At 57.4% G+C, this 43,714-nt stretch carries 30 protein-coding genes, 4 tRNA genes and 1 riboswitch; of the genes, 10 read left to right on the forward strand and 24 right to left on the reverse strand.

The features are described 5' to 3' along the window. Positions 1-176: 176 nt before the first annotated feature. A complete protein-coding gene (mgtE, locus tag K5E37_RS26305; protein ID WP_007960287.1) occupies positions 177-1,619 on the reverse strand; it encodes a magnesium transporter in 1,443 nt (480 codons plus the stop codon). Between the two features lie 320 nt (positions 1,620-1,939). On the opposite strand from mgtE, the gene K5E37_RS26310 reads away from it, so the two are divergent. Continuing rightward, positions 1,940-2,458: a cell envelope protein SmpA gene (locus tag K5E37_RS26310; RefSeq protein WP_221535549.1), complete on the forward strand. Its 519-nt coding sequence runs from the start codon at positions 1,940-1,942 to the stop codon at positions 2,456-2,458. 19 nt (positions 2,459-2,477) lie between these two features. On the opposite strand, the gene K5E37_RS26315 is transcribed toward K5E37_RS26310, so the two are convergent. The 8 genes from K5E37_RS26315 to ltaE all read right to left on the reverse strand — a co-directional run bounded on the left by K5E37_RS26315 (position 2,478) and on the right by ltaE (position 8,590). Then, positions 2,478-2,554: transfer RNA gene (locus K5E37_RS26315), tRNA-Arg, on the reverse strand. 72 nt (positions 2,555-2,626) lie between these two features. Next, positions 2,627-2,703: transfer RNA gene (locus K5E37_RS26320), tRNA-Arg, on the reverse strand. Between the two features lie 72 nt (positions 2,704-2,775). After that, positions 2,776-2,852: transfer RNA gene (locus K5E37_RS26325), tRNA-Arg, on the reverse strand. A 107-nt stretch (positions 2,853-2,959) separates the two neighbouring features. After that, positions 2,960-3,050 (reverse strand) — tRNA-Ser (locus tag K5E37_RS26330). Between the two features lie 62 nt (positions 3,051-3,112). Next, positions 3,113-3,301, reverse strand: coding sequence for a carbon storage regulator CsrA (csrA, locus tag K5E37_RS26335; RefSeq protein ID WP_002554426.1), 189 nt, complete (start codon positions 3,299-3,301; stop codon positions 3,113-3,115). A gap of 187 nt (positions 3,302-3,488) precedes the next feature. Continuing rightward, positions 3,489-4,730: an aspartate kinase gene (locus K5E37_RS26340; RefSeq protein ID WP_007951048.1), complete on the reverse strand. Its 1,242-nt coding sequence runs from the start codon at positions 4,728-4,730 to the stop codon at positions 3,489-3,491. 90 nt (positions 4,731-4,820) lie between these two features. Beyond that, on the reverse strand, positions 4,821-7,439 hold the full coding sequence (alaS, locus tag K5E37_RS26345) for an alanine--tRNA ligase (RefSeq protein WP_127799427.1): 2,619 nt from the start codon (positions 7,437-7,439) through the stop codon (positions 4,821-4,823). Positions 7,440-7,585: 146 nt separating this feature from the next. Next, positions 7,586-8,590: a low-specificity L-threonine aldolase gene (gene ltaE / locus K5E37_RS26350; RefSeq protein ID WP_221535550.1), complete on the reverse strand. Its 1,005-nt coding sequence runs from the start codon at positions 8,588-8,590 to the stop codon at positions 7,586-7,588. A gap of 198 nt (positions 8,591-8,788) precedes the next feature. Continuing rightward, positions 8,789-8,960: riboswitch (FMN riboswitch) on the forward strand. 102 nt (positions 8,961-9,062) lie between these two features. Between ltaE and K5E37_RS26355 the strand changes: the two genes are divergently transcribed. Next, positions 9,063-9,572 (forward strand): 6,7-dimethyl-8-ribityllumazine synthase, encoded by a 510-nt coding sequence (locus K5E37_RS26355; protein ID WP_007951051.1) that lies wholly within the window; start codon positions 9,063-9,065, stop codon positions 9,570-9,572. Between the two features lie 45 nt (positions 9,573-9,617). Here K5E37_RS26355 and astE read toward each other — a convergent pair whose 3' ends face one another. The 7 genes from astE to K5E37_RS26390 all read right to left on the reverse strand — a co-directional run bounded on the left by astE (position 9,618) and on the right by K5E37_RS26390 (position 17,420). Then, positions 9,618-10,628 carry a succinylglutamate desuccinylase gene (astE, locus tag K5E37_RS26360; RefSeq protein WP_007951052.1) on the reverse strand — a complete coding sequence of 337 codons (1,011 nt, stop codon included), beginning with the start codon at positions 10,626-10,628 and terminating at the stop codon, positions 9,618-9,620. A 12-nt stretch (positions 10,629-10,640) separates the two neighbouring features. Next, positions 10,641-10,931, reverse strand: coding sequence for a hypothetical protein (locus K5E37_RS26365; RefSeq protein ID WP_064598799.1), 291 nt, complete (start codon positions 10,929-10,931; stop codon positions 10,641-10,643). 62 nt (positions 10,932-10,993) lie between these two features. Continuing rightward, positions 10,994-12,340: an N-succinylarginine dihydrolase gene (astB, locus tag K5E37_RS26370; RefSeq protein ID WP_007951054.1), complete on the reverse strand. Its 1,347-nt coding sequence runs from the start codon at positions 12,338-12,340 to the stop codon at positions 10,994-10,996. 73 nt (positions 12,341-12,413) lie between these two features. Further along, a complete protein-coding gene (astD, locus tag K5E37_RS26375) occupies positions 12,414-13,883 on the reverse strand; it encodes a succinylglutamate-semialdehyde dehydrogenase (RefSeq protein ID WP_221535560.1) in 1,470 nt (489 codons plus the stop codon). Further along, positions 13,880-14,905, reverse strand: coding sequence for an arginine N-succinyltransferase (gene astA, locus K5E37_RS26380; RefSeq protein WP_007951056.1), 1,026 nt, complete (start codon positions 14,903-14,905; stop codon positions 13,880-13,882). The genes astD and astA overlap by 4 nt, the downstream gene beginning before the upstream one ends. A 51-nt stretch (positions 14,906-14,956) precedes the next feature. Then, positions 14,957-15,976, reverse strand: a complete 1,020-nt coding sequence (aruF, locus tag K5E37_RS26385) for an arginine/ornithine succinyltransferase subunit alpha (protein WP_007951057.1) — start codon at positions 15,974-15,976, stop codon at positions 14,957-14,959. Positions 15,977-16,199: 223 nt separating this feature from the next. After that, positions 16,200-17,420 carry an aspartate aminotransferase family protein gene (locus K5E37_RS26390; RefSeq protein WP_007951058.1) on the reverse strand — a complete coding sequence of 407 codons (1,221 nt, stop codon included), beginning with the start codon at positions 17,418-17,420 and terminating at the stop codon, positions 16,200-16,202. Positions 17,421-17,726: 306 nt separating this feature from the next. On the opposite strand from K5E37_RS26390, the gene K5E37_RS26395 reads away from it, so the two are divergent. Beyond that, the gene (locus K5E37_RS26395; protein ID WP_221535551.1) at positions 17,727-25,466 is read left to right on the forward strand and encodes a dermonecrotic toxin domain-containing protein; all 7,740 of its coding nucleotides are present in this window, start codon (positions 17,727-17,729) and stop codon (positions 25,464-25,466) included. 48 nt (positions 25,467-25,514) lie between these two features. Here K5E37_RS26395 and argR read toward each other — a convergent pair whose 3' ends face one another. From argR to acs, 7 genes are all read right to left on the reverse strand, one after another. Beyond that, entirely contained in the window at positions 25,515-26,495 is a 981-nt protein-coding gene (gene argR / locus K5E37_RS26400; protein WP_221535552.1) for a transcriptional regulator ArgR, read from the reverse strand. A 111-nt stretch (positions 26,496-26,606) separates the two neighbouring features. Beyond that, positions 26,607-27,371, reverse strand: a complete 765-nt coding sequence (locus tag K5E37_RS26405) for an ABC transporter ATP-binding protein (RefSeq protein WP_003227281.1) — start codon at positions 27,369-27,371, stop codon at positions 26,607-26,609. Positions 27,372-27,394: 23 nt separating this feature from the next. Next, positions 27,395-28,507, reverse strand: coding sequence for a succinylglutamate desuccinylase/aspartoacylase family protein (locus K5E37_RS26410; protein WP_221535553.1), 1,113 nt, complete (start codon positions 28,505-28,507; stop codon positions 27,395-27,397). A gap of 1 nt (position 28,508) precedes the next feature. Then, positions 28,509-29,207 carry an ABC transporter permease gene (locus K5E37_RS26415; protein ID WP_007951062.1) on the reverse strand — a complete coding sequence of 233 codons (699 nt, stop codon included), beginning with the start codon at positions 29,205-29,207 and terminating at the stop codon, positions 28,509-28,511. Further along, positions 29,204-29,893: an ABC transporter permease gene (locus K5E37_RS26420; protein ID WP_007951063.1), complete on the reverse strand. Its 690-nt coding sequence runs from the start codon at positions 29,891-29,893 to the stop codon at positions 29,204-29,206. The genes K5E37_RS26415 and K5E37_RS26420 overlap by 4 nt, the downstream gene beginning before the upstream one ends. Before the next feature lie 91 nt (positions 29,894-29,984). Next, complete coding sequence (locus K5E37_RS26425; protein WP_011335541.1) at positions 29,985-30,758, reverse strand: ABC transporter substrate-binding protein; 774 nt, start codon at positions 30,756-30,758, stop codon at positions 29,985-29,987. A gap of 717 nt (positions 30,759-31,475) precedes the next feature. Next, positions 31,476-33,431 (reverse strand): acetate--CoA ligase, encoded by a 1,956-nt coding sequence (gene acs / locus K5E37_RS26430; RefSeq protein WP_007951065.1) that lies wholly within the window; start codon positions 33,429-33,431, stop codon positions 31,476-31,478. Positions 33,432-33,836: 405 nt separating this feature from the next. On the opposite strand from acs, the gene K5E37_RS26435 reads away from it, so the two are divergent. From K5E37_RS26435 to K5E37_RS26450, 4 genes are all read left to right on the forward strand, one after another. Further along, the gene (locus K5E37_RS26435; RefSeq protein WP_011335542.1) at positions 33,837-34,097 is read left to right on the forward strand and encodes a DUF2790 domain-containing protein; all 261 of its coding nucleotides are present in this window, start codon (positions 33,837-33,839) and stop codon (positions 34,095-34,097) included. A 555-nt stretch (positions 34,098-34,652) separates the two neighbouring features. Continuing rightward, on the forward strand, positions 34,653-35,903 hold the full coding sequence (locus K5E37_RS26440; protein WP_007951068.1) for a ribonucleotide-diphosphate reductase subunit beta: 1,251 nt from the start codon (positions 34,653-34,655) through the stop codon (positions 35,901-35,903). Between the two features lie 408 nt (positions 35,904-36,311). Beyond that, positions 36,312-38,558 (forward strand): ATP-binding protein, encoded by a 2,247-nt coding sequence (locus tag K5E37_RS26445; protein WP_221535554.1) that lies wholly within the window; start codon positions 36,312-36,314, stop codon positions 38,556-38,558. 1 nt (position 38,559) lies between these two features. Further along, on the forward strand, positions 38,560-39,963 hold the full coding sequence (locus K5E37_RS26450; RefSeq protein ID WP_221535555.1) for a hypothetical protein: 1,404 nt from the start codon (positions 38,560-38,562) through the stop codon (positions 39,961-39,963). Between the two features lie 30 nt (positions 39,964-39,993). Here K5E37_RS26450 and K5E37_RS26455 read toward each other — a convergent pair whose 3' ends face one another. Next, the gene (locus K5E37_RS26455) at positions 39,994-40,968 is read right to left on the reverse strand and encodes a DNA cytosine methyltransferase (protein ID WP_221535556.1); all 975 of its coding nucleotides are present in this window, start codon (positions 40,966-40,968) and stop codon (positions 39,994-39,996) included. A gap of 81 nt (positions 40,969-41,049) precedes the next feature. Here K5E37_RS26455 and K5E37_RS26460 point away from each other — a divergent pair, with 81 nt between their 5' ends. The 3 genes from K5E37_RS26460 (at position 41,050) to K5E37_RS26470 (ending at position 43,556) form a co-directional block, all read left to right on the forward strand. Further along, positions 41,050-42,237, forward strand: a complete 1,188-nt coding sequence (locus K5E37_RS26460; protein WP_221535557.1) for a restriction endonuclease — start codon at positions 41,050-41,052, stop codon at positions 42,235-42,237. Next, the gene (locus K5E37_RS26465; protein WP_221535558.1) at positions 42,238-42,657 is read left to right on the forward strand and encodes a very short patch repair endonuclease; all 420 of its coding nucleotides are present in this window, start codon (positions 42,238-42,240) and stop codon (positions 42,655-42,657) included. A 389-nt stretch (positions 42,658-43,046) separates the two neighbouring features. After that, positions 43,047-43,556: a Bro-N domain-containing protein gene (locus K5E37_RS26470; protein ID WP_221535559.1), complete on the forward strand. Its 510-nt coding sequence runs from the start codon at positions 43,047-43,049 to the stop codon at positions 43,554-43,556. Positions 43,557-43,714: the final 158 nt, after the last annotated feature.

The following is a 43,714-nucleotide window of genomic DNA, read 5'->3' on the forward strand; positions in this document are numbered from 1 at the left end:
TCGACTTGGTCGACAACCGACAATTTAAAAGTCAGCGTGTAATCGCGTTGACTGCGTTTTGCGCCCGAATCCATTGCACACTCCTGATAAGAAGCCAGAAGGTGTAAACCTTATTCAGGACGAGACAAAGGACGAAAAAAAGCCCGCCAATCGGCGGGCTGTTTCAATGCAGTCGGTCAGAGCAGGAAAATCGTCGCCAATCCCAGGAAGATGAAGAAGCCACCACTGTCGGTCATGGCCGTGATCATCACACTGGCGCCCATCGCCGGATCGCGGCCCATCTTGGCCAGGGTCATCGGGATCAACACGCCCATCAATGCCGCCAGCAACAGGTTCAACGTCATGGCGGCGGTCATCACTACGCCCAGTGACCAGCTGCCATACAGCAAGTAAGCGACCACGCCGATCACGCCACCCCAGACCAGGCCATTGATCAACGCGACGGCCAGCTCTTTGCGCATCAGGCGCGAAGTATTGCCAGTACTGACCTGATCGAGCGCCATGGCGCGAACGATCATGGTGATCGTCTGGTTGCCGGAGTTGCCGCCAATGCCTGCCACGATCGGCATCAGCGCCGCCAGAGCCACCAGCTTCTCGATCGAACCTTCGAACAGGCCGATCACCCGCGATGCGACGAATGCAGTGATCAGGTTGATCGCCAGCCACGCCCAACGGTTGCGCAGGGATTTCCAGACGGAGGCGAAGATGTCTTCCTCTTCACGCAGACCCGCCATGTTGAGGACTTCGCTTTCGCTCTCCTCACGAATCAGGTCGACCATCTCGTCGATGGTCAGACGGCCGATCAGCTTGCCGTTCTTGTCGACCACCGGGGCCGAGATCAAGTCGTAACGCTCGAACGCCTGAGCAGCGTCGTAGGCGTCTTCATCCGGGTGAAAACTCACCGGGTCACTCGCCATGACTTCGGAAACCTGTTTCTCCGGGTCATTCACCAGCAAACGCTTGATCGGCAGCACGCCCTTGAGCACGCCGTCGTAGTCGACGACGAACAGTTTGTCGGTATGGCCCGGCAATTCTTTGAGGCGACGCAGGTAACGCAGAACCACTTCGAGACTGACATCCTCACGGATGGTCACCATCTCGAAGTCCATCAGCGCACCGACCTGTTCCTCGTCGTAGGAGAGGGCCGAACGCACACGTTCGCGTTGTTGCTGGTCCAGAGTCTCCATCAGCTCATGGACGACGTCTCGCGGCAGCTCGGAGGCCAGGTCAGCAAGTTCGTCGGCATCCATGTCCTTGGCCGCAGCCAGGAGCTCGTGATCGTCCATGTCGGCGATCAGCGTTTCACGGACGGAATCGGATACTTCGAGAAGAATGTCGCCGTCGCGATCGGCCTTGACCAGTTGCCAGAGCGTCAGACGATCGTCCAGCGGCAGGGCTTCAAGAATGTAGGCGACGTCAGCGGAGTGCAGATCATCGAGCTTGCGTTGCAGCTCGACGAGATTTTGCCGGTGGACCAGGTTCTCGACCCGGTCATGATGCGGGCCTTCCTGGCGATGAGTCAGGTCTTCGACGACCCGCTGGCGCTGCAGCAGTTCGACGACCTGAGCCAGGCGATCCTGCAGGCTTTCCTGTGTTTTCTTTACTTCGATTTCGGACATAGGCGAACTCCACTCCCAGCAGCGGGGCACGCCGGAAGGATCAATCAGTCAATTCATGATTGGTGAAACGGGTTACTGAATAACTACTGGGTAAGTCCATGGAGGTTTTCCATAAGCCCCGGCGGGGCTGACGGGCGCAATGATACACCGCCTGACGGTTTTAAACGTTAAAAAATAGTGGCTGAAACAAGCGCTTGCGAGACAAAGCTGAGCGCTGTCCTGATCCTTCACACTGCGACGACTCATCCTGAAAAGAAAACACACCGGCGGTGAAAAAACTGCCGACTACGCTTGGGGACAATCGTCACGGAGGACGCCGAATGCCATCGAAAACATCCCGATTCATGCTGACCACCCTGCTCTGCCTGCCCGCCATCGGGAGCGCAACGGCACTTCATCGCTGCGAAGCTTCTGATGGTCGCGTCACGTTCACCACATTGAGCTGCGCAAACGATGAGCACCTTTCACTGCAGGAAGTTCGCCCCTACTCGCCTGGCTCGACCGTGACACTGATACCCGAAGCACGGCACGAAGAAATATCCGGTATGAATATCAAAAAACGAGAAATGGCCGTCGTCGGGCGCACTCACGATAAATGTGGAGATCTGATCGACGCGCGACAGAAACGCGAGGCAATCATCAATCAACGAATCATCGCCGGCATGAGCCAACAGGATGTTGAAAGCGCCTTGGGCAAACCCGACAAGGTGAGCATCCGAAATTCGGCAACGAGTTATCGTTACGACCTCAAGCGAGGCCGCAGTGCTCAAATCGATTTTGATGAGAAAGGATGCGTGACGGGAAAAGCCAAATCCCGGACAGCAAAAAGCCCGCGTTAAACGCGGGCTTTTCGGTATATGGTGCACTCGACAGGATTCGAACCTGTGACCGCTCGGTTCGTAGCCGAGTACTCTATCCAGCTGAGCTACGAGTGCAATTTGTGTTTTTAGACCAGACCACAACTGGCTGTAACCAAGTCATCTGCATTGCTGCAACTGACTCTTAAATGGTGCACTCGACAGGATTCGAACCTGTGACCGCTCGGTTCGTAGCCGAGTACTCTATCCAGCTGAGCTACGAGTGCATTTTGTGTTTTTAGACCAGATCACAACTGGTTGAAGCCGAGTCATCTGCATCGCTGCAATTGACTCTTAAATGGTGCACTCGACAGGATTCGAACCTGTGACCGCTCGGTTCGTAGCCGAGTACTCTATCCAGCTGAGCTACGAGTGCATTTGTTGCGCCGCATTATAGCCCGTCTAATCTCTATTCCAACCACTTTTTCTATAAATTTCAACAACTTACAGAAAAAGCCAGATTACAACGTACTAAGCAAATAATGGCGGAGAACGGGGGATTCGAACCCCCGACACCCTTTTGAGGTGTACTCCCTTAGCAGGGGAGCGCCTTCGGCCACTCGGCCAGCTCTCCGCAACACGGGGCGTATATTAACCACCTTCTTCCCCGTTTGCAAACATAAAAATCGATAAAAATTAATGGCTTGGTTCTTCGTCCTTCTCTTTCTTTATACGCAGATAGATTTCTTCACGGTGCACGGCCACCTCTTTCGGGGCGTTGACGCCGATACGCACTTGATTTCCTTTAACGCCGAGCACGGTCACGGTGATTTCGCCATCACCGATAATCAGGCTTTCTGCGCACCGACGAGTCAGAATCAGCATACCTTTCTCCTCACGCGAATCATTTCAGGGACAACAGTCTGCAAAAAAAAGGCACCCGACCTACAACCGGAGCGATCGTAGCCCTACATGCCTGAGTATTGACCAGCGCGAGCAAAAGAACAGTTCAGGGCTCACGCCATTCAAAAAATAAAGGGCGCGGTCAGACCGCGCCCTTCATTGACCAGGATTACTCGCCCTGACGGGCCGGAGCGTCCAGTTCGAAAGCCGTGTGCAGGGCGCGCACGGCCAGTTCCAGGTACTTCTCTTCGATCACCACGGAAACCTTGATTTCCGAGGTCGAGATCATCTGGATGTTGATGCTTTCTTTTGCCAGGGATTCGAACATGCGGCTGGCCACGCCTGCGTGGGAACGCATGCCGACGCCGACAATCGAGACCTTGGCAATCTTGGTGTCGCCAACCACTTCACGGGCACCGATCTCGCGAGCGGTGTTTTCCAGCACGGTTTGCGCGGACTGGTAGTCGTTGCGGTGCACGGTGAAGGTGAAGTCGGTGGTGTTATCGTGCGCGACGTTCTGCACGATCATGTCGACTTCGATGTTCGCGGCACTGATCGGGCCGAGAATCTTGAACGCCACGCCCGGGGTGTCTGGCACGCCACGGATGGTCAGCTTGGCTTCATCGCGGTTGAAAGCGATGCCGGAAATGATCGGCTGTTCCATGGTTTCCTCTTCATCAATAGTAATGAGGGTGCCCGGACCCTCCTTGAAGCTGTGCAGTACGCGCAGCGGAACGTTGTACTTGCCGGCGAACTCCACGGCGCGGATCTGCAGCACCTTGGAACCGAGGCTGGCCATTTCCAGCATCTCTTCGAAGGTGATCTTGTCCAGACGCTGAGCGACCGATACCACACGCGGGTCAGTGGTGTAGACACCATCGACGTCGGTGTAGATCTGGCATTCGTCAGCCTTCAGCGCAGCGGCCAGCGCCACGCCGGTGGTGTCGGAACCGCCACGACCCAGGGTCGTGATGTTGCCGTGCTCGTCGACGCCCTGGAAACCGGCGACCACCACCACGCGACCTGCTTTCAAGTCACCGCGGATCTTCTGGTCATCAATCTGCAAGATACGCGCTTTATTGTGCGCGCTGTCCGTCAGGATCCGTACCTGGTTGCCGGTATACGACACCGCCGGCACACCGCGCTTGATCAGCGCCATCGCCAACAAGGCGATTGTCACCTGCTCACCGGTGGAAACGATCACGTCCAGTTCACGGGGAACCGGTTGATCTTCGCCACTGATTTGCTTGGCCAGATCGATCAGACGGTTGGTTTCGCCGCTCATTGCAGACAGCACAACCACCAGGTCATCGCCGGCATCGCGGAATTTCTTAACCTTGTCGGCGACCTGCTCGATTCTCTCGACAGTGCCGACCGAGGTGCCTCCAAATTTCTGTACGATCAAAGCCATTTCAAAGCCGCCTCTGCCCATGAAGGGCGCCCAATAATCACTCGAACAGCCGCCGGGCCCGCCACTAGACTGCGGGCCCGACGGGCCGTCTTATAAACCCTGCTCGACGAATGGAACGGTCAGCGCCAGTGCGCCATCAAGCGCGCCGGCGTCGACACCGCCGCCCTGCGCCATGTCCGGACGACCACCGCCCTTCCCGCCCACTGCCGCAGCAGCCTGTTTCATCAAATCACCGGCTTTGAGTTGGCCAGTCAGGTCCTTGGTTACGCCTGCAACCAATACGACCTTTTCCTCATGGACACTGCCGAGCAGGATCACTGCGCGGCCGAGTTTGTTTTTCAGCTGATCGACCAGCGCCAGCAGCGCCTTGCCGTCCTGACCATCCAGACGCACGGCCAGCACTTTCACGCCCTTGACGTCCACGGCCGAAGCCGACAGATCGTCGCCTGCGGCAGCAGCGGCCTTGGCCTGCAACTGCTCGAGCTGCTTTTCAAGCGCACGGTTGCGCTCCAGCACAGCCGACAGCTTGTCGATCAGGTTGTCGCGGCTGCCCTTGACCAGGCTGGCCGCTTCCTTGAGTTGTTCTTCAGCAGCGTTCAAGTAAGCCAGCGCCGCAGCGCCGGTGACCGCTTCGATACGACGCACGCCCGATGCCACACCGCCTTCGCTGATGATTTTCAGCAGGCCGATGTCGCCGGTACGGTTGGCGTGAATACCGCCGCACAGCTCGACGGAGAAATCACCGCCCATGCTCAGCACGCGCACGTTGTCGCCGTACTTCTCGCCGAACAGCGCCATCGCGCCTTTCTGCTTGGCGGTTTCGATGTCGGTTTCTTCGGTTTCAACAGCGGAGTTCTTGCGAATCTCGGCGTTGACGATGTCTTCCAGCGCCTTGATCTGCTCAGGCTTGATCGCTTCGAAGTGGCTGAAGTCGAAGCGCAGGCGCTGGCTATCAACCAACGAACCTTTCTGCTGAACGTGCTCGCCCAATACCTGACGCAGCGCAGCGTGCAGCAAGTGGGTGGCCGAGTGATTCAACGAAGTCGCATGACGCACTTCAGCATCGACATGCGTTTCAACCGGTGCAGCGATAGTCAGGCTGCCGGACGCCAGCACGCCGTGGTGCAGGAACGCGCCGCCGGTCTTGGTGGTGTCGCGCACATCAAAACGGCTGTTGCCGGCCTGCAGGTAACCGCAATCGCCCACCTGGCCGCCGGATTCAGCGTAGAACGGCGTCTGATTCAGAACGATCACCGCCTCTTCGCCTTCATTCAAGACGTCGACCGACTGGCCATCTTTATAGATAGCGACAATTTTCGCCGAACCGCTGGTGTCGGTGTAACCGGTGAACTCGGTGGCCACATCCACCTTGACCAGCGTGTTGTAGTCCAGACCGAACGAACTGGCCGAACGTGCACGAACACGCTGGGCTTCCATCTCGCGTTCGAAACCGACTTCGTCGATGGTCAGGCTGCGCTCGCGAGCGATGTCCGCCGTCAGGTCCATCGGGAAACCGTAGGTGTCGTAGAGTTTGAACACCACGTCACCCGGCACCACGGTGCCTTTGAGTTCCAGCAGATCCTGCTCGAGGATCTTCAGGCCGTGATCCAGGGTCTTGGAGAATTGTTCCTCTTCAGCCTTGAGCACGCGTTCGATGTTGGATTGCTGCTTTTTCAGTTCCGGGAACGCTTCGCCCATCTCGGCGACCAGCGCTGCAACGATCTTGTAGAAGAAGCTGCCGGTGGCGCCCAGCTTGTTACCGTGACGGCAGGCACGACGGATGATCCGGCGCAGCACGTAGCCACGGCCTTCGTTGGACGGCAGCACGCCGTCAGCGATCAGGAAACCGCACGAACGGATGTGGTCGGAAACAACCTTGAGCGACGACTGATCGCCATTTTCGCAACCGATTGCCTCAGCCGAAGCTTTCAGCAGGTTCTTGAACAGATCGATGTCATAGTTGGAGTTGACGTGCTGCATCACCGCACTGATCCGCTCCAGGCCCATGCCGGTGTCGACCGACGGCGCTGGCAACGGATGCAACACGCCGTCGGCGGTGCGGTTGAACTGCATGAACACGTTGTTCCAGATCTCGATGTAACGGTCGCCGTCTTCTTCCGGCGAACCCGGAGGGCCGCCCCAGATGTGGTCGCCGTGATCGTAGAAAATCTCGGTGCATGGGCCGCACGGGCCGGTATCGCCCATGGTCCAGAAGTTGTCGGACGCGTAAGGCGCGCCTTTGTTGTCGCCGATGCGGATCATGCGCTCGACCGGCACACCGACTTGCTGGGTCCAGATGTCATACGCTTCGTCGTCGGAGGCGTAGACGGTCACCCAGAGTTTTTCCTTCGGCAGCTTCAGGACACCGGTCAGGAACGTCCAGGCGAAGGTAATCGCGTCGTGCTTGAAATAGTCACCGAAGCTGAAGTTGCCCAGCATTTCGAAGAAAGTGTGGTGACGGGCGGTATAACCGACGTTTTCCAGGTCGCTGTTCTTGCCACCGGCACGCACGCATTTCTGGCTGCTGGTCGCACGGGTGTACGCGCGTTTTTCCTGGCCCAGGAAGCAGTCCTTGAACTGGTTCATCCCCGCGTTGGTGAACAGCAGGGTTGGGTCGTTGCCCGGAATCAAAGAGCTGGAGGCTACACGAGTGTGGCCTTGCTCTTCGAAGAAGCGAAGGAAGGCTTCACGGATTTCTGCGCTTTTCATTAGGTTCTTCCACGGAGGCTGCGGCCAAAGGCCTGTACGAAACGTCAACAGACGAAACGACGGCAAAGGGCCGCATTATATCGGCCCTGCGCGCGGGGTACAGCGTGTTTATACGATAGAAACGGTCAATTGGGTGGCTAACGCTGTCACTTGCGCGAAAACTCGACGAATGTCGCGATCACTTGCTCGATTTGCGAGCGGTTGACGTCCATGTGCGTGACCATCCGCAGCCGGGCGGCAGCGCTCAATTTTATCCCGCGCTCGGCAGCGAACGCCTTGATCGCCTCGGCACGGTCGCCCATCTGCACGTAAACCATGTTGGTCTGCACCGGCTCGACACTGAAACCGGCCTCGCGCAGGCCATCGGCCAGAAACTGGGCGTTGGCATGGTCATCCGCAAGACGCTCAACGTGGTGATCCAACGCATACAGCCCCGCCGCCGCCAGCAATCCGGCCTGGCGCATACCGCCACCGACCATTTTGCGAAGGCGCCGGGCCTTTGCAATCAACGCCGACGAACCGCACAGCACCGAGCCGACCGGCGCGCCGAGGCCTTTGGACAGGCACACCGAGACCGAATCGAAATATTGGGTGATTTCCCGGGCATCGACCCCTAGCTTGACCGCCGCGTTGTACAGCCGCGCGCCGTCCAGATGCAGCTGCAGGCCATTGTCCTGAGTGAACTGACGGGCCCGGGCCAGATAGTCCAGCGGCAGCACTTTGCCCTGCATGGTGTTTTCCAGCGCCAGCAGGCGGGTGCGGGCGAAGTGGAAGTCATCAGGCTTGATCGCCGCTGCCACCTGATCCAGGTCCAGCGAACCATCGGCCTGCACTTCCAGCGGCTGCGGCTGGATCGAACCGAGCACCGCTGCGCCGCCGCCCTCGTACTTATAGGTGTGCGCCTGTTGACCGACGATGTACTCGTCACCGCGCTCGCAGTGCGCCATCAGGCCCAGCAGGTTGCTCATGGTGCCGGTCGGAACGAACAGCGCGGCGGCGAAACCCAGCCGTTTCGCCAGTTCGCCTTCCAGACGATTGACCGTCGGATCTTCGCCATACACGTCATCGCCGGTGTCGGCGCGGGTCATCGCGTCGAGCATGGCGGGAGTCGGTTGAGTGACGGTGTCGCTGCGAAGATCGATAACGCTCATGAACCTGGCCTCAAGTCAGTAGGGGAAATCCCTTTACGAAGAGGAATTACTGCGGGCATGGCGCGGATTAATCAACCCTTGCGCAAGGAAAAGTCGTTTCCTGCGCTTCGAAAAATCCGATGACAATCATCACAAAGGCGCAATGCACAGTCCGGCAATCTGTGTTAAAAACGCTGCGCCGCCCGATAAAGGGCGGCGAAACGTTCTCAGGGCGGGGTGCAATTCCCCACCGGCGGTAATTGCGCGCAATGCGCATAGCCCGCGAGCGCTTGGTGACGGACACGGCAAAAACCGTGAGCGGCGGCAAGGTCAGCAGACCCGGTGTGATTCCGGGGCCGACGGTCATAGTCCGGATGAAGAGAGAACGGGATTGACGCCAAAGGGCCGTCCGCCGTGTTCGCGCGAGCGTGCGTACCCTTGAATCCCTTTCGATTCATAACGCCCTGTTTTTCACACAAACAGGAGTCAGAACATGCAACCCACCGCTATCGACAGCAAAAGCAAACACACTCACGGCGAGCGCGTCGCGTTCATCCAGGCCTGCTGGCACAAGGAAATCGTCGACCAGAGCCGTAAAGGCTTCCTCGCCGAAATGATCGCTCAGGGTTATCAGGAATCGGACATCGATTTCTTCGAAGTCGGCGGCGCCTTTGAAATGCCTCTGCACGCCAAGCTGCTGGCCAAGACCGGTCGTTATGCCGGTATCGTTGCCGCCGCCCTGGTGGTGGACGGCGGAATCTACCGTCACGAGTTCGTCGCCCAGTCGGTGGTCAGCGGCCTGATGCAGGTTCAGCTGGAAACCGAAGTGCCAGTGTTCTCGGTATCGCTGACCCCGCACCACTTCCATGCCGGCGAAGAACACCTGAAGTTCTTCTTCGAGCATTTCGTGCACAAGGGTCAGGAAGCGGCGAAGACCTGCGCGGATACGCTGCAGAAAGTGCGTGCGTTGCGCCGCACCGAGCCGCGCGCCGTAGCGGTCTGATGCAATAACGATCTCCCCCGCGCGCTGCGCGGGGGAGATTCAGTTTCAGGCAAGATTTTCGTCAGTGGTCGGCACGATCAGAATGCCCGCCCGCAGGCCGTTCTTGACCTTGGGGTTGGGGAAGATGATCCGCGCGCCCTGCTCTTCGATGATCCAGCGGGTATTGGCCAGATCTTCGGCCAGCACATAACCCACATCCAGTTCCGAAAAGTTTTCGATGTCCGCCGGCAGGTTCAGACGGAACGCATCGCTGTGCTTGATGATTTCCCGTGCCACGCTGAACAGTTGCAGACCGTCCAGGCCCTGCTCTGCCATTTCCGGCTCAGTGCCTTCGATGATCTGCTTCAGGCGGGTTTCCAGCAGTGACACATTGACCCCGGCGTTCTGCCCGAACGGCCGCGCCTTGCCCAGTTCCAGCGTGAAGGACTCGGCCCCCAGCTTGTCGTAGGTGTAGGAGCTGAACACGATCGACGGCTTGTTCTGCAACAGCACCGCTTCCATGCCGGCGGCGCGCAGGCGGGCCAGCTCAAGACGGGAATGCTGGCGACCTTCCTTCCACGGATATAAAGCGAACTGCTCGATCTTCGAACCACGAATCGCGGTGTGCAGGTCGTAGTGCAGGCGCTGACGATCAGGAAGACTGAAGAAACTCGCCGCCAGGCGTTCCAGCTCGCAGGCGCGCAGGGCTTCGGAACCGCTGCTTTGTTCGTGACGGCCGTTGAACAGCCGATTGACGTCCTGCTCGACGAAACGCTCGCCCTTGCGAATCGCTTCCGGGTTGCCGAACAGGAACAGAATGCGTGCGCGCGGCTTCAGATCGCCGCGAGCGATGTCATGCAGCAACCGGTCGAGCAATTCGATCGGTGCCGTTTCGTTGCCGTGGATTCCTGCCGACAGCAGCAGGTCCAGGCCATTGTCGCGCGCTTCGGGTGGCCGGACTTCCAGCGCACCTTCGCTCAGCCAGCGCATGCGCACGCCTTCGACAGTCAGTTGAGTCTTCTCCGCCGGTTCGCGGCCGGCGAGGGTCAGTTCAAGCAGTTTGCCGAGGGCGAGCATAGAGCGGTTTCCTTAATGGTCGTGATTGCAATCCGGGCCGTGCACGTGGCCGTCATCGTCGCCGAGATCAGCCGGTTCCATCTCCAGTTGCAGACTTACCAGATTAGTCGCCAATGGGCGCAACAGCAGGTTGGCGTACTCTTCGTCGCCCTCTTCGACGTCCACGCCGATCAACAGTTGGCCGCGGCCGTCCTGCTGGATCCACAGCTCTTTGCCTTGCCACATGACCGCAACGCGGGTGCAGGAAGTTTCCAGTTGCTTGCCGTCGGTGTCTTCAAGGATCAGCCGCAGGGAATCGCTCATGTCTTTTTTACGCTCTGTTGGGGAGACAAGCCGCGCACCGCGTTCAGGCGGCGCGCCGGCCATCAATTGATCTGGAATGGATAAACCGCGCCCAGTTTAAGGATTTGCGTCAGTTCATCCAGTGCCGTCCGGCATTCAAGCAGCAATTGCGGATCCGCCAGATCACTTTCGGTCAGGCGGTCGCGGTAGTGCTTTTCAACCCATGCGGTCAACGAACCGTACAACGGGGCGGTCATGATAACCCCTGGGTTGACGGCCGCCAGCTCGGTTTCGTTGAGCGCGACGCGCAGTCGCAGGCACGCCGGGCCACCGCCGTTCTGCATGCTTTGCTTGAGATCAAAGACTTTTACTTCGCGGATCAGGCCGCCGGAGCTGGTCAGGCCTTGCAGGTAATTCCACACGCGCTCGTTGCCACGGCACTCTTCCGGCACGATCAGCAGCATCGAACCGTCAGGGCGCGACAGCAGCTGGCTGTTGAACAGATAGGAACGCACCGCGTCGTCCACGGTGACCGCCGAACGCGGTACGCAGACCGACTGGAAGTTGCCGCCGACCTTGGCCAGTTTGGCTTGCAGTTCGGCCAGCATCTGATCGGTGTCGAGGAACGCGTCCTCGTGATAGAACAGCACCTCGCCGTTGCCCACCGCGATCACGTCGTTATGGAACACGCCCTGATCGATCACCGCAGGATTCTGTTGCGCGTAGACCACGCCGTCGTCACGCAGGCCGTGCAAACGAGCGACTGCTTGCGACGCTTCGAGGGTCTGGCGCGCCGGGTATTTCTGCGGCGCCGGGTAACGGGTGTCGAACGCACTGCGACCGAACACGAAGAACTCGACGCCGGCCTCGCCGTACTCACGGCAGAAACGCGTGTGGTTCGCCGCGCCTTCGTCGCCGAACTGCGCCACTGCCGGCAATGCGGCGTGATGAGCGAAGTGCTGCTGGTTGGCGAACATCGCGCCCAGCACGCGACTGGTGGTCGGGTGCTCGATGCTGCGGTGGTATTTGCAGTTCAGGTTGGCGGCGGTGAAGTGCACGCGACCGTCAGCGGTGTCGGCGCTCGGGCTGACCGTGGCGGCGTTGGCCACCCACATGCTCGACGCCGAGCAGCTGGCAACCAGCAACGGCATCGCTTCTTTGGCGGCGCGCTCGATCACCTGAGCATCGGTGCCGCTGAAACCCAGACGGCGCAGAGCAGTCACGTCCGGACGCTCCTGCGGTGCGAGAACGCCCTGCTGAAAGCCCATTTCCATCAGCGCTTTCATTTTCGCCAGACCTTGCAGCGCCGCTTCCTTCGGGTTCGAAGACTGCTGGCTGTTGCTCTGGGACGCAACGTTGCCGTAGGACAGACCACCGTAGTTATGGGTCGGCCCCACTAGACCGTCAAAATTGACTTCATAGGATTTCATCAGCGAGGCTCCACGAGAATCTGTTTTTATAGGCATCAAATAACAATCGAGTGCAATCGAGGCGCAACGCGCCTCACGCCATCTTCACGCCAGGCGTCAGGGCCGCCGGCAACACCAGGCTTGGAGTTTCCAGCGAGGCCACCGGGTACGCGCAGTAATCCGCCGCGTAGTAAGCGCTGGCGCGGTGGTTGCCCGAAGCGCCGACACCGCCGAACGGTGCGCTGCTCGCAGCACCGGTCAGTTGCTTGTTCCAGTTGACGATCCCGGCACGGCTTTCCAGCCAGAATTGCTGGTAGCGCTCTTCGGAATCCGACAGCAGGCCAGCGGCCAGACCAAACGCGGTGTCGTTGGCTTCGGCAATCGCCGCCGCGAAATCGGCGTAGCGGATCACTTGCAGCAACGGGCCGAACAGTTCTTCGTCGGAGCGATCGGCAACCGCCGTCACATCAACGATGCCCGGGGTCAGCAGCGCCGACTGCGCCTGTGGCTGAGTCATCGCCAGCAGCGACACCGCGCCATTGGCCAGCAGGTGCGCCTGGGCATCCATCAACGCTTTTGCCGCGCCGAGGGAAACCACCGAGCCCATAAACGGCGCCGGTTGCTGATCGAACGCGCCGACTTCGATGGTCGAGCTGACCTCCACCAGACGCTTGAGCAGGCTGTCGCCCCACGCGCCTTCCGGCACCAGCAGACGACGGGCGCAGGTGCAACGCTGACCGGCGGAAATGAATGCAGATTGAACGATCGTGTACACCGCCGCATCAAGATCAGCGACCTGATCGACCACCAACGGATTGTTGCCGCCCATTTCCAGCGCAAGGATCTTGTCCGGACGACCGGCGAACTGCTGGTGCAGGTGATTGCCGGTACGGCTCGAACCGGTGAAGAACAGACCATCGATGCCCGGGTTCGCCGCCAGTGCGATACCGGTTTCACGGGCGCCTTGCAGCAGGTTCAGGACACCGGCCGGCAGGCCAGCTTCGATCCAGCACTTGACCGTCAGCTCGGCGACTTTCGGGGTCAGCTCACTCGGTTTGAACAGCACGCTGTTACCGGCCAGCAGCGCCGGCACGATGTGGCCGTTCGGCAAATGGCCAGGGAAGTTGTAAGGGCCGAACACCGCAACCACACCGTGCGGCTTGTGGCGCAACACGGCGGTGGCGTCGCCCAGTGGGCCGCTCTTCTCGCCGGTGCGTTCGCGGTAGCTCTGCACCGAGATCGCGATCTTGTTGACCATGCTGGTGACTTCGGTCGTCGCTTCCCACAGCGGTTTGCCGGTTTCCTCACCGATGGTGCGGGCCAGCTCGTCGGCGTGGTTTTTCAGCGCAGCGGCGAACGCTTCGAGCACGCTGATGCGATCTTCCAGGGTACGACGGGCCCAGCTCGGGAACGCCTGACGCGCCGCCTGCACGGCCGACTCGACCTGAGCGGCGGTGGCGCCCTCCCCCGACCACAGCACTTGCTGGGTCACCGGGTTCAGCGATTGAAAGGCCTCGCCCTGACCGGCCAGCCACTCACCTGCGATGTATAGCGAATTCATTATTTCGACTCCCGGGCAGCAGACAACGCCACGGCGCGAACCTGATCGCCAGCGTTGAGTTGAAGACGTTTGGCGGTCAGCGGATCGACCACCAGAGTGCCGGCAGCCAGACGGGCCGGCGCAGCCGTGATGCGGCAGTCTTCGCGTTTGCGGTTATGGATGATGAACGGCGTGGCGTCGTCGCCCGGCGTGCCGATGGCCAGCACCAGCGCTTCGCTGTCACGCACCGCGCGGATCTTGCTGGTCTCGCACTCGATGGCTGGACCTGCGTCGAAGATATCGACGTAACCCTGATAGCTGAAGCCTTCGCTCTTGAGCATCGCCAGCGCCGGCTCGGTGTCCGGGTGCACCTGACCGATGACGTTGCGCGCGTCCGGCGACAGGAAGCAGGTGTACAGCGGGAATTTCGGCATCAGTTCAGCGATGAACGCCTTGTTGCCGACACCGGTCAGGTAATCGGCCTGGCTGAATTCCATCTTGAAGAAGTGACGGCCCAGGCTTTCCCAGAACGGCGAACGGCCAGCATCATCCGACACACCGCGCATCTCGGCGATGATCTTGTTGCCGAACAGTTGCGGGAATTCGGCGATGAACAGCATCCGCGCCTTGGACAGCATGCGGCCATTGAGGCCGGTGCGGTAATCGGCGTGCAGGAACAGCGAGCACAGTTCGGAGTTGCCGGTCAGGTCGTTGGCCAGGAACAGCGTCGGGATCTCGCGGTAGATGTTCAGTTCCTGCGAGGCGCTGACGGTCAGGCCGACGCGGAAGTTGTACCAAGGCTCGCGCAGACCGACGGCGCCGGCGATGGCGGAAATCCCCACCACGCGACCGTCATCGTCTTCGAGCACGAACAGGTAGTCCGCGTCGCCACGGCCGGCTTCACCGCGAAAGGTCTTCTCGGCCCAGCCGACCCGATGGGTCAGGCGCTCTTCGTTGGCCGGCAAGGTGGTCAGGCCGGTGCCGGTGCTGCGGGCCAGGTCGATCAGAGCGGACAAATCGCTGCTGCGTACGGGACGAACAATCATGCTATCTCCTCAAACGGGCCGCCGTGGCCACCCGTGAAACTCGCTAAGGCGTTAAACCGCCACCAGGCGCACGCTGGCACCTTCACCGACGCCCAGGGCTTCGGCCGCTTCCAGATCCAGGGTCACCGGTTTGCCCGGCGCGTAATCCAGTTCAAGCAATACCGCGCGGTAATCCTGCAACTGGGCATTGGCCACCAGATACTGGCGACCGGCACCTTTGACCGGCTCGCCGATCTTCACCGGCACCACGCGGCTCTGGGCGATCGAACGGATCCCCGAAACGCGCGCATGTAGGGTCGGGCCACCGTCGAAGATGTCGATGTAGTGATCGGTCTCGAAGCCTTCGCGCATCAGGATGTCGAAGGTGATCTGCGCACGCGGGTGCACCTGGCCCATCGCTTCCTGAGCGGAGTCCGGCAGCAGCGGCACGTAGATCGGGTAATGCGGCATCAGCTCGGCGAGGAATGTACGGCTTTTCAGGCCACACAGACGCTCGGCCTCGGCGTAGTTCAGGTCGAAGAAGTTGCGACCGATGGCGTCCCAGAATGGCGAGTCGCCGTTCTCGTCGCTGTAACCGACGATCTCGGTCACCACCGAATCGGCGAACCGCTCCGGGTGGCTGGCGACGAACAGCAGACGGCCACGGGAGTTGAGCTCAGACCACGGCGAACCCACCAGCTCGCGCTGCACGTAGAAACTGGTCAGCAAGCTGTTGCCGGTCAGGTCGTGGCATTGCGAGAGCACGTGGATCTTGTTGTGGATCTTCAGCTCGCGGGAGGCGTGCACGAAGGTCTCGTTGCGAAAGCTGTAGAACGGCTCGGAATAACCGGCCGACGCGACGATTGCCGAGCAGCCCACCAGTTTGCCGGTGGCGGTGTCTTCGAGGACGAAGAAGTAACTTTCTTCACCGTTGAAGCTCACTTCGGCAGCAAACGAGGCTTCGCTCGCAGCGATCTTGTCGCTCAGGCGTTCAACGTCATCCGGCAAGGAAGTGACACCAATCGGGCTGTCCGCAGCCAGACGCTGTACCTCGCCCAGATCAGCCATTTGCGCAGGGCGCATCACCAGCATGGTGTCACTCCTTTCTCTTATAAATTCACAGAAAAAAAACCAGGCACTGACTGCATAAACAGAGATCAGTGTGGGAGCGGGCTTGCTCGCGAAGGCGGTGTATCAGTCAGCGTAGATGGCGACTGCCACTCCCTCTTCGCGAGCAAGCCCGCTCCCACATTTGATTTTGCCCGGCATCAAAATTGGGTTCGGCGCCTGATCAAGTCAGGTGCCGAAGGGTCTATCAGGCTTGAGTCAGTTTCGCCGCAGCACGTTCGAAGCGATCCAGACCGGCGTCGATGTCCGCGTCTTCAACCACCAGGCTCGGGGCGAAACGGATCACGTCCGGGCCAGCTTGCAGAATCATCAGGCCTTCTTGTTCAGCGGCGTTGAAGATGTCCTTGGCCTTGCCTTTCCAGGCATCGCTCAGCACGCAACCGATCAGCAGACCGAGACCACGCACCTGGGTGAACAGGCCGTACTTCTCGCCGATCTGTTGCAGGCGAGTCTTGAACTTGTCGTGCTTGGCGTTGACGCCGTTCAGCACCTCAGGGGTGTTGATCACGTCGATCACCGCTTCAGCCACGGCGCACGCCAGCGGGTTGCCGCCGTAAGTGGTGCCGTGCGTGCCGACGACCAGATGTTTGGCCAGCGCTTCGGTGGTCAGCATCGCGGCGATCGGGAAACCGCCGCCCAGGCTCTTGGCGCTGGTCAGGATGTCCGGAACCACACCGAAATGCTGGTAGGCGAACAGGTTGCCGGTGCGGCCCATGCCGGTCTGCACTTCGTCGAACACCAGCAGCGCGTTGTTCGCGTCGCACAGTTCACGGGCACCTTGCAGGTAAGCCAGCTCGGCCGGCAGCACGCCGCCCTCGCCCTGAATCGGCTCCAGAACAACCGCGCAGGTCTTGTCGGAAACAGCGGCTTTTAGTGCCGCCAGATCGTTGTACGGCACGTGGGTGATGCCGGTGATTTTCGGGCCGAAACCGTCGGAGTACTTCGACTGGCCACCGACGTTCACGGTGAACAGAGTACGGCCGTGGAAGCTGTTGAGCGCGGCGATGATTTCGTACTTCTCGGTGCCGAAACGGTCGAACGCGACACGACGGGCCAGCTTGAAGGCGGCCTCGTTGGCTTCGGCGCCGGAGTTGCAGAAGAACACGCGCTCGGCAAAGGTGGCGTCGATCAGCTTGTGCGCCAGGCGCAGGGCCGGCTCGTTGGTGAACACGTTGGACACGTGCCACAGCTTGTTCGCTTGCTCGGTCAAGGCACCGACCAGCGCCGGATGCGCATGGCCCAATACGTTGACGGCGATGCCGCCGGCGAAGTCGATCAGCTCGCGGCCGGACTGGTCCCAGACGCGGGAACCGGCGCCACGCACAGGAATGAAAGCGGCAGGCGCGTAGTTGGGAACCATAACCTGGTCGAAATCGGCGCGTTGTACCGCAGCGTGCTCAACGGACATCGGAGTCTCCTGATGAGGGCCACCCGCCTGAAACTGGCGAGCGATGGGGGGATTGTAAGGACAGTTTTCAGCCCGGCCTTGTCGCCAAGCGACAACTTCTTATAGCGCAAACCCCGGATTTTCCCGGGTTTACGGCAATGCGACATATAGCGTCGCAAAGGCGCAGTTTAAACTGCCGCCAGCCATTTCAGCAGTCCTGCGAGCCTATCAATTGCGAAGGGCTGGCCTGTCATACATATGTACCACCTGACACGGGATGCATTTTGCTCTGCTTGAGCTCTTTTTCGACGCTCAAGGACGCCAACGATGCCATCCACCACCGGGCAATCGCCCGCCAGTTCGCCCACGCCCGGTGCGACCGCGCAAAACCCCGCTTCGCACTATGAACCGCTGGTGAACGCGATCCCCGAATGGCTGGGCAAGGCGTCGCCCGCCCGGCGCACGGCCTTGAAGAACAGCCATCGCGCCCTCCCCGATCCGATCAGGTCAGCACCCGCAGATGAACATCAAGCGCTTAGAAGCGCCATAACGCGGCACATGACCGCGCAGAATGCCGTCGATCAGATGCTCGAACGGGTACAGAACGCCAGCAGCTTCGCCGAGCCGATTCTGACCGAGGCGCTGAAATCGCGTTTCGACCTGGATCTGAACGTCAACGACACCTTTCTGCAGTTGTACATCCCGGTGAAGGCAGCAGGCATCACCACCGGCACCCGGACGTGGACGGTGTCACTGCTGGATGCAGCCCTGCATAACTTCGAGGCTGGCGAAACAGAAGCAGATGCCTACACCGGCGGCTCCTCGTTCATCACCCGGCCGTCGGCGACAGGGCAATTCGAAACGCTGGTACCGCTGAACGCAAAACCCGGTATCCCGGCTTTCTCCCATCTTTGCCGGGAGCTGGATATCGGCGCTCGCTACAAGGTTTATCTCGAAGAAAATCTCGCCATCTCCAGCCCGGTAGCGGCTGCGGTCCTGCGGCACAGAGTCAATACAGCGCAAAAAACCGCATTGCGCGCGGCGCTGAAGATGGCGCGCATGCAGGGCGATATCGGACATGCGAATCGGCATTCGATTGAACGATTGCTGGATGGTGCGTCTACCGTATTGATGAACGGTCAGCCAATGCGCTGCCACGACTTGACGATGATGTCGGTCGCTCTGACCGGAGTCGTGATATTTGCACCAGACCTCGAACGCGCAAAAACCGCAGTCACGGTGGTGGCTTACTTTCCGGATGACCCTGAACATCCGGTAAAGGAATACCGCTCCACCGCAGACCTTGCCAAGGAACTGACCCGGCAATTGCGCGATACGGAGTACCAACGATTCTTCAGCCGCTTCGTCGCTCACAAACAGCGTGGACATTTTTTCGGCCAGCTCAAACAACGACTGAGCGAAACCAAATGGCACCCACCACAGGCCGACAGCCAATTGCCGCCCTGGCGCGACACCCCCATCGAAAAGCCTGACCTGCAATTGGCAGTCACGCCCGTCGTCGGCCAATTTTTGGAACACCTTTACCAAGGCAAGTTGAACAAGATTCTCAACGATGCCGCAGTGATCGCAGTTCCCACTGCCATGGTCGATCGCAACGCACGCTGGAAACGCTGGGATTCGTTTGTCAGTGTCGCGGCGTCGGTCCTGGAAACCGCCGCGTTCGTCGTCCTGCCGTTCATCCCGTTTCTGGGCGAAATGATGATGGCGTACATCACTTACCAACTGCTCGACGAGGTTTTCGAATCGGTCATCGAATGGGCTGAAGGCCAGACAACCGAAGCCTGCGAGCATTTCTTTGCTGCGCTCGAATCACTGATCCAGCTCGGCGCTTTCGGCGGTGGCACCGGCATTGCCATGGCCGAGCTACCCAAGGTGTTGCCGGCCGAAGTCGTGGCGTTCATGGACCGCTTCCAGCCGGTGAAACTGCGCAACGGCAAAACCCTGTACTGGAAGCCGGATCTGCAAAACTACGCCCGCGACACCGTGCCAGCGGCAGATTCCACACCCGACACGCAGGGCCTGCACCGGCACGAGGGTAAAAAACTGCTACCGCTGGATCAGGCACATTACGTCGTCAGCGATCACGAAATACCCGGTAAGTGGCGCATCGAACACCCTGCACGCACCGACGCCTATGAACCCGTCGTGCGGCATAACGGCAAGGGGGCGTTTCACACCGAGCTGGAAAACCCGCTGCAGTGGGACAGCACCACTACGTTGCATCGAATCGGTCACAGCGTGGAGTCGTTTACCCCGACGCAGCGCGAACGCATTCTGAAAGTCAGCGGTTACACCGAAGACGGTTTGCGCAAAATGCACGTGAATCAGGAGCGCATACCGCCGCTGCTGGCCGACACCCTCGAGCGTTTCAGGATCGACCAGGATTTGCAGACGTTCATCGAGCAGATGAGCAGCGACGATCCAGCGACTTATCGAAAGGCCGATCCGCTGATCCAGCTTCAGTTACTCCACGAACAGGACTTGTGGCCGGACTCCCGGCGTCTGCGCCTGATCGATGCCGGGGGCAAAACAGTCTGGCAATCCTCCGGCGATGCGCAGCTCACGCTGACCGAGATTCACGCTGATCGACTGGTAGACGGCGACTTGCTCAAGACCCTGTTGCTGACCCTCGACGAGGGCGAAATCAACATCCTGCTCAATGAAGACTTCGGGCAAAAGATCGCCCTCGATGTACGCACTCGCCAACTCCGAACCCGGCTCGCGCAAATTGCCGGACAACAGCGACCAGCCCTGTTCGAACAACGTTATGCGTCACGCCAGCCGCGCAGTGTCCCTCTCGAACAACAGGTAGCCAGATACGCACCAGAGCTGCCTGCCCGAATCATCGAAGAACTCATTCACACCGCCACCGGCACCGAGCTGCTGCAACTGGGCGAGGGGCAAATTCCAGAGCGTCAGCAGCAGCTTTGCGAAACCGCCCTGCACGAACTGCGCATCACCCGCGCCTATGAAGGACTGGAAATCGATTCGGTGCGCAACCCGGATTCCGAAACCCTGGCACTGCACAGCCTGCCGCTAGTGTCGGGTTGGTCAGATGCTGTGAGTCTGGAAGTCCGCGACCAGTCGTTTACAGGGAACAGAATCGACACCACCGGCCCCGTGGGTGCGGCCATCGAGAAAATTCTGGTACGCCGGGCCGATGGCACGTGGCAGCCGTTTGATCAGACCGGACTGGAGTTGCACGGCCCGACAGATTTCTACACCAGCGTGCTGCAAGCCTTGCCTGATGCCCAGCGCCAGGCCCTGAACCTGCAGATCGGCGAAGGACCAAAACTCCGGCAACTGATTCGCGACAATCCCCTGCCTCGGGCCAATCTGCGCCTCACTCTGGCAGTCGAAAGCGCTCACGCCAGTGAGGTCGACACCTTGCGACTGCTGGGCGCTGAAGGTTATTCACGCAATGTGTCACCCGACGATTCTCCGCCCACTCTGGAAGCGCGGGTGCGCGATGTTTTTCCCGGCATCACCGAGGATGGGCAGCGGGCGATGGTGCAGCATCTGCAAAGCCATCTGGAGAACCCGATTGCCGAGCTGTCGCGCCTGCGCCTCGAATACGCACGTCTGGAGATCGACCTTGATCAGTGGCGACTGAGAGACGTGCTGGTCGATCCTGTAACCGGCCAGGAACTGTCTCTAGCCCGGCGAGCAGCGGCCGCACGCGATCGACAGCTTTTCTCCCGAACCCTGCTCAGTTGCTGGCGTCGGGAAACCCCGCAGCGCTTTGGCTACCGCATGCGTTTTATCGAACCGTTGCTGGGCGATCTGCCGGAGCTGACGGCAGACTTCAGTCACGTCGTCAGCCTGGAGCTCTGCGGCAGTGGAACATCGGCGGACATCGAGAACTTTATTGGTCGCTTCCCTCGACTGACCCGTCTGGATCTACAGCACTTCGACCTGCACAACCTGCCGCAAGGCCTCTCGACCATGCCGACCCTGCGCCAATTGCGCCTGCGTCAATGTGGAATCGTTCTGACCCCGGAAAACCAGGCGCTGCTGACGTCACTCGACGAGCTGGTTGAGCTGGATCTCAAGGACAATCCGCTGGGGACGAGCTTTGACGTGACCTTCATGCCATCGCTGACCTACCTCAACCTGTCCCGCACCGGGATTTCCGAAACCCCACCCGGTTTGATCGACCATCCGCAGATCAGAAGCGCCTGGCTGACCGACAACCGGATCAGCACGCTGCCGCCAGCGCTGTTCGAGTTCTCGCCCGTCGCCGGCGCCGGATACGACTTCTCCGGCAATCCACTCTCCGCTGTCACACGCGAGCAAGTGAAGACCTATTTCACAGGCACCGGCGTCAATTTCGGTGTGCGCGCCGAACAAGCCGATATCACCCGCACCAGGGCGCTTTTTCCGGATATCGACGAAGGCCAGGCCAGCAACCTGATTTATCGCTTGCCCGGTTCACTGATCCAGGGTCGCTTGCAACTGACCGCGTGGGAAACCGAGCTGGCCACATTGAACGCGGACCTGAACGTTTGGGCACGGGATACCCCCGACCGCCACCCGGTAAGTGGCGCAATGCTTGAGGCCAACGAGCGCTTCACGGAGCAGGACGCACGCGAGACTTTCGCCGGCAAGTTGCTGCGCCTGTGGCGTCACCGCTCGAAAATCCATCCGCACGCCAGGGCCGATGTCTTCACGGCCGATGCCACGTTCATCGGTGACCTGCCGGAGCTGAGCGCCGACTTCAGCCACATCACCGCACTGACCCTCAACGGCAACAAAGGCCTGCGCGGTGACGCGCCGTTCCTGCGCAGTTTCTCTCGGCTGAAGCGCTTGATTCTGCGTAACGGCGAACTGGATCAACTGACCCGGACGCTCAATAGCCTGCCGATGCTGGAGGTATTGGTGCTGGATAATTGCGGCGTGAGCTTCACTGCCGAATCACTGACAGCACTGGCCGCGATGCCCAGACTCGAATCACTGGAACTGCCGGGCAATCCGCTGAATCTGGTGCCCGACCTGCAAACCCTGATCACCCTGACCTACCTTGATCTGTCACGTACAGGCTTGTTGGAAGTCCCGCCCGGCCTCCTCGACCACCCGAAAATCAAGACCGCCATCCTCAGCGAGAACCAGATCACCGAGTTGCCCGAAGCCCTGTTTGAGCTATCGGCCCAGGCCGGTGACAGCTACGACCTTTCAAACAATCCGCTGAGCGCCGGCACTCGCGAGCGGATCAAGCAGTACTGCCGCGAAACCGGCCAGGACTTCGCCGTACTCGCCGACGCGGCGGATATCGAAACCACCCAGCAGCTGTTTCCCGACCTCGACACACAGGACGCCAGCGACGTGTTCTACAGTTTGCCGGGCTCGCTCGAACTCGGCCGCAGCCAACTGCGGCACTGGCAGGCCGAAATCCGTCAGCTGAATGCCGACCTCGCGCAATGGGCTGTTGCCGGGCCCAGTGTTCATCCGACCACGGGGCTATTGCTCAATCCACGACAAATCTTTGTGACGCAAACGAACAGGCGATTGTTCGCTCAGCGGATCGAAGAACTATGGCGCTTCCGGTTTGCCGAAAAGCCCACAGAACGAGGCAACGTCCTGATCGCGGAGCTGCCCTTCATTGGCGAGCTACCCGCGCTGTCGGCAGACTTCAGCCACATCGCCGAACTGACCCTCGATGGCAATCCGACCCTGAGCGGCGTCGACGCTTTCCTATCGTCCTTCACCGGTCTTCGCCATCTGGAACTTCACGAGTTCAAACTGGAGCAACTGCCCGAAGCCTGCGAACGCATGCCGTTGCTGGAGCGTCTGGTACTTGAGTACTGCGAGCTGACCCTGACACCGCCAACCCCGTCCCGCCTGTCCTCCATGACCCGGTTGCAGATGCTCAACCTGAGCCACAACCCGTTGGGCGCCGCACCGGATTTGCAGGCATTGCCGGCACTGACTCACGTGCGCTTGATCGACACCGGTATCACTCACCTGCCCGAAGGCCTGGTCGAACATCCGACTCTGATCATGGCCAACTTCGAGTACAACCGGATCAGCGAATTGCCTGACAGCCTGTTCGACCTGCCCGTGCTCTCGCCCAATCAATTCATTCTCGGGGAAAACCCGCTGTCCCTCGCCACTCGCGAACGGATCAAGTCCAGTTACCAGCGCACCCGACAGAATTTCGGCGTATCGATGCCACAGACCGATATCAGGCGCGTGCTCGCCCTGTTTCCAGAACTGGATGCCGAGCAAGCGAGCCGCCTGTTGTATCTGTTACCGGGAACACTCGATCACGGTCGACTTCAAATCGGCCACTGGGAATCGGAATGGCAACAGCTGGAGACCACGCTCAGCCGCTGGGTCGGGGAGATTCCCGAGCGACATCCGTCAACCGGCACCCCGCTCACTGAAGAAGACAACGTCGTCGAACGCTCCGGCCGTGATCAATGCCGCCGGGATCTGCAAGCATTCTGGCGTGCACGCTCGACCGCCCAGCCCGAAATGCGGTCAGACCGGCTGGTGCTCAACCTCCCTTTCATGGGTGAGCTGCCAGCACTGGACGCTGACTTCAGCCACGTCACCACCTTGTCCATTACGGGTAACGCCCAACTGCGCGCCGGCGATGATTTCTTCGGCGCGTTTACAGGGCTGAAAACCCTGGAGCTGCGCGATCTCGGTTTGCAGCAAATGCCGGCCTCGCTCAAACGCATGCCCACCCTGGAAAATCTGGTGCTGAGCAATTGCGCGGTGGTGCTGGATACGCAAGGGCGCACCATTCTCGCCACCCTCACACGCCTGAAGAAGCTCGACCTATACAACAATCCTCTGGGACTGGCGCCAGACATCCGCACCCTGCCGGCACTGGACTTTCTCGACCTGGCCGGCACTGCCATCAGCGAAGTTCCCGACGGCGTCATCAACCATCCGGAGCTGGAAATCGTCATCCTCAACAACAATCGCATCAGCGAAATTCCCGAGGAAATCTTCAACTTGCCGGCGGATATCGGCAATGGCTACGACTTCGGCAACAACCCCCTGAGCCCCGCGATACGCGAGCGGGTCAAGGACTACTTCCGGCGCACCGGCGGTGATCTCGGCGTGCTTGCCGATGAGGCAGATCGGGCAAGGGTACAGACGCTATATCCCGCGATGGACAATGAGCAGGCCAGCACTTTTATCTATCGCCTGAGCGGGACATTGGCCGACGGTCGCAACGAAGTGGCTCGGCGGGAAATGGCGCTGAGCGATCTCACCCGCAGCCTCGCGCAGTGGAGCGGCGACATCCCCGTGAATCCACTCAACGGCCAACCACTGCCCGAAACCGCGCGCCTGCGACAGGAGCAACTGCGCTCACAGTTCGCCGAAGCGCTGCTGACCTGCTGGCGCAAGATTCCGATGGAGGATTCAAGTCTCGACAGCTACGGGTTCAGCCACACTGTGAGCTTCCTCGGCGAACTGCCTACACTCGGCGCCCGGTTCCCCTATGTGCCGGACCTGTTCCTGGTGGGTGACGGCCACTCGTCACGGCTTGGACGCTTCCTTGAAGCCTTTCCCGGGCTGGACAGCCTGGCTATTCGCGAATGCAATCTGGGCGATATTCCCAAGGACATTTTCACCATGAGTCAACTGACGGCGCTGAGCCTGCCGGACTGCGAAATCAGCCTGACGCCAGAATCGGTAGCAGCACTGGCGGGCATGGACAAACTCGAAGTGCTCAACCTGCGCGACAACCCGCTGGGCCTGACGCCCGACATCAGCAACCTGCACAGCCTGACCGACCTCGACCTGAGCGATACCGGGATCACCGAAATCCCCAAAGGGACGCTGGAAAACCTGCACTGGAACGAGATCGACCTGTCCGGCAATGCGATCACGGACGTGCCGGAAGAAATCATGGATGTGCCCGCGTCAGTCGGCGACCGCTACGACTTGCGCAACAACCCCCTGTCGCCGCAAAGCCTGGCACGCGTCCGGGCCTACTATCAGGAAACGGGCAACAACCTGAACGTCAACGGCATCGACGGCATGCCGCGCCCGCCGGAAATGAGGCCTGATCTGGAAATCGAAGACTGACGGGTGCAGCGCCATGGCAGCCAATGCCATGGCGTGACTGGCGAGGGATCAACCGCGCTCGGGCGGCACCGACGACAGTTCGAACGGACTGCTGCTGCGCCGCTGGTTGCGGTCTTCCCGCGGCGTGGCGCCGAAGAAGTTGCGGTAGGCGCTGGAGAAATGCGGCCCCGAGGAGAAACCGCACGACAGGCCGATCTGGATGATCGACTTGCTGGTCTGCATCAACATCTGCCGGGCCTTGTTCAGGCGCAGTTCCAGGTAGTACTGGCTCGGCACGCGGTTGAGGTATTGCTTGAAGATCCGCTCCAGCTGGCGACGGGACACGCACACATGCTGGGCGATTTCGTCGGTGGTCAGCGGCTCTTCGATGTTGGCTTCCATCAGCAGCACCGCCTGGGTGAGCTTCGGATGGCTGGAGCCAAGACGGTTCTGCAACGGAATCCGCTGACGCTCGCCGCCCTCGCGGATGCGCTCGACCACCAGTTCTTCGGAGACCGCACCGGCCAGTTCCGCACCGTGATCACGGGCCAGCACCGCCAGCAGCAAATCGAGTACCGACATGCCGCCGCACGCCGTCAGGCGATCGCGATCCCAATCGAACAAATGACTGGTGGCGATGACTTTCGGGAAGCGTTCGGCGAAATCGTCCTGCCAGCGCCAGTGCACCGCCGCGCGGTAGCCGTCGAGCAGACCGAGTTGCGCCAACGGATACACACCGGCCGACAGACCGCCGATCACACAACCGGCGCGCACCAGTTGCTTGAGCGCGCTGCTGAGCGCCGGCGCCAAAACCGTCGGTGGCTCATCAGCGAGCAGGAACAGTTTCTGAAAGTTTTCGAGCTTGCCGGCCCAGGGTTCGCCCGGCAGTTGCCATTCACCTTCGGTCGGTGCTTCGGCCTGCAGGAACGACAACTCGTAAACCACGTCCGGATGCACACGCTGGGCAACACGCAAGGCCTCCTCCGCCAGCGCCAAAGTCAGAGCTTTAGTGCTGGGCCAAATCAGGAAACCAATTCGATGGGCAGTCATGGCGGGCGATCCGAAACGTAAACAGAGGGAAAAACCGAAATCGGCTGCAACCAAATTAGACCATCTGGCGCGCTGCGCAGCATGACCTAATTTGGTGCATAACGGGAGCGATTACTTGAGGCTGCCCGAGAGGAATTGTTGCAAACGTTCCGATTGCGGATTGACCAGCACTTCACGCGGGTTGCCGCTTTCTTCGACGACGCCTTTGTGCAGGAACACCAGCTGGTTCGACACTTCACGGGCGAAGCCCATTTCGTGGGTCACCACCACCATGGTCCGGCCTTCCTGAGCGAGGGCCTGCATGACTTTCAGCACGTCGCCGACCAGTTCCGGATCGAGGGCCGAAGTCGGCTCGTCGAACAGCATCACTTCCGGTTCCATCGCCAGCGCACGAGCGATTGCCACACGCTGCTGTTCGCCACCGGACATGTGCCCCGGGAAAGCGTCCTTACGATGGGCCACGCCGACCTTGTTCAGGTAGTGCTCGGCTTTCTCGCGGGCTTCGGCCTTGGACACGCCCAGCACGTGAACCGGCGCTTCCATGATGTTTTCCAGCGCGGTCATGTGCGACCACAGGTTGAAGTGCTGGAACACCATCGACAGGCGCGAACGCATGCGTTGCAGCTGTTTCGGATCAGCGGCTTTCAGCGCGCCGTCCTTGTTCGCTACCAGCTTCAACTCTTCGTTGTTGAGCAGGATCTTGCCCGCGTGCGGCTGCTCGAGCAGGTTGATGCAGCGCAGGAAAGTACTTTTGCCGGAGCCACTGGAGCCGATGATGCTGATCACATCGCCGGCGGCCGCTTTCAGGGAAACGCCCTTGAGCACTTCGTGACTGCCATAGCGTTTATGCAGGTCTTGGACTTCAAGTTTGTACATGCGGTCGGTTCTCACAAAAACAGTCAGTCGTTGAGCAAAGGGCCGTCGCGCAGCGCATCGCGCCCCGCCACTTTGGCCAGCCAGAAACCGGGTTGGGCGTAACGCAGCCGCTCAATGGCAAACAGCACCCCGGACGTACCAGCACACACCGTGCTGACCCGATCCGACAGCGGATCGATCACTTCGAAAATCTTGTCACCGGCTTCAACCCACTCGCCGGGCTTGCGCAGAAAACTCACCACGCCGGGATGCGGCGGCAGGAGCAATTCAGTGCCCTCGAACGGCATGCCTTCGCACGGCTCGTGTGCCGCGCTCGGCCACTCGCCACGGATCAGGCCCTGCTCGGCCAGGAACGCCAGAATGCCTTCGGCCCAGGCTTCGGCCTGCGCCGGCGTGGTGTCAGCCTGACCGCCGAGTTCGACGGTGGTCGCCAGGCACGCCAGTGGAATCTGCGCGTCCGGGAACAGGCGCGACAGACGCAGCCACGGCAACGAGCAAGCCTCGTCGAACGAACTGCCGCCGGAATCTTCCGCCAGCAGGCCGACCTTCACATCCAGGTGCGCGGCGAGCGAACGCCACTGCGGCCAGTGTTGCGGCAAGGCGTACATGTGCAGCGCGGCTTCGCAGTCGCAATGCAAATCCAGCACCACATCGGCGGTGGCGGCATGTTGCAGCAGGATGCGCTGCATGCCTTGCAACTGGCTGCTGGCCTCGGGCAATGCGGCCAGGTGATCGGCCATTGCCTGACGGATCAGGCGGATGTTGGCGCGCGGATCATCACCGAGTTGTCCTTCCAGCCTGGCGGCCACGGGGGCGCTGAGCTCGACGAAATCACGGTTGAAATTCTTGCCGCTGCCGGCCTCGAAACGACCCTGATGGTTGCCTTGCAGCAACTGGCCAAGACCCAGCGGGTTGGCCACGGGCACCAGTTCGATGACGCCGTTGAGCAGGCCCTTGGCTTCGAGTTCGCCGAGGCGTTTTTTCAGTTCCCAGGCAGTGCGCATGCCGGGCAATTCGTCAGCGTGGAGGCTGGCCTGGATGTAGGCCTTGCGCTCACCGCTACCGAAGCGAAAGACCGAAATCCGGCGCTCGCTGCCCAGGTGGCTCCACGGCAGAACGTGGTCGATGCGTTCCATATCAGTGCTTCCTCGGGGCCAGGTAGCTCAGCCAGCGACGCTCGGCCAGCTTGAACAGGCGCACCAGAATGAAGGTCAGGCACAGGTAGAACACGCCGGCGGTGATGTACGCCTCGAACGGCAGGTAGAACTGCGCGTTGACAGTACGGGCCGCGCCGGTGATGTCGATCAGGGTCACAATGGACGCCAGACTGGTGGTCTGCAGCATCATGATCACTTCGTTGCTGTACTGCGGCAGCGCCCGGCGCAGGGCCGATGGCAGCAGGATGCGCTTGTACATCTTGAAGCGCGACATGCCCATGGCCTTGGCTGCTTCGATCTCGCCGTTCGGCGTGGCCTTCAGGCTGCCGGCGATGATTTCGGCGGTGTAGGCGCTGGTGTTGATCGCGAACGCCAGGCACGCACAGAACGTTGCGCTGGACAGCCACGGCCAGAGGAAGCTTTCACGCACGGCTTCGAACTGGGCCAGACCGTAGTAGATCAGGAACAGCTGAACCAGCATCGGCGTACCGCGAATCACGTAGGTGTAGAGCCAGGCTGCGCCGTTGACCACGGCGTTCTTGGACACACGCATCAGCCCCAGCGGCAGGGCCGCGAGCAGACCGAAGAACAGCGACAGCGCGAGCAACTTGAGGGTGGTGACCAGACCGCCGAGGTACAGCGGCAGGGCCTCCCAAATGACGTTGTAGTCGAAGATCATAGATCAGCCGCCCTTACGCCTACCGAGTAGCGCTTCTCAAGGTGACGCAGCGCCAGCAACGAGACACTGGTGATCACCAGGTACATCGCCGCCACTGCGAGGAAGAAGGTGAAAGGCTCGCGGGTGGCGTCGGCCGCCTGCTTGGCCTTGAACATCATGTCTTGCAGACCGACCACGGAAATCAGCGCGGTGGCCTTGGTCAACACCAGCCAGTTGTTGGTGAAGCCCGGGATCGCCAGACGGATCATCTGCGGCACCAGCACGCGGAAGAACACCTGGAAGCTGCTCATGCCGTACGCCATGCCGGCTTCGGCCTGACCTTTGGGGATCGCCATGAACGCGCCGCGGAAGGTTTCCGACAGGTACGCACCGAAGATGAAGCCGAGGGTGCCGATACCGGCGGCCAGCGGATTCAGGTCGATGTAGTCGTCATAGCCGAGCATCGGTGCGACGCGGTTGAGCAAGTCCTGACCGCCGTAGAAGATCAGCAGAATCAGCACAAGGTCGGGAATACCGCGAATCACCGTGGAATACAGATCGCCCAGCCACGCCAGCCAGCGCACCGGCGACAGGCGCAACGCGACGCCGATCAGCCCGAGAACGATGGCCAGGGCCATGGACGACAAGGCGAGCTGAAGCGTCAGCCAAGCGCCATCGAGGATGACAGCCCCGTAGCCTTTCAACATGATTCAGGTCCTCGAAAGTTGGGATGAAAAAATGGCGCAAACCGCAGAGATCCTGTTGCTTGCGCCATTTCGGACGGGTCGAGCGACGTCTTTACTTGCCGTAAATGTCGAAGTCGAAGTACTTGTCCTGGATTGCCTTGTACTTGCCGTTCTCGCGGATGGCCGCGATGGCGGTATTGATCTTGTCTTTCAGGGCGTCGCCCTTGCGTACCGCGATGCCTACGCCGTCGCCGAAGTATTTGACGTCGGTGAACGCCGGGCCCACGAACGCGAAGCCTTTGCCGGCGTCGGTTTTCAGGAAGCCGTCATTCAACAGCGTAGCGTCCGCCACGGTGCCGTCGAGGCGGCCGGCGGCCACGTCGAGGTAGATTTCGTTCTGCGAGCCATACGGCTTGATCTCGGCACCCAGCGGGGCCAGGACTTCGCGGGCGAAACGCTCGTGGATCGAACCACGCTGCACGCCGATGTTCTTGCCTTTCAGCTCAGCCAGACCTTCGCTGACCTGAGTGCCTTCCTTCATCACGAGGCGGGCCGGGGTGTTGTAGTACTTGTTGGTGAAGTCCACGGACTTCTTGCGGTCGTCAGTGATCGACATGGACGACAGGATCGCGTCGATCTTGCGCACTTTCAGTGCCGGGATCAGACCGTCGAACTCTTGCTCGACCCACTGGCACTTGACCTTCATTTCTTCGCACAGCGCGTTGCCGATGTCGTAGTCGAAACCGACGATGCTGCCGTCCGGCGCTTTGGAGGCGAATGGAGGGTAAGCCGCTTCGATACCGATTTTCAGAGGCTTTTCATCGGCGAATGTCGGCAGGGACAGCACGGACAGTGCCAGGGCGCCAAGCAGCACAAGTTTCTTCATCTTGGGACTCCATCGGTAAAGGGCAAAAACGGCAGAGTGAGCGACAGCCCAATATGCGAATGGGTGAAACAGAAAAGCGGTGCTGCATCCGTGGGAAATTTCCCATTGAAACCGTCAGCGATTTCAACACGAGCCACGACGAGCGAGTGATCGGCATTCTAACGACAGGCCCGAAGCCGATATTTCTTCAATGCGACAACTAATTACAGATGCACCGAGAAACCCGCTTGAGCACATTGACAGCCCTGCAATTTCATGCAAGAGCGAAAGGCAGTGAACCGATCTATGCTGCAAATTGCGGGCCTATTATTCGCAAACCCTTCTAATCCGGCAAGCGCGGGGTTGTGTCTTATTTTTCACCGGGGGTTTTGAGGCCCGAAAACGGGGCAATGCGTTTCCGGATGCCCCGTTGCGGAGCAGGCGGTTACACATTCAGTTACTTGAAGGCGAACGGGTAACAGTGGGAATGTTCTGACAAGTGAAACCGATAATTATTGGCTGGATGCCGATGAGGTAAGACAGCGGAACACTGCGGAGAATGACAGGCCGTCTTCGCGAGCAAGCCCGCTCCCACACTTGATCCGCGCCAAACACAATCCCAATGTGGGAGCGGGCTTGCTCGCGAAGAGGCCCACCCCGACGCTACAAAAACATCAGACACAAAAAAGCCCCACCCGGCGAAACCGGACAGGGCTTTCTGCACCTCAGACCCGCCGCTTACGCGACGTTCATGGTCTTGTGCGTATCGATCAGATGCTGCACCACTCCCGGATCGGCCAGGGTGGAGATGTCGCCCAGGCCTTCATACTCGGCGGTCGCGATCTTGCGCAGGATGCGGCGCATGATCTTGCCCGAACGGGTCTTCGGCAGCCCCGGCGCCCACTGGATCACGTCCGGCGAAGCGATCGGCCCGATCTCCTTGCGCACCCAGTTCTTCAGTTCCAGACGCAATTGCTCGCTCGGCTCTTCGCCGTTCTTCAGGGTGACGTAGACATAGATGCCCTGCCCCTTGATGTCGTGCGGCACACCGACCACCGCCGCTTCGGCGACTTTCGGGTGAGCGACCATCGCGCTTTCGATCTCGGCAGTCCCCATGCGGTGGCCGGACACGTTGAGCACGTCGTCCACGCGACCGGTGATCCAGTAGTAACCATCGGCATCGCGACGGGCGCCGTCACCGGTGAAGTACATACCACGGAAGGTCTTGAAGTAGGTGTCGACAAAACGGTCGTGGTCGCCATACAGGGTCCGTGCCTGACCTGGCCACGAGTCGAGAATCACCAGATTGCCTTCGGCCTCGCCCTCGATGATGTTGCCGAGGTTGTCCACCAGCGCCGGCACCACACCGAAGAACGGACGCGCGGCCGAACCCGGTTTCAGCGCATGGGCGCCCGGCAGCGGGCTCATCATGTTGCCGCCGGTTTCGGTCTGCCACCAGGTGTCGACGATCGGGCAACGGGACTTGCCGACGTTCTTGTAGTACCAGTCCCAGGCTTCCGGGTTGATCGGCTCGCCGACCGAACCGAGCAGACGCAGGCTGCTGCCGTCCGCGCCTTCAACAGCGGCGGTGCCGGAGGCCATCATCGCGCGGATCGCGGTCGGCGCGGTGTAGAGGATGTTGACCTTGTGCTTGTCGACGATCTTCGCCACCCGGGTGATGTCCGGATAGTTCGGCACGCCTTCGAACAGCAGCGTGGTCGCGCCGTTGGCCAGCGGGCCGTAGACAATGTAGGAGTGACCGGTGACCCAGCCGACGTCGGCGGTGCACCAGTAGATTTCGCCCGGACGGTAGTCGAACACGCGCTCGTGAGTCATGGCCGCGTACAACAGATAGCCGCCGGTGGTGTGCTGCACGCCCTTCGGCTTGCCGGTGGAGCCGGAGGTATAAAGGATGAACAGCGCTTCTTCGGCGCCCATCTCTTTCGGCGCGCAGACGGTGCCCGCCACTTTCATCAGGTCTTCGTACCAGATGTCGCGATGCTGGTTCCACTTGATGTCGCCGCCGGTGCGCTTGCACACGATGACTTTCTGGATGCTGCTGGTTTCCGGGTTGGTCAGGGCGTCGTCGACGTTGGCCTTGAGGGAAATCTTCTTGCCGGCACGGATGCCTTCGTCAGCGGTGATCACCACTTTCGAGCGGCAGTCGATGATGCGACCGGCGAGGGCTTCCGGCGAGAAACCGCCGAACACCACCGAGTGAATCGCGCCGATCCGGGTACAGGCCAGCATGGCGACCACGGCTTCGGGGATCATCGGCATATAAATGGTCACCACGTCGCCGCGGTGTACGTCCTGGCCACGCAGGGCGTTGGCGAGTTTGCACACTTGCTCGTGCAGTTCGCGGTAGGTGATGTTGCGGCTTTCGGAAGGATCGTCGCCTTCCCAGATGATGGCGACCTGATCGCCGCGCTCGGCCAGATGGCGGTCGAGGCAGTTGTAGGAAACGTTCAGGGTGCCGTCGGCAAACCACTTGATGTCGACATGGTGATCGTCGAACGAAGTCTGTTTCACCGTGGTGAAAGGCTTGATCCAGTCGAGGCGCTTGGCTTGTTCGCGCCAGAAGCCGTCAGGGTTGACGACCGACTGTTGGTACATGGCTTTGTAGGTCGCCTCGTCGGTCAGCGTATTGGCCAGAACCTCGGGACGAACGGGATACAGGGAAGCCGCACTCATCTTTCCTACCTCGGTGTAATAGTTGTTTTTGTATGACCCTGTTGTAGCCGGGGCGCCCGTATAGAACCATTCGACGATGGTAGTAACAAGCCCCTACAAAATGTGGCGATTGCCCCGAACCCCGTCGGCCACGGCCTTTCAGGCATTGGCCCGGGCCGGGATATTTTGGTTTTTGGGGGATTGTTACCAAATCTGCCAAAGGTGTTTATCAAAACCGGGTCTGTTTACCCCTGCCCCGCCTCCCTAAAATTCACCTCGCCGACAAGGCAAAGCGATTAACAAGGTTACAGCCCCCACGAAGGCCGTTAATCCAGTTCTGAAGTAACAAAGCAAAACGATGAAGTTCCACACGCAACCCCACAAAGGTTGCGTGACCCCACTCGACCTCAAGAAGGTAAATTTCAAATGAAAGCTTTATTGGTTCTGGCCCTCAGCAGTCTGTGCGCAACCGCCATGGCAGACGAGGTTCCGACTGATGTCGCACAGCAACAACCGGCTATCGAGGAATACACTTACTCCACTCACCTGGACATCGCCAAAGTTGTTTCCATGAGCGAAGTTCCGAATGTCTGCGAAGTTGTTCCGGCAAAAATGGAATACGACGACTCCAAGGGTCAGCGTCACATCCTGCGTTACAGCATCATGGGCAACGGCTGCACCAATTGATGAGTTGAGACTGCACCGAATCGGATCACTCAGCGCAACATCGAGGGTCGATTCCAGCCCGGCTTCGGTCGGGCTCAGTTGTGTTTGAAGCGGCGCAAAATGGTTGCAAAACACAAGATATAGTGAAAAACGCGGTTTTTTGCTCGTTTTTTGAGCAATCAATCACACGCCAAAAAATTAATGAAAAAATTTTCTCCGGGGCCAATCCCGGCGAAAGCCCTGTAAACCCTCGCTCCGATCGAAATCACCCCCTGCGCTCGACCGCCCTGCGCTGTTTCGCCCTCCCCCACGCCCGCGTTTTTTTCCCTATAATGCCGCCCAATCGGGTCAGCAATATTCCCTTACAGGGATCAAAGCCATTCTGAAGCCCCGCAGCAGCGACAACGCTGACCTGCGCCCGTCAGAGGCTCTCGGAAACCCGTAAAAATTTTCTGTTTATTGCCTGCGTAGCACCGCTGCAAAAAACGACATCCAACGCGGCCTGTACGGCCGTGTGAAAAACCAACCAATCAGTTTTCACACGGGCACAGGCCCTCACGCAGGAGACGACACGTCATGCTGAGCTGGGACGAATTCGACAAAGAAGACAGTGAAGTAGCAGCAGTGAAAGGCGCCAACGCCGGCCACGCTAGCGAAGCCAACATGGACCGCCTCGACAGCGCCGGCGGTGCCGCCGCCCTCGAAGCCCGCGCCGTGACCGCCGAAGACTCGGCTGCCGTGGCCCGCGCCAAGGCTGCACTGGATTCCCTCGACGTCGCCGAAGGCCTCGCCGAACTCGAAGGCTCCGCCGCCCGTGTCGCCGTTGACGAAAAGCGCATGATCAACTGCCGCGCCGACCTCAACCAGCTCGTGCCATTCAAGTACGACTGGGCCTGGCAGAAATACCTGGACGGCTGCGCAAACCACTGGATGCCGCAAGAAGTCAACATGACCGCCGACATCGCCCTCTGGAAAAACCCGGAAGGCCTGACCGACGACGAGCGCCGCATCGTGATGCGCAACCTCGGCTTCTTCTCCACCGCCGACTCCCTGGTGGCCAACAACCTGGCCCTGGCTGTGTACCGCCTGATCACCAACCCGGAATGCCGCCAGTACATCCTGCGCCAGGCATTCGAAGAAGCGATCCACACCCACGCCTACCAGTACTGCATCGAATCGCTGGGCATGGATGAAGGCGAGATCTTCAACATGTACCACGAGATCCCGTCGGTCGCGAAAAAAGCCGCCTGGGGCCTGAAATACACCCGCGCCATCTCCGACCCGGAATTCAACACCGGCACCGTCGAAACCGACAAAGAACTGCTGCGCAACCTGATCGCCTACTACTGCGTTCTGGAAGGCATCTTCTTCTACTGCGGCTTCACCCAGATCCTCTCCATGGGCCGCCGCAACAAAATGACCGGCGTCGCCGAGCAGTTCCAGTACATCCTGCGCGACGAATCCATGCACCTGAACTTCGGCATCGACGTGATCAACCAGATCAAAATCGAAAACCCACACCTGTGGGATGCCGAAATGAAGGAAGAAGCCTCGCAAATGATCCTGCAGGGCACTCAACTGGAAATCGAATACGCGCGCGACACCATGCCTCGCGGTGTGTTGGGTATGAACGCGGCGATGATGGAGGACTACCTGAAGTTCATCGCTAACCGTCGCCTGTCGCAGATCGGTTTGAAGGAAGAGTACCCAGGAACGACTAACCCGTTCCCTTGGATGAGCGAGATTATGGACTTGAAGAAAGAGAAGAATTTCTTTGAGACTCGTGTGATCGAATACCAAACTGGTGGTGCGCTTAGCTGGGACTAATGGTCTCGCTCGCCACGATTTGAAGCTTGAATCGAAATCAAAAAAACCTGACCTAGTCAGGTTTTTTTTGGTTCGAAATCAACCAAAGGCAATCGACCCGTCTAATCTAGACGCAAGGGAAAGGCAGAGCCTAACCCTTACGGTTGGGTCGATGGCATCGATTACTTAAGCCTGCCACCCCTATACACATTTTCCATCATTGATGGCAAAGTGCTGCAAAGGGCGGAGCACCCGGCTCAGAGCTGTACGTAAATATCGCCCCCCCCTTAGGAACTTGATTCATTAAGGAATAAAAGGACTTAAGATACTATGTGCATTTCATTTTCTTTAGATAACTTCTCTACTCGTCTAATCAATACCAAACAGAGCTCCCGCCAAAAATATTCTATTTTTTTTTAAGGGATTACTATGCAAAAAACAACCACACACTTTAGGCCTAAAGCTCGAATTATGGAGCTATTAGGAGAACAACTAATAAAAAACCATACACTTGCACTCTTTGAGATAGTCAAAAATTCTTATGACGCGGATGCTAGCGAGGTAAAATTAACACTACAAAATATCGACCAAGAAAATGGCATTATCGAGATTAGAGACGACGGATATGGAATGAGCTTTAAGACTGTCAAAGATGTCTGGATGGAGCCTGCACACGGACACAAACTCGAAAAACGCTTAGAAGGAAAACGGACCGGCAAGGGAAGATTACAAGTAGGAGAAAAGGGAGTTGGTCGGTTTGCCGTCCATAGGCTCGGCACCAAAATAACAATGGTAACAAAATCTGACAACACACCAGAAGTAGTAGTCAATATCGACTGGGAAGAATTTTCAAAATCAGATTATTTAGACCAAGCAGAAATCACTATTAGCGAACGCGAAGCGGAAACATTTGTTAATGGAGCAACTGGCACATATATAAAAATATCAAACTTAAAACAAAAATGGAGAAGAGGTGAAATACGAAAACTTTACCGCTCAGTAAAGTCTATGACACCCGCCCCCCTAACCCTTGAGAATCAGAATGGTGACTCAGAAAAACCCAAATATAAAGATGGTTTCGAGGTCACATTTAAAATTGAACCACCGAAGAACTGGCTGGATGACCTATTCGATCCCGAGCTAGCAGAAAGCCAAAGCTTATTCTGCTTCAGTTTTGAACTTTCAAACAAGGGATTGCACTACGATTACAAATTCACTCCATACGCTGCGATCAAGGCAGATTATCATGGAATTATTGATGATCGAGACTCTCCTATAACTTCAGAAAACTTCGAGTTTTTCCGTTTCAAATTTCCGGAGGATGGTCAAAACTGGAAAGAGAGAAATAAGCGCCCAACCCGGCCAAACCTGTACCAAACTATAGAAACCATTACTAATGGAGATAAAGATGAATTCAAAGAACCCTCCATCAAAAAAACGGGTCTAGGCATCGGAACACTTAAAGGGAAGATCATAGGTTTCGACTTCGACAAAGAGATCATGCGTTATATAAAAGATGAAAAAGGAGGACTTGAAGAATACGTCAAACAACAAGGTGGAATAAAAGTCTATAGGGACGGGCTTCGCGTTTACAATTATGGAGAGCCTGGAGATGACTGGTTAGGCTTGGACCATAGAAGAATTCAGGGACCAACTCGAAAATTTGGTAGCAAGCAAATCATTGGTGAAATCCATCTAGAACTTGAAGGAAGCCCTGAATTAAAAGAAAAAACAAACCGAGAGGGCTTCGTTGAGAATGATGCTTACAATGAACTTGTTTATGCAATGCTCTGTATAATCTCGCAATTCGAAGCAGAGAGAAACAAAGATAAGCGCAGACTCAAGGATGCATTGGCCACTGCACCAGGAAAGCAGAATAACTTAAATAATAAAAAAGGGGTCGAAGACCTTTTAAACGAACTTGAGCAGTCTGTATTAAAAAACACAGAACTGGACGCCCAGATTGGCGATCTTGTACGCGGGGTCGGTAAGAGCTACAGAGAAACCAGAGACGTTATGTTATCCGCCGCTGGCGCCGGTTTAGGATTAATTACTGTATTTCATGAATTAGAGAGAGGAGTCAAAGGCTTAAATGCCAGCATTCAAGATAAAGCTCCAATCGACCAACTACAGATGATGTCCAATGAGTTAGTTTCAATTTTACAAGGCGCCATGTATATGGTGAGCAACAAGAAGATGGAAGAAATCAATGCTTCCGACCTTGTAAAATACGCATTACTAACACAACAAAGACGCTTTAAACGGCATAACATCACTTTCCTAGACGGGTTCAAAAACTCCCCTCAACTAGATTTCAAAATCAAGGGTATGCGAAGAATGCTAACTTCCGCCTTGGTTAACGTGATAGACAATGCTATTTACTGGCTAGACGAAAACGAAGCAGAGCGCTATATCTGGATTTCACCAACAAAAGAATTAGAGTCCCCCGCAATCATAATTGCAGACAACGGTCCAGGATTCATAGACGGAGCGGCTGATATAATTCAACCTTTCCATACAAGAAAGCCTGCCGGCATGGGAATTGGCCTGTACTACACCGATTTGGTCATGAAATCTCACGCGGGTCGACTCGCCTTTCCTGAAAAACACTCAATTGAAACACCAAAAGTAATAACTGGCGCACAAGTAGGCCTAGTATTTAAGAAGGAAGAATAATATGACAAACATGGGGCACGCGCTGGTCGTAGATGACAAGCATCATGACGGAATGTTAATTTGCAACATTCTGCTTTCACAATTAATACCATGTTATTTTTTCCAATACGATGAAAAAAAACTAACTGAATATAACGAGACCAATCCTACAAAACTCAACGGAATACGCGTAGTTTTCCAAGACTTGGCTTTAACATCTGCTGGAGAACCCGGGAAAAATGATTATGATGCTGCGGTTACGACCATTGAATCAGTCGTATCTGAGAATAACGGCCCTTGGCTTTTAGTTACTTGGTCCACCTGGGCTGGTGCAGACAGCAAACTTGGAGAACGAAAAGCTGAAGAAATGTTCAATCACCTTCGGGACAACCTACCCGCAACTCAAAGGCCATATGCCTTTATTTCGCTAGACACCAAGCCACAATTTACAACACACGGAAAACATAGTGATGTTAAGCCAATCTCCGACATAGAACCACCCTTAATAAACGAATTAACACTACACATAAATGAAAAAACAAGCCAAAACCCCGCAACAAAAGCACTTCTATGCTGGGAATTTGAAGCAGTAAGAGCCATATCAGAAACAATATCAGAGATCACCAGCTTCATCCAACCAGGCAACTTATTTGACAGCGATCTAGGTAGTATACTTAGAGAAATGGCACTTGCTGATATAGGACAAAATATTGCACCCGACAACATAAAGAAAGGAATCAAAGAAGTTCTATCATCGATCTTGAGAGATAAAATTGGGGCTACAATTGAAGGCTTAGAATCTTTCAACAGTATAGATAAGGAACGGCATAACAGATTAGACAATTGGAAAGCCAAGACAAATAGAATCATCCATTTTGAAGAATCAAAAATATCGACGCCCCTGCCTCCGGGAAGCATTATAAATCTTTCAAGTGATAGAGGTATTCTCCCTATTGGAGAGACCAATGATATCGATTTCTGGAAGTTTTTACGCACTAATTTCATGCAACTATTGAAAGCTGAAAAAGCTCAAAAAGACCAAATAGCCGCAGCTTGCACATTGATTGCTTTAGACATTACGCCTCCCTGTGACCATGCGCAAAACAAGTCACCTTGGAGCAAATATATTCTTGGTATTAAGGTTCCAAAAACACATGTTCATTACTGTGATTCCACCAACAAGGAAACCAGAGGGAACAAACTGCTAGGCGAGTATTTAATAAAGCTACCAGAAATGATGAGCAGCCAACACGAGCACTATCACTTCATATTCAACTCTAGATTGACTTTTTCTTTAGACAGCAGCCAGGCAAACGAAAGATTCAAAGAAAAAGTTCTTGGCCGACTTCGCGAGCAAATTCTTTCCGACATTAACAGTTGGTTAATACGTCAAACTACGCGCCCCGGCATAGTTGAACTGCGATAATCACGGCCTCCTTACGGAGGCCTTTTATTATCATGCGGCACTTTTTCTGGATGCTGAAACTCTTAGGCTTTTAACTATAGCTTCCATTACGGGGGAGCATACTGCGTTCCCCATCAGCTTGACCTTTTCACGCCGAGTAACGCTTGGGAACTCATATGAATCAGGAAACCCCATAGCTCTTCGCAACTCTTCAGGCTGAAGCATTCGCATCAGATGACCATCTCCAGTTGCTTTAACATAAGCAAAACGATCAACAGTGGTAATTGTTCTAAGTGGTGCGTCCATTCGCTGCCAACCGCCACCACCGTCTGTGCCATAATAAACAATTAAGAAATCTTTATTCGGCCCTAACTCACTTATTGCGCGATCAGCACGTGCTAGAGTCTCTTTAGCCCTATTCGGTCGCCGTAGCGGAGTCATTTTATATTTGCCGGATCTATCTAAAACATCCCAAACATTTTTATACGACGTATTAATAGGTAACACTTCGTCTGGACTACCCATCAAGTCAGCAATCATAAACAGCCTTCGTCGTCGCTGAGCAACTCCAAAACATGAAGCATCTATTACCTGCTCACGCACGTTATATTTCAACTCAGTGAGTTCATTCATCAACTCACTGTAACGCCCCCAAGGCTTCATATGTACAACATTCTCCAAAGTAATCCACCGAGGCTTCATTACTTCAGCGTATCTAATAACTTGAAAAGCAGTATCTTTACTCTCTTCAGATCTTGGCTTACTTCCTCTAGCGCAGGTGTGGTGAGTGCATTCAGGAGAAGAAATTAGAAGATCAATGGGACCTGTCTTTTGCAATACCTGTTCTGGAGTGAGAATCCGAAGATCCTCTTGAAAGACATGAGCGTCGGGAAAGTTCAGCTTGAAAGACTCAACCGCCGGCCCCCACAGATCGACACCGCCAACGATTTTGGCACCGCCCTCTCGCGCACCGAGGCTACTACCTCCCGCACCACAGAACATGTCAAACGTACGAATCTGATCCATTTCAAAGCCTTTAAATTAATCTTCTAGCCAGGTTACCAGGTTCCCGGCACCATTCAACACTGATGGCACTAGGACACCACCATGACAGACAACCTGGTTTACTCTGTTGACGAGCTGTCAAGCTCAGATTTGATGATTGACGCCCGCTATGCCGGTAGCCGCAATGGCAATTCCAGCGATGATCCACTGACAAAGCTATTGAACCTTAGCAATCAAGGTGGCTTCAGGATTCGAGGAAAACGAAGTGACCCACGCCTCATTGCCCTGTTGTCGAGCATGGAGGACCTTGATTGGCCCGACGAACTGGACCTCTCGACGGGGGTATTTACCTATTACGGCGACAACAAGAAGCCCGGGCGTAAATTGGACGAAACCAATCGCTATGGCAACAATCTTTTGGAGCTAATTTTCGAGCGACAACACTCTGGCTCCCGGGCGGATATCCCACCTATTTTCGTTTTCACCAAAGCTGGGATCTATCGAGATGTGATTTTCAGAGGGCTTGCCGTCCCTGGTCGAATCGGAAGCACCCACAATGATGATTTGGTGGCCGTATGGCATGCCAGCAAGGGCCAGCGCTTTCAGAATTACAGGGCGACTTTCACAATTCTTGACCTACCTGAGATTTCAAGAGATTGGCTGACGGATATCATCAACGGCGTGCGTGCAAGTGATAGCGCGCACGCACCGCTGGAGTGGATGAAGTGGGTGCGATCCGGACAATACACACCTCTGATTGCCAAACGATCTCAGCCTATTCGCTCCAAAAAGGAACAACTGCCATCTTCGAAAGAAGACATGAAAATGCTTTCGATCCTACACAAGCATTTCGAGTCAGATCCGTACGCATTTGAAGCGTGCGCGGCGCATCTGGTAAGAGTCTGTTTGCCTCAGACAGTCGAGCTCGATCTGACGAGGCGCTATCGCGATGGTGGTCGAGACGGTACAGGTAAGCTCAGAATTGGAAGGCCTGAAACGTCGGTTTTAGTAGATTTTGCAATCGAGGCTAAATGCTACGGTATCGCTAACTCAGTGGGCGTCCGTGAGGTTTCCAGGCTTATTTCTCGCCTACGGCATCGGCAATTTGGAGTAATCATCACCACATCCTGGCTACACGACCAAGCCTACAAAGAAATCGTGGAAGACGGCCATCCTGTGATGATTCTTGCCGGAAGAGATATTGTTGAGCTTCTTCGCGAAACAGGGCTTCAGGACGGCAACGCAGTGATGAGATGGTTGAACATGAGTTTCCCTTTGACCGAGGTGTGAATGAGTGCAGACATAGTCTCCCCCGAGCATCGCTCGAAGATCATGTCCAAGATCAGAGGGAAGAACACCAAGCCAGAAATGGTGGTGCGCTCGCTATGTCACGAAATGGGGTTTCGCTTCCGTTTACATAGAAGAGATCTGCCGGGAACGCCTGATCTGGTCTTCCCGAAGCATGGTTTGTGTATGTTTGTTCACGGCTGCTTTTGGCACCGACACCCCGATTGCAAATACGCGTACATGCCTAAAAGCAGAGTGGATTTTTGGCAAAACAAGCTAGCAAAAAATGTCGAAAGAGATCTTAAAACCCAGCAAGCGCTAATCAATATGGGCTGGCGAGTTGTGACCATCTGGGAGTGCCACACAAAAAACAGAGATCTCCTACGCCTTGAAATCCAAAATGCATTCAAGCGTGATGCCTAAGGCCTACGACTCTTTTTGCATCAAAACATTTGTCGCTTCTGAAGGGTTGACCATGCTGGGTTGAGCCCATAGGCTCCCAGTTCGGCGCCTAAGAAACGCCACAACCAGAGCGGTCCTCCGCACCCGACAGTCATGCGGCTTTTTTCGTCTGCGGTTTCTCTACGCCTGCGAAAAGTCCCGTTATGTCGGGAGTGGGCGAATACAAGACCCGAAAGGGGAATATGTCCGGCCCGTCTCTGGTGGGTTTCTTAGCTCCCGACACCCTTAACGAATGCCCTAAGAAAGCAGCCAGAGGTAAATGGAAATGCCTGACTACTCAGCCTTCATGATGAAGGCGAATCGCTGTACCCGCCGTTTGAATCCCGTGCTCCCGACTCAGGAGGCACGTCATGTCTGAACCACTTCTTCCGACTCGTTTTACCCGCAACAAAACCCACCTGCATGCCCTTCTGGTGGAGAACCAGGCGTGGTTCTGCGTACATGAACTGGGGCGGTTGATGGGCAAATATCTGGATGAGCGACAACTGCGCAAACTCGATGCTGATCAGCGGCAGATGATGCGCGTTGAGACCTATGGCGAAGCCGGAGAACACTTGATGGTGAGCGAGTCAGGCGTATATGCGCTGCTGGTCTATCACTACTGCCCCGAGTATCGGCAGCTTCGCGAGTGGGTGACGCATCAGGTTGTACCCGCGCTGCGAGATGCCTGTCCGATGCGCTCGGTTGAGCGTCCGATACTGAGTGTTTTGAGCTGGCCCAAGATGTCGTTGAGCACGTTGCACTGGCAGGATGAGCCGTGGATTCGGTTGCGGGATATGCCGTGTTTGCTGGCGGAGGATCCGTTCAATCGTCAGGAATCCTGGTGGCGTAAAGCTTCACGAATGCTGCGTACTTACTGACATAAAAAACCGCTGCTTGAGTTTTCAAGCAGCGGTTTTTTATGGCCCGGAGTTCTTTGGAGGACAATCCTCGGCAGACTGGTTCTGCATCATTCTGAAAACAATCAGTGCAACCCACCCCACCTCCCGCTATTAATACCCCTCCCCCACTCAAGGAC

It is taken from the genome of Pseudomonas sp. RIT778, assembly GCF_019718735.1.
In the GTDB taxonomy this organism is placed as follows: domain Bacteria; phylum Pseudomonadota; class Gammaproteobacteria; order Pseudomonadales; family Pseudomonadaceae; genus Aquipseudomonas; species Aquipseudomonas aphyarum.

Bases quoted from the DNA above. Each gene is read 5' to 3' on its own strand.
- mgtE (WP_007960287.1), bottom strand. From the start codon at position 1,619: ATGTCCGAAATCGAAGTAAAGAAAACACAGGAAAGCCTGCAGGATCGC.
- K5E37_RS26310 (WP_221535549.1), top strand. From the start codon at position 1,940: ATGCCATCGAAAACATCCCGATTCATGCTGACCACCCTGCTCTGCCTG.
- csrA (WP_002554426.1), bottom strand. From the start codon at position 3,301: ATGCTGATTCTGACTCGTCGGTGCGCAGAAAGCCTGATTATCGGTGAT.
- K5E37_RS26340 (WP_007951048.1), bottom strand. From the start codon at position 4,730: ATGGCTTTGATCGTACAGAAATTTGGAGGCACCTCGGTCGGCACTGTC.
- alaS (WP_127799427.1), bottom strand. From the start codon at position 7,439: ATGAAAAGCGCAGAAATCCGTGAAGCCTTCCTTCGCTTCTTCGAAGAG.
- ltaE (WP_221535550.1), bottom strand. From the start codon at position 8,590: ATGAGCGTTATCGATCTTCGCAGCGACACCGTCACTCAACCGACTCCC.
- K5E37_RS26355 (WP_007951051.1), top strand. From the start codon at position 9,063: ATGCAACCCACCGCTATCGACAGCAAAAGCAAACACACTCACGGCGAG.
- astE (WP_007951052.1), bottom strand. From the start codon at position 10,628: ATGCTCGCCCTCGGCAAACTGCTTGAACTGACCCTCGCCGGCCGCGAA.
- K5E37_RS26365 (WP_064598799.1), bottom strand. From the start codon at position 10,931: ATGAGCGATTCCCTGCGGCTGATCCTTGAAGACACCGACGGCAAGCAA.
- astB (WP_007951054.1), bottom strand. From the start codon at position 12,340: ATGAAATCCTATGAAGTCAATTTTGACGGTCTAGTGGGGCCGACCCAT.
- astA (WP_007951056.1), bottom strand. From the start codon at position 14,905: ATGATTGTTCGTCCCGTACGCAGCAGCGATTTGTCCGCTCTGATCGAC.
- aruF (WP_007951057.1), bottom strand. From the start codon at position 15,976: ATGCTGGTGATGCGCCCTGCGCAAATGGCTGATCTGGGCGAGGTACAG.
- K5E37_RS26390 (WP_007951058.1), bottom strand. From the start codon at position 17,420: ATGTCCGTTGAGCACGCTGCGGTACAACGCGCCGATTTCGACCAGGTT.
- K5E37_RS26395 (WP_221535551.1), top strand. From the start codon at position 17,727: ATGCCATCCACCACCGGGCAATCGCCCGCCAGTTCGCCCACGCCCGGT.
- argR (WP_221535552.1), bottom strand. From the start codon at position 26,495: ATGACTGCCCATCGAATTGGTTTCCTGATTTGGCCCAGCACTAAAGCT.
- K5E37_RS26405 (WP_003227281.1), bottom strand. From the start codon at position 27,371: ATGTACAAACTTGAAGTCCAAGACCTGCATAAACGCTATGGCAGTCAC.
- K5E37_RS26410 (WP_221535553.1), bottom strand. From the start codon at position 28,507: ATGGAACGCATCGACCACGTTCTGCCGTGGAGCCACCTGGGCAGCGAG.
- K5E37_RS26415 (WP_007951062.1), bottom strand. From the start codon at position 29,207: ATGATCTTCGACTACAACGTCATTTGGGAGGCCCTGCCGCTGTACCTC.
- K5E37_RS26420 (WP_007951063.1), bottom strand. From the start codon at position 29,893: ATGTTGAAAGGCTACGGGGCTGTCATCCTCGATGGCGCTTGGCTGACG.
- K5E37_RS26425 (WP_011335541.1), bottom strand. From the start codon at position 30,758: ATGAAGAAACTTGTGCTGCTTGGCGCCCTGGCACTGTCCGTGCTGTCC.
- acs (WP_007951065.1), bottom strand. From the start codon at position 33,431: ATGAGTGCGGCTTCCCTGTATCCCGTTCGTCCCGAGGTTCTGGCCAAT.
- K5E37_RS26435 (WP_011335542.1), top strand. From the start codon at position 33,837: ATGAAAGCTTTATTGGTTCTGGCCCTCAGCAGTCTGTGCGCAACCGCC.
- K5E37_RS26440 (WP_007951068.1), top strand. From the start codon at position 34,653: ATGCTGAGCTGGGACGAATTCGACAAAGAAGACAGTGAAGTAGCAGCA.
- K5E37_RS26445 (WP_221535554.1), top strand. From the start codon at position 36,312: ATGCAAAAAACAACCACACACTTTAGGCCTAAAGCTCGAATTATGGAG.
- K5E37_RS26450 (WP_221535555.1), top strand. From the start codon at position 38,560: ATGACAAACATGGGGCACGCGCTGGTCGTAGATGACAAGCATCATGAC.
- K5E37_RS26455 (WP_221535556.1), bottom strand. From the start codon at position 40,968: ATGGATCAGATTCGTACGTTTGACATGTTCTGTGGTGCGGGAGGTAGT.
- K5E37_RS26460 (WP_221535557.1), top strand. From the start codon at position 41,050: ATGACAGACAACCTGGTTTACTCTGTTGACGAGCTGTCAAGCTCAGAT.
- K5E37_RS26465 (WP_221535558.1), top strand. From the start codon at position 42,238: ATGAGTGCAGACATAGTCTCCCCCGAGCATCGCTCGAAGATCATGTCC.
- K5E37_RS26470 (WP_221535559.1), top strand. From the start codon at position 43,047: ATGTCTGAACCACTTCTTCCGACTCGTTTTACCCGCAACAAAACCCAC.